This is a genomic window from Streptomyces sp. WAC 01529, from assembly GCF_003945545.1.
In the GTDB taxonomy this organism is placed as follows: domain Bacteria; phylum Actinomycetota; class Actinomycetes; order Streptomycetales; family Streptomycetaceae; genus Streptomyces; species Streptomyces anatolicus.
The window spans coordinates 4,079,930-4,135,929 of the sequence record NZ_CP029617.1; the positions used below are offsets into that span (position 1 = coordinate 4,079,930).

53 protein-coding genes, 1 pseudogene and 1 riboswitch (2 of these 55 running past the window's edge) are annotated in these 56,000 nt (G+C 69.5%); of the genes and pseudogenes, 27 read left to right on the forward strand and 27 right to left on the reverse strand.

Annotated elements, in window-relative coordinates; translation table 11 throughout:
* The 3 genes in view from cydD to DMA15_RS18390 are tightly spaced (at most 40 nt apart) and all read right to left on the reverse strand, a layout consistent with a single transcriptional unit that may run on beyond the window.
* On the reverse strand, positions 1–1,998 hold the 5' portion of the coding sequence (cydD, locus tag DMA15_RS18380; protein WP_125513895.1) for a thiol reductant ABC exporter subunit CydD. Its footprint begins 1,563 nt before the window's first position; only the first 1,998 of its 3,561 coding nucleotides appear in the window; it begins with the start codon at positions 1,996–1,998; its stop codon lies beyond the left edge, outside the window.
* Positions 1,999–2,038: 40 nt separating this feature from the next.
* Entirely contained in the window at positions 2,039–3,043 is a 1,005-nt protein-coding gene (gene cydB / locus DMA15_RS18385) for a cytochrome d ubiquinol oxidase subunit II (RefSeq protein ID WP_125513896.1), read from the reverse strand.
* Positions 3,044–3,062: 19 nt separating this feature from the next.
* Entirely contained in the window at positions 3,063–4,613 is a 1,551-nt protein-coding gene (locus DMA15_RS18390) for a cytochrome ubiquinol oxidase subunit I (RefSeq protein ID WP_125513897.1), read from the reverse strand.
* 221 nt (positions 4,614–4,834) lie between these two features.
* Between DMA15_RS18390 and DMA15_RS18395 the strand changes: the two genes are divergently transcribed.
* Positions 4,835–5,230: a cyclophilin-like fold protein gene (locus tag DMA15_RS18395; protein ID WP_125513898.1), complete on the forward strand. Its 396-nt coding sequence runs from the start codon at positions 4,835–4,837 to the stop codon at positions 5,228–5,230.
* Positions 5,231–5,275: 45 nt separating this feature from the next.
* On the opposite strand, the gene hisC is transcribed toward DMA15_RS18395, so the two are convergent.
* Positions 5,276–6,355 carry a histidinol-phosphate transaminase gene (gene hisC, locus DMA15_RS18400; RefSeq protein ID WP_125513899.1) on the reverse strand — a complete coding sequence of 360 codons (1,080 nt, stop codon included), beginning with the start codon at positions 6,353–6,355 and terminating at the stop codon, positions 5,276–5,278.
* 366 nt (positions 6,356–6,721) lie between these two features.
* Here hisC and DMA15_RS18405 point away from each other — a divergent pair, with 366 nt between their 5' ends.
* The 3 genes from DMA15_RS18405 (at position 6,722) to DMA15_RS18415 (ending at position 10,196) form a co-directional block, all read left to right on the forward strand.
* A complete protein-coding gene (locus DMA15_RS18405) occupies positions 6,722–7,843 on the forward strand; it encodes a LacI family DNA-binding transcriptional regulator (RefSeq protein ID WP_125513900.1) in 1,122 nt (373 codons plus the stop codon).
* Between the two features lie 229 nt (positions 7,844–8,072).
* The gene (locus DMA15_RS18410) at positions 8,073–9,140 is read left to right on the forward strand and encodes a metallophosphoesterase (protein WP_125513901.1); all 1,068 of its coding nucleotides are present in this window, start codon (positions 8,073–8,075) and stop codon (positions 9,138–9,140) included.
* 180 nt (positions 9,141–9,320) lie between these two features.
* Positions 9,321–10,196 (forward strand): hypothetical protein, encoded by an 876-nt coding sequence (locus DMA15_RS18415; protein ID WP_125513902.1) that lies wholly within the window; start codon positions 9,321–9,323, stop codon positions 10,194–10,196.
* A gap of 60 nt (positions 10,197–10,256) precedes the next feature.
* Here DMA15_RS18415 and thiC read toward each other — a convergent pair whose 3' ends face one another.
* The gene (gene thiC, locus DMA15_RS18420) at positions 10,257–12,047 is read right to left on the reverse strand and encodes a phosphomethylpyrimidine synthase ThiC (protein WP_125513903.1); all 1,791 of its coding nucleotides are present in this window, start codon (positions 12,045–12,047) and stop codon (positions 10,257–10,259) included.
* A riboswitch (TPP riboswitch) is annotated at positions 12,040–12,195 on the reverse strand. Its footprint overlaps the gene before it by 8 nt.
* Before the next feature lie 71 nt (positions 12,196–12,266).
* On the opposite strand from thiC, the gene DMA15_RS18425 reads away from it, so the two are divergent.
* On the forward strand, positions 12,267–13,652 hold the full coding sequence (locus tag DMA15_RS18425; protein WP_125513904.1) for a YibE/F family protein: 1,386 nt from the start codon (positions 12,267–12,269) through the stop codon (positions 13,650–13,652).
* 65 nt (positions 13,653–13,717) lie between these two features.
* Here DMA15_RS18425 and DMA15_RS18430 read toward each other — a convergent pair whose 3' ends face one another.
* From DMA15_RS18430 to DMA15_RS18445, 4 genes are all read right to left on the reverse strand, one after another.
* Positions 13,718–14,155 (reverse strand): SsgA family sporulation/cell division regulator, encoded by a 438-nt coding sequence (locus DMA15_RS18430; RefSeq protein WP_125513905.1) that lies wholly within the window; start codon positions 14,153–14,155, stop codon positions 13,718–13,720.
* 106 nt (positions 14,156–14,261) lie between these two features.
* A complete protein-coding gene (locus DMA15_RS18435; protein WP_206302940.1) occupies positions 14,262–14,975 on the reverse strand; it encodes an IclR family transcriptional regulator C-terminal domain-containing protein in 714 nt (237 codons plus the stop codon).
* Positions 14,976–15,303: 328 nt separating this feature from the next.
* Entirely contained in the window at positions 15,304–15,519 is a 216-nt protein-coding gene (locus DMA15_RS18440) for a DUF5326 family protein (RefSeq protein ID WP_125517863.1), read from the reverse strand.
* 151 nt (positions 15,520–15,670) lie between these two features.
* A complete protein-coding gene (locus tag DMA15_RS18445; protein ID WP_125513906.1) occupies positions 15,671–15,988 on the reverse strand; it encodes a cupin domain-containing protein in 318 nt (105 codons plus the stop codon).
* A gap of 96 nt (positions 15,989–16,084) precedes the next feature.
* Here DMA15_RS18445 and DMA15_RS18450 point away from each other — a divergent pair, with 96 nt between their 5' ends.
* The 3 genes from DMA15_RS18450 (at position 16,085) to DMA15_RS18460 (ending at position 18,189) form a co-directional block, all read left to right on the forward strand.
* Entirely contained in the window at positions 16,085–16,465 is a 381-nt protein-coding gene (locus tag DMA15_RS18450; protein WP_125513907.1) for a phage holin family protein, read from the forward strand.
* A 5-nt stretch (positions 16,466–16,470) separates the two neighbouring features.
* Positions 16,471–17,616: a cystathionine gamma-lyase gene (locus DMA15_RS18455; protein WP_125513908.1), complete on the forward strand. Its 1,146-nt coding sequence runs from the start codon at positions 16,471–16,473 to the stop codon at positions 17,614–17,616.
* Between the two features lie 90 nt (positions 17,617–17,706).
* The gene (locus DMA15_RS18460) at positions 17,707–18,189 is read left to right on the forward strand and encodes an NUDIX hydrolase (RefSeq protein ID WP_125513909.1); all 483 of its coding nucleotides are present in this window, start codon (positions 17,707–17,709) and stop codon (positions 18,187–18,189) included.
* 32 nt (positions 18,190–18,221) lie between these two features.
* On the opposite strand, the gene DMA15_RS18465 is transcribed toward DMA15_RS18460, so the two are convergent.
* Complete coding sequence (locus DMA15_RS18465) at positions 18,222–20,015, reverse strand: globin domain-containing protein (protein ID WP_125513910.1); 1,794 nt, start codon at positions 20,013–20,015, stop codon at positions 18,222–18,224.
* Between the two features lie 540 nt (positions 20,016–20,555).
* Between DMA15_RS18465 and DMA15_RS18470 the strand changes: the two genes are divergently transcribed.
* Together DMA15_RS18470 and DMA15_RS18475 are read left to right on the forward strand one after the other, a co-directional pair.
* A complete protein-coding gene (locus tag DMA15_RS18470) occupies positions 20,556–21,122 on the forward strand; it encodes a DUF2269 domain-containing protein (protein WP_125513911.1) in 567 nt (188 codons plus the stop codon).
* A 5-nt stretch (positions 21,123–21,127) separates the two neighbouring features.
* On the forward strand, positions 21,128–21,997 hold the full coding sequence (locus DMA15_RS18475; protein ID WP_125513912.1) for a GNAT family N-acetyltransferase: 870 nt from the start codon (positions 21,128–21,130) through the stop codon (positions 21,995–21,997).
* 81 nt (positions 21,998–22,078) lie between these two features.
* Here DMA15_RS18475 and DMA15_RS18480 read toward each other — a convergent pair whose 3' ends face one another.
* Both DMA15_RS18480 and DMA15_RS18485 read right to left on the reverse strand, forming a co-directional pair.
* Positions 22,079–22,498, reverse strand: coding sequence for a heme-binding protein (locus DMA15_RS18480; RefSeq protein WP_125513913.1), 420 nt, complete (start codon positions 22,496–22,498; stop codon positions 22,079–22,081).
* A gap of 48 nt (positions 22,499–22,546) precedes the next feature.
* Positions 22,547–23,761, reverse strand: coding sequence for an MFS transporter (locus DMA15_RS18485; RefSeq protein WP_125513914.1), 1,215 nt, complete (start codon positions 23,759–23,761; stop codon positions 22,547–22,549).
* A gap of 141 nt (positions 23,762–23,902) precedes the next feature.
* Between DMA15_RS18485 and DMA15_RS18490 the strand changes: the two genes are divergently transcribed.
* Both DMA15_RS18490 and DMA15_RS18495 read left to right on the forward strand, forming a co-directional pair.
* Positions 23,903–24,361 (forward strand): MarR family transcriptional regulator, encoded by a 459-nt coding sequence (locus DMA15_RS18490; protein WP_125513915.1) that lies wholly within the window; start codon positions 23,903–23,905, stop codon positions 24,359–24,361.
* A 38-nt stretch (positions 24,362–24,399) separates the two neighbouring features.
* On the forward strand, positions 24,400–24,852 hold the full coding sequence (locus DMA15_RS18495) for a GNAT family N-acetyltransferase (protein WP_125513916.1): 453 nt from the start codon (positions 24,400–24,402) through the stop codon (positions 24,850–24,852).
* A 154-nt stretch (positions 24,853–25,006) separates the two neighbouring features.
* Here the strand turns inward: DMA15_RS18495 and DMA15_RS18500 are convergent, their stop codons facing one another.
* Positions 25,007–26,380 carry a serine hydrolase domain-containing protein gene (locus tag DMA15_RS18500; protein ID WP_125513917.1) on the reverse strand — a complete coding sequence of 458 codons (1,374 nt, stop codon included), beginning with the start codon at positions 26,378–26,380 and terminating at the stop codon, positions 25,007–25,009.
* 52 nt (positions 26,381–26,432) lie between these two features.
* Positions 26,433–26,876: a MerR family transcriptional regulator gene (locus DMA15_RS18505; RefSeq protein ID WP_125513918.1), complete on the reverse strand. Its 444-nt coding sequence runs from the start codon at positions 26,874–26,876 to the stop codon at positions 26,433–26,435.
* A 77-nt stretch (positions 26,877–26,953) separates the two neighbouring features.
* On the opposite strand from DMA15_RS18505, the gene DMA15_RS18510 reads away from it, so the two are divergent.
* Positions 26,954–27,907 carry an SDR family NAD(P)-dependent oxidoreductase gene (locus DMA15_RS18510; protein ID WP_125513919.1) on the forward strand — a complete coding sequence of 318 codons (954 nt, stop codon included), beginning with the start codon at positions 26,954–26,956 and terminating at the stop codon, positions 27,905–27,907.
* Between the two features lie 62 nt (positions 27,908–27,969).
* On the opposite strand, the gene DMA15_RS18515 is transcribed toward DMA15_RS18510, so the two are convergent.
* Genes DMA15_RS18515 through DMA15_RS18525 form a run of 3 tightly spaced genes read right to left on the reverse strand, consistent with a single transcriptional unit; the run spans position 27,970 to position 30,395 of the window.
* The gene (locus DMA15_RS18515; protein ID WP_125513920.1) at positions 27,970–28,761 is read right to left on the reverse strand and encodes an ABC transporter permease; all 792 of its coding nucleotides are present in this window, start codon (positions 28,759–28,761) and stop codon (positions 27,970–27,972) included.
* The gene (locus DMA15_RS18520) at positions 28,758–29,714 is read right to left on the reverse strand and encodes an ATP-binding cassette domain-containing protein (RefSeq protein ID WP_125513921.1); all 957 of its coding nucleotides are present in this window, start codon (positions 29,712–29,714) and stop codon (positions 28,758–28,760) included. Before DMA15_RS18520 ends, DMA15_RS18515 begins: the two co-directional genes overlap by 4 nt.
* 12 nt (positions 29,715–29,726) lie before the next feature.
* Positions 29,727–30,395 carry a DUF4097 family beta strand repeat-containing protein gene (locus DMA15_RS18525; protein ID WP_125517864.1) on the reverse strand — a complete coding sequence of 223 codons (669 nt, stop codon included), beginning with the start codon at positions 30,393–30,395 and terminating at the stop codon, positions 29,727–29,729.
* A gap of 225 nt (positions 30,396–30,620) precedes the next feature.
* Here DMA15_RS18525 and DMA15_RS18530 point away from each other — a divergent pair, with 225 nt between their 5' ends.
* On the forward strand, positions 30,621–31,415 hold the full coding sequence (locus DMA15_RS18530) for a helix-turn-helix domain-containing protein (RefSeq protein ID WP_125513922.1): 795 nt from the start codon (positions 30,621–30,623) through the stop codon (positions 31,413–31,415).
* Here DMA15_RS18530 and DMA15_RS18535 read toward each other — a convergent pair.
* A complete protein-coding gene (locus DMA15_RS18535; RefSeq protein ID WP_125513923.1) occupies positions 31,378–31,860 on the reverse strand; it encodes a MarR family transcriptional regulator in 483 nt (160 codons plus the stop codon). The genes DMA15_RS18530 and DMA15_RS18535 overlap by 38 nt on opposite strands.
* An 85-nt stretch (positions 31,861–31,945) precedes the next feature.
* Between DMA15_RS18535 and DMA15_RS18540 the strand changes: the two genes are divergently transcribed.
* Positions 31,946–32,674: a dienelactone hydrolase family protein gene (locus DMA15_RS18540; protein WP_164551785.1), complete on the forward strand. Its 729-nt coding sequence runs from the start codon at positions 31,946–31,948 to the stop codon at positions 32,672–32,674.
* 41 nt (positions 32,675–32,715) lie between these two features.
* On the opposite strand, the gene DMA15_RS18545 is transcribed toward DMA15_RS18540, so the two are convergent.
* Positions 32,716–32,829, reverse strand: a complete 114-nt coding sequence (locus DMA15_RS18545) for an alpha/beta hydrolase (protein WP_125517865.1) — start codon at positions 32,827–32,829, stop codon at positions 32,716–32,718.
* A 56-nt stretch (positions 32,830–32,885) separates the two neighbouring features.
* On the opposite strand from DMA15_RS18545, the pseudogene DMA15_RS18550 reads away from it, so the two are divergent.
* A pseudogene (locus DMA15_RS18550) lies at positions 32,886–33,182 on the forward strand (DNA-binding response regulator); the annotation flags it as partial.
* A gap of 18 nt (positions 33,183–33,200) precedes the next feature.
* Here DMA15_RS18550 and dnaB read toward each other — a convergent pair.
* Positions 33,201–34,676: a replicative DNA helicase gene (dnaB, locus tag DMA15_RS18555; RefSeq protein ID WP_125513925.1), complete on the reverse strand. Its 1,476-nt coding sequence runs from the start codon at positions 34,674–34,676 to the stop codon at positions 33,201–33,203.
* 460 nt (positions 34,677–35,136) lie between these two features.
* On the opposite strand from dnaB, the gene DMA15_RS18560 reads away from it, so the two are divergent.
* Positions 35,137–36,474, forward strand: coding sequence for an MATE family efflux transporter (locus tag DMA15_RS18560; RefSeq protein ID WP_125513926.1), 1,338 nt, complete (start codon positions 35,137–35,139; stop codon positions 36,472–36,474).
* A 133-nt stretch (positions 36,475–36,607) separates the two neighbouring features.
* On the opposite strand, the gene rplI is transcribed toward DMA15_RS18560, so the two are convergent.
* The 4 genes from rplI to rpsF form a co-directional block, all read right to left on the reverse strand.
* Positions 36,608–37,054, reverse strand: coding sequence for a 50S ribosomal protein L9 (gene rplI, locus DMA15_RS18565; RefSeq protein WP_125513927.1), 447 nt, complete (start codon positions 37,052–37,054; stop codon positions 36,608–36,610).
* Positions 37,055–37,072: 18 nt separating this feature from the next.
* A complete protein-coding gene (gene rpsR, locus DMA15_RS18570; protein WP_003949403.1) occupies positions 37,073–37,309 on the reverse strand; it encodes a 30S ribosomal protein S18 in 237 nt (78 codons plus the stop codon).
* A gap of 90 nt (positions 37,310–37,399) precedes the next feature.
* On the reverse strand, positions 37,400–38,002 hold the full coding sequence (locus DMA15_RS18575) for a single-stranded DNA-binding protein (protein ID WP_125513928.1): 603 nt from the start codon (positions 38,000–38,002) through the stop codon (positions 37,400–37,402).
* A 78-nt stretch (positions 38,003–38,080) separates the two neighbouring features.
* Complete coding sequence (rpsF, locus tag DMA15_RS18580) at positions 38,081–38,371, reverse strand: 30S ribosomal protein S6 (protein ID WP_016644628.1); 291 nt, start codon at positions 38,369–38,371, stop codon at positions 38,081–38,083.
* A 265-nt stretch (positions 38,372–38,636) separates the two neighbouring features.
* On the opposite strand from rpsF, the gene DMA15_RS18585 reads away from it, so the two are divergent.
* From DMA15_RS18585 to DMA15_RS18595, 3 genes are all read left to right on the forward strand, one after another.
* Positions 38,637–38,951 (forward strand): hypothetical protein, encoded by a 315-nt coding sequence (locus DMA15_RS18585; RefSeq protein WP_125513929.1) that lies wholly within the window; start codon positions 38,637–38,639, stop codon positions 38,949–38,951.
* A 148-nt stretch (positions 38,952–39,099) separates the two neighbouring features.
* Complete coding sequence (locus DMA15_RS18590) at positions 39,100–40,221, forward strand: peptidoglycan bridge formation glycyltransferase FemA/FemB family protein (protein WP_125513930.1); 1,122 nt, start codon at positions 39,100–39,102, stop codon at positions 40,219–40,221.
* Positions 40,222–40,286: 65 nt separating this feature from the next.
* Entirely contained in the window at positions 40,287–41,318 is a 1,032-nt protein-coding gene (locus DMA15_RS18595; protein ID WP_055533048.1) for an alanine racemase, read from the forward strand.
* Between the two features lie 66 nt (positions 41,319–41,384).
* On the opposite strand, the gene DMA15_RS18600 is transcribed toward DMA15_RS18595, so the two are convergent.
* Together DMA15_RS18600 and DMA15_RS18605 are read right to left on the reverse strand one after the other, a co-directional pair.
* Positions 41,385–42,926, reverse strand: coding sequence for a glycosyltransferase 87 family protein (locus tag DMA15_RS18600; RefSeq protein ID WP_125513931.1), 1,542 nt, complete (start codon positions 42,924–42,926; stop codon positions 41,385–41,387).
* A 95-nt stretch (positions 42,927–43,021) separates the two neighbouring features.
* Positions 43,022–45,805, reverse strand: a complete 2,784-nt coding sequence (locus DMA15_RS18605) for a transglycosylase domain-containing protein (RefSeq protein ID WP_125513932.1) — start codon at positions 45,803–45,805, stop codon at positions 43,022–43,024.
* A 373-nt stretch (positions 45,806–46,178) separates the two neighbouring features.
* Between DMA15_RS18605 and DMA15_RS18610 the strand changes: the two genes are divergently transcribed.
* The 5 genes from DMA15_RS18610 (at position 46,179) to DMA15_RS18630 (ending at position 51,008) form a co-directional block, all read left to right on the forward strand.
* Positions 46,179–46,865 carry a PadR family transcriptional regulator gene (locus tag DMA15_RS18610; protein WP_125513933.1) on the forward strand — a complete coding sequence of 229 codons (687 nt, stop codon included), beginning with the start codon at positions 46,179–46,181 and terminating at the stop codon, positions 46,863–46,865.
* A gap of 58 nt (positions 46,866–46,923) precedes the next feature.
* Positions 46,924–48,006: an inositol-3-phosphate synthase gene (locus DMA15_RS18615; protein WP_125513934.1), complete on the forward strand. Its 1,083-nt coding sequence runs from the start codon at positions 46,924–46,926 to the stop codon at positions 48,004–48,006.
* Positions 48,007–48,085: 79 nt separating this feature from the next.
* Positions 48,086–49,348, forward strand: a complete 1,263-nt coding sequence (locus DMA15_RS18620) for an MFS transporter (protein WP_125513935.1) — start codon at positions 48,086–48,088, stop codon at positions 49,346–49,348.
* Between the two features lie 114 nt (positions 49,349–49,462).
* Positions 49,463–49,960, forward strand: a complete 498-nt coding sequence (locus DMA15_RS18625) for a hypothetical protein (protein WP_240659849.1) — start codon at positions 49,463–49,465, stop codon at positions 49,958–49,960.
* A 262-nt stretch (positions 49,961–50,222) separates the two neighbouring features.
* Positions 50,223–51,008 carry a hypothetical protein gene (locus DMA15_RS18630; RefSeq protein ID WP_125513936.1) on the forward strand — a complete coding sequence of 262 codons (786 nt, stop codon included), beginning with the start codon at positions 50,223–50,225 and terminating at the stop codon, positions 51,006–51,008.
* 119 nt (positions 51,009–51,127) lie between these two features.
* Here DMA15_RS18630 and DMA15_RS18635 read toward each other — a convergent pair whose 3' ends face one another.
* Positions 51,128–52,570 (reverse strand): CCA tRNA nucleotidyltransferase, encoded by a 1,443-nt coding sequence (locus DMA15_RS18635; protein ID WP_125513937.1) that lies wholly within the window; start codon positions 52,568–52,570, stop codon positions 51,128–51,130.
* Positions 52,571–52,736: 166 nt separating this feature from the next.
* On the opposite strand from DMA15_RS18635, the gene DMA15_RS18640 reads away from it, so the two are divergent.
* Both DMA15_RS18640 and murJ read left to right on the forward strand, forming a co-directional pair.
* The gene (locus tag DMA15_RS18640) at positions 52,737–55,085 is read left to right on the forward strand and encodes a DUF6049 family protein (protein ID WP_125513938.1); all 2,349 of its coding nucleotides are present in this window, start codon (positions 52,737–52,739) and stop codon (positions 55,083–55,085) included.
* A gap of 47 nt (positions 55,086–55,132) precedes the next feature.
* On the forward strand, positions 55,133–56,000 hold the start of the coding sequence (gene murJ / locus DMA15_RS18645; protein WP_125513939.1) for a murein biosynthesis integral membrane protein MurJ. 1,505 nt of this gene lie beyond the right edge of the window; the window shows 868 of its 2,373 coding nt (coding positions 1–868); the start codon lies at positions 55,133–55,135; its stop codon lies off the right edge, out of view.

Consider the following 56,000-nt stretch of genomic DNA (forward strand, 5'->3'; position numbering starts at 1 on the left):
CGCCGTCACGGCGATCATCAGATACATCACCGGGGGCTGCTCCGAGGCCCGGGATATGAGCCACCCGGACGTGGCCATGAGCCCTACGGCACTGCCCAGCGCGAGACTGCCGAGCAGCAGGGCGAGCGCCAGCTGCCCCCACCTGGCCCGCGCGGCTTCCCGCACCCGGGCCAGGGCCCCGCCCTGGAAGCGCGAAGCTGCCGAGCCGCGCGGCGGCAAGGGGTCACCGGGGGCGCCGGTGGCCGCGGAGGCGCCGGTGGTCCCAGCGACCCCGGTGATCCCAGCCGTCCCGGTTACCCCAGCCGTCCCGGAGGCCTCGGAGACCCCAGTAACCCCAAAGCCACCCTCCGCCCCGCATCCCCCAGACCGGCCCGCCTCAAGCCGCACCACCCGGTCCGCGACGGCCAGCAGCGCCGGCCTGTGCACGACCAGCAGTACGGTCCGCCCCACCGCCAGGCGCCGAACCGCCTCCACGACCCCCGCCTCGGTCCCCCCGTCGAGCGCCGCCGTCGGCTCGTCGAGCAGCACCACGGGCCGGTCGGCGAGGAACGCCCGCGCCAGCGCGAGCCGTTGCCGCTGCCCCGCGGAGAGCCCGGCCCCGTCCTCCCCGAGCGCGGTCCCGGCACCGGCGGGCAGCGCGTCCACGAACTCCAGCGCCCCCGCGTCCCGAAGGGCCTGCCGCAGCTGCGCGTCGGACGCCTCGGGCCGCGCGAGTCGTACGTTCTCGGCGATGGTCCCGGCGAAGAGGTGCGGCCGCTGCGGCACCCACGCGATCCGCTCGCGCCAAAGCTCGGGGGAGACCTCCGCGAGGTCGACGCCCCCCACGCACACCCGCCCCTCGGTGGGCCGCACGAACCCGAGCACCACGTTCAGGAGGGTCGACTTGCCCACCCCGCTCGGCCCGACGAGCGCCACGGTCTCCCCGGGCGCCACCTCGAAGGAGGCCCCGGAGACCGCATCCGACGTCCGCCCCGGATACCGGACCGTCACGCCCTCCACGCTGAGTACGCCCGAGGGCGCCGTCCCCGTCCCGGCGGCCGGCACCGGTGTCTCGAGGACCTCGAAGATCTCCTCGGCGGCGGCGAGCCCCTCCGCCGCCGCGTGGTACTGCGCCCCGACCTGGCGCAGCGGCAGATAGGCCTCCGGCGCCAGGATGAGGATGACGAGACCGTCGTACAGCTCCATCTCGCCGTGCACGAGCCGCATGCCGATGGTCACCGCGACCAGCGCGACCGAGATCGTGGCGAGGAGTTCCAGGGCGAAGGAGGAGAGGAAGGCGATGCGCAGCGTCCGCATCGTCGCCCGGCGGTACTCGCCGGTTATCTTCCGGATCGACTCGGCCTGCGCCTTGGCGCGGCCGAAGACCTTCAGGGTGGGCAGGCCAGCCACGACGTCGAGGAAGTGGCCCGAGAGCCGCGAGAGCAGCCGCCACTGACGGTCCATCCGGCTCTGTGTCGCCCAGCCGATCAGGATCATGAAGACCGGGATCAGGGGAAGCGTCACGACGATGATCGCCGCCGAGACCCAGTCCTCGGTGACGATGCGGGCGAGCACCGCCACCGGCACCACCACCGCGAGCCCCAGCTGCGGCAGATAGCGGGAGAAGTAGTCGTCGAGCGCGTCCACGCCACGCGTCGCGAGCGAGACCAGCGAGCCGGTCCGCTGCCCGCTCAACCACCCCGGCCCCAGCTCACCCGCCCGGTCGAGGAGCCGCCCCCGCAGCTCGGACTTGACCGCCGCGCTCGCCCGGTGCGCGGCGAGTTCGGTCAGCCAGGAGACGAGCCCCCGCCCCGCCGCGACCAGGGCGAGCAGCACCAGCGGCGTGCCCAGGTCGGCGACGGAGAGGTCCTGCTGGAAGGCGCCCACCACGATCTCGGCGATGAGCATCGCCTGCCCGATGACCAGGGCCGCCCCGACCAGCCCCAGTGCCACCACCGCGACGAGGAAGAAGCGGGTGGCGCGGGCGTACCGGAGCAGACGCGGATCGATTGGTTTCACGTGAAACACACCCTCCGGGCAACCACGGGAACGTCAGAAGCTAGTGCGCGGCGTCGGCGATGTGCTGCGTACCGATCCGCTTGCGGAACACCCAGTACGTCCACCCCTGGTAGAGCATCACCACAGGCGCCGCGATGACCGCGCACCAGGTCATGATCTTCAGGGTGTACGGGCTGGACGAGGCGTTGGTGACCGTCAGGCTCCACTCCTCGTTCAGCGACGACGGCATGACGTTCGGGAAGAGCGTCAGGAAGAGCATCGCGACGGCCGCCGCGATCGTGATCCCCGACAACGCGAACGACCAGCCCTCGCGCCCCGCCTTGATCGCCCCGATGGCGCCGAGCAGCGCGACCACCGCCACGATCATCGCGACGAGGCTCTTGCCGTCCCCGTTGTCCGCCTGGGTCCAGAGCAGGAAGCCGAGCGCGAGTACCGCGGTGACGAGCCCGAGGCCAAGGGCGAGCTTCCGCGCCCGCACCCGGATGTCGCCGACCGTCTTGAGCGAGGCGAAGACCGCGCCGTGGAAGGTGAACAGCGTCAGGGTGACCAGGCCGCCCAGGATCGCGTACGGGTTGAGCAGGTCTCCGAAGGAGCCCACGTACTCCTTGTGGGCGTCGATCTTGACGCCGCGCGTGATGTTCGCGAAGGCCACGCCCCACATCACCGCCGGGATCAGCGAGGTCCAGAAGATCGCGTGCTCCCAGTTGGTCTGCCAGCGCTCCTCGGGCCGCTTGGCGCGGTACTCGAAGGCGACACCGCGCACGATCAGGCAGAGCAGGATGATGAGCAGCGGCAGATAGAAGCCGGAGAAGAGCGTCGCGTACCACTCGGGGAAGGCGGCGAAGGTCGCGCCGCCCGCCGTGAGCAGCCACACCTCGTTGCCGTCCCAGACGGGGCCGATGGTGTTGATGAGGACCCGCTTCTCGACCCGGTCGCGGGCGAGCAGCTTGGTCAGCACGCCGATCCCGAAGTCGAAGCCCTCCAGGAAGAAGTAGCCGATCCACAGAACGGCGATCAGTACGAACCAGATGTCGTGGAGTTCCATGTCCTGAGCGCTCCTTCCTTCAGTACGAGAAGGCCATGGGCCGGTCGGCGTCGTCGTCGGCGTCGGAGTCCGAGCCCTTGCCGGAGCCGGGGCCCGGACCGCCGATCTTGGTGGGCGGGTTGAGGTCCGCCTCGGTCAGCTCGGGCGGCCCCTGCCTGACGTACTTGAGCAGCAGCTTCACCTCGATCACGGCGAGGATCGCGTAGATGAGCGTGAACCCGATCAGCGAGGTGAGCACCTCACCCTGCGAGACGCCGGGGGAGACCGCGTCCCTGGTGCGCAGCACTCCGTAGACCACCCAGGGCTGGCGTCCCGTCTCGGTGAAGATCCAGCCCCAGGCGGTGCCGATGAGGGGGAAGATCAGCGTCCACTGCGAGAGCCGCCACCACCACGAACCGAGCTTCGGCGAAAGCTCCTTGTTCTTGGTGAGCATGAGCTTCGGCACCTCGTCCGCGCCGGTGCGGTGCTCCGGGGCGAGCCAGAACTTCCTGCGCGTCAGCCACAGGCCCGCCGTGCACAGGGCCATCGAGACCCCGCCGAAGCCGATCATCCAGCGGTACGACCAGTAGGCGGTGGGGATGTTGGGCCGGTAGTCGCCGGGCCCGAACTTCTCCTGCGCCTCCTTGTTGAGGTCGTTGATGCCGGGGATCTCGGCGCTGAAGTTGTTCTTGGCGAGGAAGGAGAGGACTCCGGGGACCTCGATGGCGACCTTGTTGTGGCCCTCGGCGACATCGCCGTACGCGAAGATCGAGAAGGGCGCCGGCTTCTCCGACTCCCAGAGCGCCTCGGCGGCCGACATCTTCATCGGCTGCTGCTCGTACATGACCTTGCCGAGGGTGTCGGCGCTGACCACGGTGAGCAGGGTGCCGACGAAGGCGGTGACCAGGCCGAGCCGCATCGACATGCGCATGGTGCGGATGTGCCGCTTCTTGCGCAGGTGGACGATGGCGATGCCGGTCATGAAGGCGCCGCCGACCAGGATGGCCGCCGAGATGACGTGGAAGAAGTTGACCAGCGTCGTCTCCTGGAAGAGCACCTTCGCGAAGTCCGTCAGCTCCGCGCGCTTGGTGCCGTCCCGCTCCACGATCCTGTAGCCGACCGGGTGCTGCATAAAGGCGTTCGCGGCGATGATGAAGTACGCCGACAGGATGGTGCCGATCGAGACGATCCAGATCGTGGCGCAGTGCAGCTTCTTCGGCAGCTTGTCCCAGCCGAAGATCCACAGGCCGATGAAGGTCGACTCGAAGAAGAAGGCGATCAAGGCCTCGAAGGCGAGCGGCGCGCCGAAGACGTCACCGACGAAGCGCGAGTAGTCGGACCAGTTCATGCCGAACTGGAACTCCTGGACGATGCCGGTGACGACACCCATCGCGATGTTGATCAGGAACAGCTTTCCCCAGAACTTCGTCGCCCTGAGGTAGTGCTCCTTGCCCGTCCGCACCCACGCCGTCTCGAGGATCGCCGTCAGGGCGGCCAGCGAGATCGTCAGGGGGACGAACAGGAAGTGGTAGACGGTCGTGATGCCGAACTGCCATCGCGCCAGAGTCTCCGGCGCCAGAGCCAGGTCCACTGCGTCTCTCCTTACTCGCCGTAGCCATCGCGGCAATTACCCCTGTATGTCCCACCGATCTCCGGAGGAACCGGGACGCGCTTGTGAACGCGTTCACATTCACAAGCATTATGTCGTACTGGCTGTCGGCACCCAAACGGGGGTCCCCCCTTACCGGCGGGAACGCGAGGTTCCCGAGAGGGGCCTTCCCAAGAACTTCAACATATTGTTGAATCCGCCGCATGCAGACAGAGCAGCACCAGCTACGGATACGCGTCTCCTGGCCCGCCGGGCATCTCACGGCGACGCTCAAGGACACCCCAACCGCCCGGGCCCTGGAGAAGGTCCTGCCGCTCGCCGCCTCCGCCCACACCTGGGGCGAGGAGGTCTACTTCGACACAGGCGTGAGCGTGCCGCGCGAGGCCGGCGCCCGGGAGGTCGTCGAGCCGGGCACGGTCGCCTTCTGGCCCGACGGCGACGCCCTCGCCCTCCCCTACGGCCCCACGCCGATCTCGCGGGGCGACGAGTGCCGCCTCGCGAGCCCGTGCAACGTCCTCGGCCGGATCGACCAGGACCCGGACCTCCTGTCGACCGTGCGCGACGGCGACCCGGTCCGGGTCGAACTCCTCACCGACTGAGGGCTGAGAGCTGAGGGCGGCCCCCACCCTCGCGAAGCGCCTCCGCTAAAGCTCCTTGCGGAACGCCTCCGCCGCCGCCAGGAAGACGTCATTGGCCTCGGTCTCCCCGATCGTGGCCCGCATCCCCTCGCCCGCGAACGGCCGCACGACCACGCCGGCCCGCTCGCACGCCGCCGCGAAGTCGGTCGTACGGTCCCCGAGCCGCAGCCACACGAAGTTCGCCTGCGTCTCGGGCACCGTCCAGCCCTGGCCGCGCAGCGCCTCGACCACCCGCGTGCGCTCGGCGACCAGCGAGCCGACGCGGCCCATCAGTTCGTCCTCGGCCCGCAGCGAGGCCACCGCGGCGTCCTGCGCGAGCTGGCTCACGCCGAAGGGCACCGCCGTCTTGCGCAGCGCGGCGGCCACCGGCTCATGGGCCACCGCGAAGCCGACGCGCAGCCCCGCGAGCCCGTACGCCTTGGAGAACGTCCGAAGGACACAGACGTTCGGACGCTCGCGGTAGATCTCGATGCCGTCCGGGACCTCGGGATCGCGGATGAACTCGCGGTAAGCCTCGTCGAGCACGACCAGAACATCGCTCGGCACCCGGTCGAGGAAGCGCTCCAGCTCGGCCCTGCGGACCACGGTGCCGGTGGGGTTGTTGGGGTTGCAGACAAAGATGAGGCGGGTGCGGTCGGTAATGGCGTCGGCCATCGCGTCCAGGTCGTGGACCTCGCCCTCCGTCAGCGGCACCCGCACCGACGTCGCGCCGCTGACCTGCGTGATGATCGGGTACGCCTCGAAGGAGCGCCACGCGTAGATGACCTCGTCACCCGGGCCCGAGGTGGCCTGGAGCAGCTGCTGGGCGACGCCCACCGAGCCGGTGCCGGTGGCGATGTGCGAGACGGGCACGCCGAAGCGGTCCGCCAGTTCACTCATCAGGGCCGTGCACGCCATGTCGGGGTAGCGGTTGAAGGACCCGGCCGCGGCTAGCGCGCTCTCCATCACGCCGGGGAGCGGCGGGTAGGGGTTCTCGTTGGAGGACAGCTTGTAGGCCACCGGACCGTCGGCCGCGGCGGGCTTGCCCGGCTTGTAGGTGGGAATACCCTCCAGCTCGGCGCGCAGCCTCGGGCTCTTCTCGCTCACCGCAGTCCTCCTCGTACCAGTGCCAGAACAGTTCGAATACTGCTCACCTTATGAGGATTCGCCGCCGGTGCGAACGGCCTCGCGAGATCCGAGGGCACGCCGGGCCGGGGGAGCGCCCGTGCTCCCCCGTGCGCCGGTGGCTCGCTCCGTGGCGCGCGTCCCCCGTGAAGGTGAGTTGAGACCTCTTCGAGACCTACCGCATTCGACACGCCCGCGCAGGACGATCAGGGGCAGCCATTGCCCGCACCCTCAACTGCCTGACATTCCATGGTCATTGACCAGTCAACGCCATGCAGAAACGTGCCTGTCAACGAGTGAATATGCGTCCGCGCTACCCACCCCCATGAGCCCTACTATCGGCTCGCCATGACAGCAGCAGGGAAGCACCAGGTGAGCCGAGCGGAGACCGCCCGCCGGGGCAACCGGCAGAACAGAGCGGGGATCAGAGACGTCGCCGCCGCCGCCGGTGTCTCCATCACGACTGTCTCCGACGCCCTCAACGGCAAGGGGCGGCTGCCCGATGCCACCCGACGCCATGTCCGCGAGGTCGCGGAGCGGCTGGGCTATCGCCCGTCCGCAGCGGCCCGAACCCTCCGTACCGGCAAGTCGGGCCTGATCGGCCTGACCGTGACGACGTACGGGGATGAACCTTTCACCTTCACCGAGTTCGCCTATTTCGCGGAGATGGCCAGAGCCGCCACCTCCGCCGCCCTCGCCCGGGGCTACGCCCTGGTCATCCTCCCCGCCACCTCGCGCCGCAGCCCGGTCGACGTGTGGTCGAACGTCGCTCTGGACGGCACCGTCGTCATCGACCCCTCCGACCACGACCCGGTCGTGAGCGAGCTGGTCAGACAGGGTCTGCCGGTGGTCTCCGACGGCCGCCCGGCGGGCTCGCTGCCCGTCACCGCCTGGGTCGACAACGACCACGAGGCCGCGGTCCTGGGGATCCTCGACCACCTCGCGGCCGCCGGCGCCCGCCGGATCGGCCTGCTCACCGGCACCACCACGGACACCTACACCCATCTCTCCACGACCGCGTATCTGCGCTGGTGCGAGCGGGTGGGGCAGGACCCCGTCTACGAGTCCTATCCCGCGCACGACCCGTGCGCGGGCGCCGTCGCCGCCGACCGGCTGCTCGCCCGGCCCGACCGGCCCGACGCCGTCTACGGTCTCTTCGACCCCAACGGCACCGACCTGCTCGCCGCCGCCCGGCGGTACGGCCTGCGCGTCCCCGACGACCTGCTGCTCGTCTGCTGCAGCGAGTCCACGGTGTACGCCACCACGGAACCGCCCATCACCACGCTCTCCCTCAAGCCGCGCCGCATCGGCACGGCCGTCGTACAGCTCCTCATCGACGCCATCGAGGGCCTCGACTCGGGGCGCCCCGTCGAGCAGGTGATACCGACCGAACTGATCGTGCGCACCTCGTCCGAGCGACGTCCGCCGCGCACGACGGTCAGCCCGCCGCGCTCCTCGGGCTCCGGCTGACCCCGACGATCCCGGGCAGAGGTGTGCCAACAGGCCACGATCAACGGGGAAACCTCTGCCCAATTCGGGAGAAAACCTCGGTGAACCGGCGCCGGGGACCGATTCACCACCCCTGGTGCACCACACAGCGGGAGCCGCATTCCTATGATGGGCGGACGACACCGCGAGCCGCTGCGACCAGGCAGTCCGTTCTCGGTGCAGATGCGGCGCAATGGTGGTGGAGGGGTCGATGACTCAGGGGGCCGGTCAGGGACCCGATGTGCGGACGGCGACGCTGCGCGACTTCCGCGTACCCGCGTACGTCCATGAGACCGCCGGCCCCGCCGAGGTGAGCCCCGGGCCCCCGGTCCCGGCACCGGGCGAGGTGCCGGACGACGGCTACACCCCGACCCAGCGCGACCTCCCCGTCATCAACCGCGGGGACACCGTGCAGGTGCAGGTCATGCCGGAGCCCCCGCAGCCGCGGCCGAGCGACGAGCACGGCCCGCTGTTCGTCGTCGGCGACGTCCACGGCTATCTGGACGAGCTCGTCGCGGCCCTCCACGAGCAGGGCCTCATCGACGCCGAGGGCAACTGGGCCGCGGGTAACGCGCGCCTGTGGTTCCTCGGCGACTTCACCGACCGCGGGCCCGACGGGATCGGCGTCATCGACCTCGTGATGCGCCTGTCCGCCGAGGCCGCGGCCGCCGGTGGCTACTGCAAGGCCCTCATGGGCAACCACGAGCTGCTCCTGCTCGGCGCCAAGCGCTTCGGCGACACGCCCGTCAACTCCGGGGCGGGCACCGCCACCTTCCAGGCGGCCTGGTTGCTCAACGGCGGCCAGAAGACCGACATGGAGCGCCTCGAGGACCACCACCTCCAGTGGATGGCCCGCCTGGACGCCATGGAGGAGGCCGACGGCCACCTCCTCGTGCACTCCGACACGACCGCCTATCTGGATTACGGCGACTCGATCGAGGCAGTGAACGACACCATCCGCGAGACCCTCACGCGCAACGACGCCGACGAATGCTGGGATCTCTTCCGCAAGTTCACCAAGCGCTTCGCCTTCCGCGACGAGTCCGGCCCCTCGGCCGTACGCGAACTCCTGGACATGTACGGCGGCACACGCATCGTCCACGGCCACAGCCCCATCCCCTACCTCCTGGGTGACGTCGGCTCCGAGGACGAATCGGACGGTGGCGGCCCGGTCATCGAGGGCCCGCACGTCTACGCCGACGGTCTGGCCATCGCGATGGACGGCGGAGTGACCATGGCCGGAAAGCTGCTGGTCTGCCAACTCCCCCTGGGTATCTGAGCGTTAGCTGGGCAGGCGCCCCTTTACAGGATCACGTCGGCCAGGGGGGCCAATTCTGGAAACCCCCTGTCACCGCGTGCCGTCACGGCTCTACCATCGGCTTATCCGTAGCAGGCTCCCCTCCGTTTCTGCCCGACGGCTCGTAGCCATGCGAGCCTTAGCCCTACGGAGCATCGGGGGATGCACATGAACAGCGCTCCACACCTGCTCAATGAGGACCGCCCCGAGTACGAGCGGATCCTCGACGAGGCGCTGCGCACCGCACCGGACCGACCTGAACTCGCCGCAGTGGGCCAGCGGCTCAACACCGAACAACTGCGCACCATGGCCCTGAACGCGACAGCACTGATCACGGCCGCCGCAGCGGCCGAGTACGCGCACTACGTGAAGGTTCGCGAGGAGTTGCGCGAACCTCGACCGTCCTCCACCTCGATTCGCGAAGGCAGCGGACAGAGCGCCGCGGAGTCCGGCTCCGGTGGCGTCGGTCTCGCCACGACGATGGGCGAGGTCGCCGAGCCGGCGGCCGCGGCGGGCGCCGGAGCGGTCGCCGTCGTCGCGGTCCTCGCACCTGTCCTCGCGGGCACGGCCGCCGCGATCTTCCTGCTCGTCGGCTACATCCTGAAGATGCTCGACCCCGAGCCCGCCTTCGCGGACACCATGCTCACGGCGGGCTGGCTGTTCGGCGCGCTCACCGCCGCGGGCATCCTGGTCGGCGGGATCGGTCTGCTCCTGACCGCCCTGCGCAACGGCTCCACCTCGCTCCCCGCGGGACTCCACGGCGAGCGGCACGAGGAGGTCTCCCGCGCCAGGGAGGCCTGGGGACGCGCCCTCCTCGAGCGGGGCGTCGTGCCCTTCCTCCGGGAGGCGCTGACGGCTCCGGGCGCGGCGCCGGCCACCCGCACGCCGTCGCAGGCGCCCGGCCGCATGCCCCAACTCGGCTACAACCGCCCGGGCTTCAGCAGCCCGGACGGCGGCCAGGCGGGGTCACGGCCGAGCTACTCGAGCCCGGACTTCTCCAGCCCGGACTTCGGCGGGCCCGATCACAAGCCGGAGTAGGCCGGGGTGTCCGCAGAGCCGTCGCGGCGCTCTGCGGACACCCCGCCCACAGGTATCCGCTCAGTCGGCGAGCGGCAGATAGACCCGGTTGCCCGCCGCGGCGAACTCCCTGGACTTCTGCTCCATGCCCGCCTCGATCTCCTTCTCCTCCAGGTCACCGCCGTGCCGACGGCGGATGTCCTGGGAGATCTTCATCGAACAGAACTTCGGCCCGCACATCGAGCAGAAGTGCGCCGTCTTCGCGGGCTCGGCGGGCAGCGTCTCGTCGTGGAACTCCCGTGCGGTGACCGGGTCCAGGGCGAGATTGAACTGGTCCTCCCAGCGGAACTCGAAGCGTGCGTCCGAGAGCGCGTCGTCCCAGTCCTGCGCGCCCGGGTGGCCCTTGGCGAGGTCCGCCGCGTGCGCCGCGATCTTGTAGGTGATGACGCCCGTCTTCACGTCGTCGCGGTTGGGCAGGCCCAGGTGCTCCTTGGGCGTGACGTAGCAGAGCATGGCCGTGCCCCACCAGCCGATCATGGCGGCGCCGATGCCGGAGGTGATGTGGTCGTAGGCGGGCGCGATGTCCGTGGTCAGCGGGCCGAGGGTGTAGAACGGCGCCTCCTCGCAGATCTCCTGCTGAAGGTCGATGTTCTCCTTGATCTTGTGCATCGGGACGTGTCCCGGGCCCTCGATCATCGTCTGTACGTTGTGTCGCTTGGCGATCGTGTTGAGTTCCCCGAGCGTGCGCAACTCCGCGAACTGCGCCTCGTCGTTGGCGTCCGCGATCGAACCGGGCCGCAGGCCGTCACCGAGTGAGTACGTCACGTCGTACGCCGCGAGGATCTCGCACAGCTCCTCGAAGTGCTCGTAGAGGAAGCTCTCCTTGTGGTGCGCCAGGCACCACGCCGCCATGATCGAACCGCCGCGCGAGACGATGCCGGTCTTGCGGTTGGCGGTCAGCGGGACGTACGGCAGGCGCACACCCGCGTGCACCGTCATGTAGTCCACGCCCTGCTCGGCCTGCTCGATGACCGTGTCCTTGTAGATCTCCCAGGTCAGCGCCTCGGCCTGGCCGTCGACCTTCTCCAGGGCCTGGTAGAGGGGGACGGTCCCGATGGGGACGGGGGAGTTGCGCAGGACCCACTCGCGGGTGGTGTGGATGTTGCGTCCGGTGGACAGGTCCATGACCGTGTCGGCGCCCCACTTGGTCGCCCAGGTCATCTTGTCCACCTCTTCCTCGATGGAGGAGGTGACCGCGGAGTTGCCGATGTTGGCGTTCACCTTCACCAGGAACTTCTTGCCGATGATCATCGGCTCGATCTCCGGGTGGTTGACGTTGGCGGGGATCACGGCCCGGCCGGCGGCGACCTCCGCCCGCACGACCTCGGGGTCGATGTTCTCGCGGATCCCGATGAACTCCATCTCGGGCGTGATCTCACCGCGCCGGGCGTAGGCGAGCTGCGTGACCGCCTGGCCCTGACGGCCGCGGCGCGGCTGGCGGGGGCGGCCGGGGAAGACCGCGTCGAGGTTCTTGAGCCCACCGCGGGGCGAGGTGTGCTTGATGCCGTCGTCCTCGGGACGGGGCGGACGGCCCACGTACTCCTCGGTGTCGCCGCGGGCGATGATCCAGTTCTCCCGCAGCGGCAGCAGGCCGCGGCGGACGTCGGTCTCGGCCGTCGGGTCGGTGTACGGACCCGATGTGTCGTACAGGGTGACGGCCTTGCCATTGGTGAGGTGCACCTGGCGGACCGGCACGCGCAGATCGGGGCGCGAGCCCTCGATGTACGCCTTGTGCCAGCCGATGGACTTCCCGGCCTCGTTCAGGGACTCGCCCTGGGTGGAGGCAGGCGTGCGTGCGTCCGATGTGGTCATGAGACCTACTCCCTACGCCGGCATTACCCGGTAACAGGTTCGGCGGTCGACGCAGCGGATCCCGTACGGTCCGTGCACTCCTGGTGCACTTTCGTACGGAGGTCAGCGCCCTCTCAGCCCGGTGCTCCGAGCTCCCGCGATTGCAAAGGTGGCTCCACGCTAGCGTCATGTCGGGCGCGCTGAACAGAGGGCCCCCTCCGTTCTTGCGATGATCGGGCAGTGACCACCACAACCCCGCCGCCGCCTCCGCCCCCGCAGCCGCCCCTCTCCGGCCCCCCTCCGGAGGGGCACGGACACGGGCACTCGCACAGCCACGGTCCGGCCGCACCCGTCTCCCAGCACCTGCGCAAGGTCATCGCCGCGGTGCTGATCCCCTTCGCCACCGCGGTCGTCGTGGGTCTGGTGGTGCTCTGGCCCGGTGGCACGCCCTCGCACGAGCGGACCGGCGTCGGCTTCGACCGGCAGACGCAGTCGGCGAAGGTCACCAAGGTGCAGGAGCTGCCCTGCAAGGACCTCAGCCCCTCGCAGCCCCAGCCGAACGGCGACACCTCCACCCCCGAGGGCCAGTCCGCCCAGTCCTCGGCGACCGGCACCTGCAAGAAGGCGCTGATCGAGGTGACCAGCGGCGAGGACGAGGGCCGCACCTTCACCGAGATCATCCAGCCGGACTCCCCCCGGCAACTCCGCAAGGGCCAAGAGGTGGTGGTCGCCTACGAGCCCAAGGCACCCGAGGGGTTGCAGTACTCGGTCACCGATGTGAACCGCAAGATGCCGATGGCGCTGCTCGCCGGCATCTTCGCGCTCGCCGTCGTCGTGGTGGGCCGCCTGCGCGGCGTGATGGCCCTGGTCGCCCTCGCCGTCAGCTTCCTCATCCTCACCTTCTTCATCCTGCCCGCCATCCTTCAGGGCTCGAACCCGCTGGTCGTGGCGGTGATCGGCGCGAGCGCCATCATGCTGGTCGCGCTCTATCTCTGCCATGGCCTCACGGCCCGTACATCGGTCGCGGTGCTCGGCACGCTCATCTCCCTCCTCCTGATCGGCCTGCTCGGTTCGCTCTTCATCGGCTGGGCCGCGCTGACCGGCAACACGGACGACAACACCGGCCTCATCCACGGCCTGTACCCGTCCATCGACATGAGCGGCCTGCTGCTCGCGGGCGTCATCATCGGCTCGCTCGGCGTCCTCGACGACGTGACGGTCACCCAGACCTCGGCCGTGTGGGAACTCCACCAGGCCAACCCGAACATGGGCTGGCGCGGCCTGTACCGCGCGGGCATCCGCATCGGCCGCGACCACATCGCCTCGGTCGTCAACACCCTCGTCCTCGCCTACGCGGGCGCCGCGCTGCCCCTCCTCCTCCTCTTCTCGATCGCGCAGTCCAGCGTGGGCACGGTCGCCAACAGCGAGTTGGTCGCCGAGGAGATCGTGCGCACCCTGATCGGCTCGATCGGTCTGGTCGCCTCGGTACCGGTGACGACCGCGCTGGCCGCCCTGGTCGTCTCCGCCGACCGCTCCACCGGCCGCCCCGGCACCCCGGTCACGGCCTCCGGCACTCCCGCCCCCCGCTCCTCCCGCGGCGGCAAGGGGCGCCGCCGCAAGGCCTGAGGGCCTGAGCACCTGTCGATGCCGTCAAATGCACCAATCTGCCATCCGAACGAGTGAGCCCAGGGTCAGCCCGCGTTCTGCTCCTCCGCCAGGATCCGGTCGAGTGCCTCGTCCAGATGCGCGTCGAAGTCGGCGAGCGTCCGCTCCTGCCCGAGCGGCACCAACTTGTCCGTACGGTCCAGGAAGGCGAGCAGTGGCGGGATGCCCACACGGAACAGCGCCTGGTCCTCGCCGACCTGAAGCCTGATCAGGGCCTCGTCGAGCAGGTCGGGATCGGTGGGCTCGATGCGCACATCCCCGACCCCGCAGGGCCCGCCCACGCCGTCCATGAGCAGCTCTCTCCCAAAGGTCCAGGTCACCAGGGTGTCCCCCGGCAGGTGGAACGTCAGCCGCACGGCATAGGGATCTTCGGTCTCATAACGCAACTCCACCGGAATACGAAACGACAGCTCCTCGGAAACAAGGAAGCTCATCATGACCTCTGCCTGAACCGACTCGTCCATCGCGCCGCCCTACCCCGTCACTTAGCCATCAAAGGGCCAGGATCCAACTCCCTGACACTCATGGCATCTTGCTTAACGTGCACACCAGATCACAAGGAGTGAGTTTTCAGATGCTGATAGAGAAGGCGAGTGTCCCTAGTAGCTTTCCGATCTCGCGCTGCAATCTCTCCGCCGCGGGCAGCAGCCGCTCGGCCTGACCCGCGGGCACGGAAATGGCCAGGGTCGCCGCGGTGTCCCCCGCCAGGATCGGAACCGCGGCGCAGACCGTCCCGAGCGCGTACTCCTGATGCTCCACGACAGGCCGCATCCGCTCCATCGCGTCGAGGCGGCGCAGGAACGACCGGTCGTCACGGACGGAGTAACGCGTGATCGACTGAACCGGATAGCGGTCGAGGTGGTCCTGCCGTGCCTCGCCGCCGAGTTGGGAGAGCAGGCACTGGCCGATGGCGTGGGCGTGGCCCGTCTCGCGGAAGTCTGCCCACTCCTCGACCGCGGGATTGCCCGGGGTGTCGGAGACCGCCACGACCTCGATCTCACCCTCGCGGTACACCGCGAAGTACACCGGCACCCCGATGACGTCGCGGCAGTGCGCCAGAGCCTCACCGATCAGACCGCGACGATTCTGCTGGGCCCCGCTGCTGCTGAGCCGCTCGGCCGCCTCGCCGAGCACGAACACTCCCTTCTCGCGCCGCAGATAGCCTTCGTGGGTCAGCGTGCGCAGCAGGTGGTAGGCGGTGGGGAGCGCCAGCCCGGCCTCGCGGGCCAACTGCTTGGCGGGGGCCCCGTACTGGTGGGTGGCGGCGGCTTCCAGTAACCGCATCGCGCGCTGCACGGAGCCGATGAGGGTGGGCGTGGCGGTGGCGTCACCCGCCGAGGCGGAGGTGTCGACCGGTGAGGTGGAGGCGTCGACCGCGGCCAAGGTTCACTCCCGAAGCGCGTGGGGGGCCGCCCGTGCCCGGAGAAACACGGGAGGGCAGTGCGCCCGTCCGCGGGGAACGGCCCCGCGTCGGTTTTCGGACTCTAACCCTTGGCCACCGCTCTGCGGCCGTTTGCCGGGAAACTTCCCCCGGCCGAGGGAATCGTTTCGAAAAGTGGCCTCTCAGCAGTAACCCCGCGCGGGGATCACCCACACGGAACACCCACAGGCGTCACCAATCGGTGCGGGACGAGGAGGAGCCGGATATGAACTTCCGTACGACATAAATGAGTCCACCGATCAAAGCGACGAAAAGCAGCGCCTTGAAGAGCAGGCCGATGACGAAACCGACCACGGTCGCTATCACGCTTCCGAACACGACCAACGCGATGACGGGCACGGCCACCCACTTCACCCACCACGGCATTCCCGCAAAGATCTCCTTCACTGCCATCGTCCTTACCTCTCTGCGCACACATCTCATCGGCGGGTTCCTGAATGTCCGCAGGCTCCCGGCTTCTTGATTCGATGTTAGGTGGCCAAATGGCCCAGCGGGGGCCTCGCAGCCCTTGTCCTCCCCTGATCCGCCCCCTAGGGGTTCAGGCCTCCGGCGGGGAGAAGACGACCAGGACACGCAGGTCCTCGCTGATGTGGTGGAACTTGTGGGCCACACCGGCCGGCACATAGACGACACTGCCGCGCCCGACCGACGTGGTCTCCATGCCGACCGTGATGGAGGCGCGGCCGCTCACGACCATGTACACCTCGTCCTGCCCGTGCGGCTGCTGCGGATCGGTCTCCCCGGCGTCGAGCGCGTAGAGCCCGACCGACATGTTCCGCTCCCGCAGAAACTGCAGATACGCGCCGTCGTTCGCCGCGCGCTCCGCCTCCAGCTCGTCCAGTCGGAATGCCTTCATCGCCCTCGTACGCCCCTCGCTGATACTCGCCCCGCGGAATCCCGCCGGTGCGCGCGGCCCGACCGCTCTCGGGCCACGTCTGCCACGATCAGACACATGAAGAATTTCGTAGTCAAGACGATCGCCAACGCCGCGGCCCTCGCCGTCGCCGTCTGGCTGCTCGACAAGATCACGCTGACCGGCGGGAGCACCGGCAAGAAGGTCGGCACCCTCCTCGTCGTCGCCCTCCTCTTCGGCCTGGTGAACTTCCTGGTCAAGCCGGTGGTGAAGGTCCTCACCTTCCCGTTGTTCATCCTGACGCTCGGCCTGATCACCCTCGTGGTCAACGCCCTGATGCTGCTGCTCACCTCGTGGCTGGCCGACAAGTTCGACGTCAGCTTCCACGTGGAGGGCTTCTGGACCGCCGTCCTGGGCGGCCTGATCATCTCGATCGTCTCCTGGGCCATGAACGTGGTACTCCCCGACGACAAGGACTGAGCGGCATGACGGACTCTGCGGCCATAGGCGTCGGCGACGGCACGCGGGCGGTGCGGGCCGGGCTGCCCGAGCCGGTGAAGCACGAACCCACCCTCCCCGGCCCGGTGTTCGCCGCGCACTTCCACCTGCCGGGCGATCCCACGGGCGGCTACGCCTACGCACGCGACGAGAACCCCACCTGGACGCATCTGGAGCGCGCCATCGGTGAGCTGGAGGCGCCGGACGCCGGGGACGACGTGGAGACGCTCGTCTTCGCCTCCGGCATGGCCGCGATCTCGGCGGTGCTCTTCTCCCAGCTGCGCGCCGGGGACGCGGTCGTCCTGCCGGACGACGGCTACCAGGTGCTTCCCCTGGTCAGCGAGCAGCTCACGGCCTACGGCATCGAGGTGCGCACCGCCCCGACAGGCGGCGACGCCCAACTCGACGTGCTGGACGGCGCCAGGCTCCTGTGGATCGAGACCCCGTCCAACCCGGGTCTCGACGTGTGCGACGTGCGCCGCCTGGCTGAGGCGGCACGCGCGCGTGGCGCCCTGGTGGCGGTCGACAACACCCTGGCCACGCCGCTCGGCCAGCGCCCCCTGGAGCTCGGCGCCGACTTCGCGGTCGCCAGCGGCACGAAGATGCTCACCGGCCACGGCGATCTCCTCCTGGGGTACGTCGCCTGCCGGGACGCGGAGCAGGCGGCTTCCGTCCGGCGGTGGCGCAAGATCGTCGGGGCGATCCCGGGACCGATGGAGGCCTGGCTCGCGCACCGCTCCCTCGCCACGCTCCAACTCCGTGCCGACCGGCAGAACGCGAACGCCCTGGCCCTCGCCGAGGCCCTGCGCGACCGTCCCGAGGTGACGGGGCTTCGGTATCCCGGGCTGCCCGAGGACCCCTCGTACGCGATCGCCTCGCGGCAGATGCGGCGCTTCGGGTGCGTGGTCTCCTTCACGTTGCCGACGCGTGCGCGTGCCGAGCGTTTCCTTCAGGCGCTGCGCCTCGTCGACGACGCGACGAGTTTCGGGGGTGTGCGGTCGTCGGCCGAGCGGCGTCGGCGCTGGGGCGGCGACGATGTCCCGGAGGGCTTCATCCGCTTCTCCGCGGGCGCCGAGGACCCTGATGACCTGGTGGCGGACGTGCTCCGCGCGCTGGACGAAGCGGCGGGGTGATCTCTGCCGGCTGCCCGTCGACTGGGCTTGATGGCGGTCCTGGCTGGTGCGCGATGTTTCACGTGGAACAGTCCGGGCCACATTTCCCCCATGACCGTCCGACCCGTGGTCAAGCGCACCGCACGCGCCGTCCTGCTGGACGGCGACGACCTGATCCTGATCAAGCGGACCAAGCCCGGCGTCGATCCGTACTGGGTCACCCCTGGCGGTGGCGTGGAGCCGGAGGACGCCACCGTCATCGACGCACTCCACCGCGAGGTGCATGAGGAACTGGGCGCCAAGATCACCGAAGTGGTGCCCTGCTTCGTCGACACCGTGGAGCACATCGGCGAGGACGGCGGCGCGACCGGGGTGAAGGTGCAGCACTTCTTCGTCTGCCGTCTGGAGTCCATGGACACCGGCCTGCGGCACGGCCCCGAGGTCGAGGAGCCGTGCGGCGAGTACGAGATCGTGCACGTGCCCTTCACCCGGGTCGGCATCGCCTCGGTCCATCTCGTACCGCTGTCGCTGCGGCACTACCTCGACGGCAACATCGAGGGCGTACGCGCGATGCACGCCCCCGACCTGGGCTAGGGCCTGTCCCGCGGCATGATGCCGAACAGGCCCTAGTCCCCCGCCGCCGCGGCCACCAGTTCCTCGACGGAGTCGTGGCGGATACGGCCCTCGGGGATACCGGCGTCCCGCAGGACGTCCACACCGCTGCGGATCATGCCGGGCGGCCCGGAGAGGTACGCGTCGTACTCGTTCCAGGGGCCGTACTCGCGCACGGCGTCCGGCAGTTGGACCCGCTGGTCGACGATCGGGCGCACGGCCAGCCAGGGGTGGGTCTGCTGGAGCCGCAGCATCGTGTCGATGTCGTACAGGTCGTGATCGGTGCGGGCGCCGTAGAACACCTCGACCGGGCGCCGTCTGCCGTGCTCTGCGACATCCTCGACCAGGGCCTTGATGGGCGCGATGCCCGTGCCGCCGCCCAGACACAGCAGGCCGCTGTCGGTGGTGTGGTCGACGGTCATCGAGCCCGCGGGCGGGCCGAGCCGCAGGATGTCGCCGGGGCGGGCGCGGTGCACCAGGGCGTTGGAGACCCAGCCGGCCGGGACCGCCTTCACGTGGAAGGAGAGCAGGCCGTCGGAGCGCGGCGCCGACGCGAAGGAGTAGTGCCGCCAGATCCGCGGCCACCAAGGGGTCTCCAGGCTGGTGTACTGCCCGGCGAGGAAGGGGTAGGGCTGGTCCGGGCGGACCGTGACCACGGCTATGTCCGGGGTCCTGAGGTCATGCGAGACGACCTCCGCGAACCACCAGGCGGGAGCGCGCAGCTCGTCCTCCGCGGCGGCATCGATCATGACCTGGGAGATCGTCGTGTACGTGCGGACCCAGGCGGCCTCGGTCTCCTCGTCCCAGATCGCGCTCGCGTACCGGCTCAGTGAGGCGATCAGACACTCGCCGACGGCCGGATAGTGCTCGGGCCGGGTGCCGTACTTGCGGTGTCCGCGGCCGAGGTTCTTCAGGTACGAGACGAGCACGTCGGTGTGGTCGATGTGCTCGGCCGCCGTCAGCAGCGCCTTGAGGAGCCGGTCCCGCTGGGTGTCCATCGCCGCGGGGAACAGGGCGCGCAGGTCCGGGTGGCGGGTGAAGAGCAGTGCGTAGAAGTACGAGGTGACCTGGTCGGCGACAGGGCCGACCTCGGCCATCGTGCGCTGCACCAGCGCGGCGTCCGGGGAGAGGGGCTTCGACGGCTTGGCCGGCTGCGCCGACTGCACGAAGGCCTCGGCTCTCAGCGCGGGAGCTTCCGGCTGCGGCTGCGGCTGCGGCTGCGGCTCAGCGTCAGCGGTAACGGTCGCGGTGGCCGTGGCGGCTGGCGCGGGCTCCTGCTCGGAGGGGGCCGTCGCGAGGGCCTGGGCAGTTGCGACCGCAGGGGCGGGAGAGGCGGGAGACGCCGGAGACGCGGGAGACGCGGGAGACGCCGGAGGGACGGTAGAGGCGGCGTGGGGGGCTGCTGCGACGCCGGGGGTTTCTGCGGCGCGGGGGGCCGCTGTGGTGGGAGAGGCCGAAGCCGCATGGGCGGTCGCGGCGGCACGGGCCGCCGGTATTCGCTCGTCCACAGCCACATCCGCGGGCTGCGCCGCAGGTGTTTCCGCGGACGCAACGGCAGGCTCGGGAGCACGCTCAACGGCAGGCTCAGGCGCGGGCTCAGCGGCAGGCGCCGGAGCGGACGCGGGCGACTCCGCCCTGCCCAGGGGACGTATCGAGGCCGGCCGACGCGCGTCTACCCCCTCCGGCACGTCGGCGCCGGGCTGCTGCTGCCCTTCCTCCGGCCGCTTGGGCGGCCTGCGCGGGGTGAACCAGCCGCCCCCACCGCCGGAAGTGCCGTCATCCCCCGACGTGGTGGTCGGAGCGTCCATGCTGTGCCTCGCCTCGAACATCTCGATCGGTCTGTGCGCTTCCTGCCGGAAGCCGTCTGCTTTCCCCGCTCTGTCTTGTTGACTGATCCGGCCACATTGAACCTTGGATTACAGAACTACGGACAAGTAGGTTGAGAATGTGACATTGGCCGCAGTCATCTCACCGCAGCATCCCATTCACAGCCGCCGCGTCGGCGTATAACAAGAAGAACCGGCTCTTGATCTCCGCACCCCGTTAGGCTTCGTGACCCGCATGTGTGCCCCCCAGGGTGTGATGGACCACACCCGGCACGAACCGGAGTCGACCATACCGGCCGTCGCCCGACATACAAGTCCCCTTCCCATCCTTGGGAATTCAACGCGCCCACCTGCCAATTGCCTCAATTAGCGGGCGTGCCGCACCAATTCGTACGCCTTACGCGGATCCGCCCGACAGAGGACAGGCGCACGGCCGGGACCGCGGTGTACGCCGAGGCTAGTACCCACGGTTACTCCCGCCGTCAGACGCCCCGGCCCTCCTCCGTTGGCACCGTGTTTCACGTGAAACTAAACCGCCGCGCCCGTCGGGCCACCCTGGTCGTCCATGTAGTCGGCGCAGCCTGCTGGCTCGGGCTCACGCTCGGGCTCGTCGCTCTCGCCCTCACCGCGATCACGACCGACTCCGCCACCGCCACAGAGGCCGCCGTCCGCTCGATGAAGGTCTTCGCGGACTGGCTCGTGATCCCCCTCGCCCTGCTCACCCTGGCGAGCGGGCTCCTGCTGTCCCTGGGCACGCAGTGGGGACTCACCAGGCACCGCTGGGTCTATACGAAGTTCTGGCTGACCCTGGCCACCACGACCGCGTCGGCCTTCGCCCTGCGCCCCGGCATCGACGACACGGTCGCGACGGTGACCGCAGGCCACCCCATCACCGACACGGCCGACCTGATCGCCGGCCCTCTCGTCTCACTCGGCGCCTACCTGTTCATGACGGTCCTGTCGGTGCTCAAGCCCTGGGGGCTCACCCGGCGCGGCCAGCGGCAGCGCGCCCAGACGCAGCGCGATCAAAAGCGACGTGCTTCTGCCCACAAACGGGTGGACGCCGAGGACGTACGTCAGACAGCCTGAGCCGAGTGTCGACACCTTCCCTCTCCGCACTCCCCGTCCGCCGACTCACCCCCCGCGATCTGACGTCCTGCGCCGATCTGTCCGAGGACCGGGGCTGGCCCCGTGAAGAACACAAATGGGGTCTCCTGCTGACGGCCGGAACGGGCTACGGCATCGACGACCCCGACGGCCACGGCCTCATCGGTGTCTACGTAGTGACCCGGTACGGCCCGCAGGAGCGCCCCGGCCTCGCGGCGATCGGCATGGTCCTCGTCGCCGAGCGGTACGCCCGCCAGGGCATCGGCCGCCGTCTGATGCAGTACGCCATCGAGCAAGCGGCCACCATCCCGATGACCCTCCACGCGACACCCAGCGGCCGCCCCCTCTACGAACAGCTCGGCTTCAAGGCGGTCGGCCGCGCCGAGATGGTCCGCGGCCACCTCACCCCCGCGGGCCCGCTCCCCGGCATCGCCACCCGCCCGGCCACCGCCGAGGACCTGACCGCCATCCTCCGGCTCGACACCGCGGTCTTCGGCCACGACCGGACGCATGTGATCACCCGGCTCCCCGCCTTCACCGACCAGCTCCGCGTCGCGGAGGCCGACGGCGAGATCATCGGGTACGCGGGGGCCTGGCCGAATATGGAGACCCACGTCGTCGGCCCGCTCATCGCCCGCGACACGGAGACCGCGAAGGCACTCATCGCCTCGCTCGCCGCTCACACCGACCGTCCGCTGCGCACCGACATCGACGTACGGCACGAAGAGCTGCTGGCCTGGGTGAAGGCGAGCGGCCTCGAATCCGTCGCCTTCAACGCGGTGATGGTCTACGGCACGCCCGAGCTGCCCGGCGACTGGACCCGACGCTTCGCGCCGCTGACGGTGGCAGCCGGATGACGGTGAAAGCCGCGTGGCGGTGACAGCCGACTGTCACCGCCACGCGGCTCGTGTACGCCTCCGTCCACCTGGGGACGTGCGTTACGCGAGGGTCTCCACCGCGGCCGCCGCGAAGGCGTGGTCCTGCTCGGGCGCACCGCCGCCGACGCCGATCGCGCCGATCAGACGGCCGTCGCGGTGGACCGGCACCCCGCCCGCGATGAAGAGCAGCGGCCGGTCGAGGGCGGTGGGCAGGGTGTGGAAGAGGCCGCCGGGCTGGACGGCGTCGACCAGATCGGCGGTCGGGGCGTTCAGCTGAAGGGCGGTGTAGGCCTTGCGGGTGCTGGTCTCACCGGAGATCAGCACGGCCCGGTCGTCGCGCCGGAAGGCGAGGAGGTGGCCGCCCGCGTCGAGGACGGTGACGCTGACCGTGACGTCGGCGGCCTCGGCGGCGCGGCGGGCCGCGGTGACGAGGGCTTCGGCGTCCTCGATGGTCAGCGGGGCGACGGCGGTGGTGCTCATGAGGGGGGTTCTCCTTGCGGGGTGGTGCCGGGTGAGTCGGGGGAGAGGTCAGTGGTGGACGGGCGTGGCCTGCTCGACAGGTGCCGCGCCGGTCACGACGAGGCTCGGTGCGGCCGCGGCGGAGCGGCGCTCCAGTGCGGCCGCGAGGATCGCCAGGACGAGGGCGGAGGTCGCGAGGGCGGCGCCGACCCAGTTCGGGGCGGTGTAGCCGAGGCCCGATGCGATGACGATGCCGCCGAGCCAGGCCGCGAGGGCGTTGCCGAGGTTGAAGGCGCCGATGTTGACGGCCGAGGCGAGGGTGGGGGCGCCGGAGGCCTGGTCGAGGACGCGCTTCTGCAGCGGCGGTACGGTCGCGAAGCCCAGCGCGCCGATCAGCGCGATGGTCACGGCGGCCGCGATCTTGTTGTGCGCGGTGAGCGTGAAGAGGGCGAGCACGACGGCCAGGGCGCCCAGTGAGACGTAGAGCAGCGGCATGAGCGCGCGGTCCGCGAACTTCCCGCCGATGAGGTTGCCGGCGACCATGCCGAGGCCGAACAGGACGAGCAGCCAGGTCACGGAGGAGTCCGCGTATCCGGCGACGTCCGTCATCATCGGCGCCAGGTAGGTGACGGCGGCGAAGACCCCGCCGAAGCCGAGGACCGTCATCGCCATGGCCAGGAGCACCTGTACGTTGCGGAAGGCGGCCAGTTCGTGGCGGAGCCGCACGCCCTCGGGCTTGGGCAGGTCCGGGACGAGCCTGGCGATGCCCGCGAGGCCGACGACGCCGAGCGCCGCCACGATCGTGAAGGTCATCCGCCAGCCGAGGGTCTGCCCGACGAAGGTGCCGAGCGGCACACCGACCACGTTGGCCACGGTCAGGCCCGTGAACATCATGGCGATCGCGCCGGCCTTCTTCTCGGGGGCGACCAGCTCGGCGGCGACGACCGAGCCGATGCCGAAGAAGGCGCCGTGGGCGAGGGACGCGACGACCCGGCCCGCCAGCATCACGCCGAAGACGGGGGCGACGGCGGAGAGCAGATTGCCCGCGATAAAGAGGCCCATCAGCAGCATCAGCATCCGCTTGCGCGAGATCTTGGTGCCGAGGACGGTCATCAGCGGGGCGCCGAGCACGACGCCCAGGGCGTAGCCGGTCACGAGAAAGCCGGCCGTGGGGATGGAGACACCGAAGTCACCCGCGACCTCGGGGAGCAGCCCCATGATCACGAACTCGGTGGTTCCGATCCCGAAGGCCCCGATCGCGAGGGCCAGTAGCGCGAGAGGCATGGATCTACCTTCCAGACGATTGCAGGCACGCTTAACGTGCGTCCACAATAGTTGCAGACGCTGGTTAATTGCAAACGCCGGATATTGCATATGTGGACTATCCTGGGTCGTAGTCACTCCGGGACGGAGGAAACAAGAGCCATGACAGCGACGGATCCCGCACTCACCGCCCTTGCCCAGGGCTGGTGCGCGCTCTCCCTGCTCCACGGGCGCATCGAGACCCACATCGAGCGCGCCCTCCAGGCCAAGCACGGCCTGAGCGTGCGCGAGTACTCCCTGCTCGACGTCCTGAGCCGCCAGCACGACGGCGAGGGCGGCCATCTGCAGATGAGGCAGGTCGCGGATGCCGTGGTGCTCAGCCAGAGCGCCACCACCCGGCTGGTCACCCGCCTGGAGGACCGCGGGCTGCTCTCGCGCTATCTGTGCCCCACCGACCGTCGCGGCATCTACACGGACGTGAGCGAGGCCGGGGCCACGCTTCTCGACGAGGCGCGCCCCACCAACGACGCGGCTCTGCGCGAGGCGCTCGACGAAGCGGCGCGCGATCCCGAACTCGCTCCGCTGGTCAGGGCCGTCGAAACGCTGCGTGTTCCCGCCTAGGCTGGGAAACCCTGCCTCTCCCCGCCTACGCTGCGGCCATGGGAGATCTTGAGATACGCCCGGCCGTCGCCGACGACCTGCCCGCCATCGTGGGCATGCTCGCCGACGACCCGCTGGGCGCCGCACGCGAGTCGCCGGACGACCTCACCCCGTACGTCACCGCGTTCCAGCGGCTGGCCGATGACCCGAACCAGCACCTGGTCGTCGCCGTACGCGAAGGGCGCGTGGTCGGTACCCTCCAGCTCACGATCGTTCCGGGGCTCTCCCGCAAGGGCGCCACGCGGTCGATCATCGAGGGCGTCCGGGTGCATGCCGACGAGCGCGGCAGTGGGCTCGGGACGCGCTTCATCGAGTGGGCCGTCGAGAAATCCCGCAGCCAGGGCTGCCAGTTGGTGCAGCTGACCTCCGACGCCACCCGTACCGACGCCCACCGTTTCTATGAACGGCTTGGGTTCACCGCTTCGCATCTGGGCTTCAAGCTCCAGCTCTGAGGCCGCACTTGACGGGCCGGTCGGCCGGGGCGACGACGAGCGAGAGGCGCTGTTTCACGTGAAACAGCCGAGAGGGGTTGTTTCACGTGAAACAGCCCCTCTCGCCTCCTCTCGTGCTTGTTTCACGTGAAACAAGCACCCTCCTCACCGGCTGCTAGAAGGCGCGCCACCCCTGCGGATCCACTCCGCCGGGGACCGGCGCTCCCTCGTCGTACGGCCGACGTGTGAAGACGAACGATCCCAGGTCGAGATGGCTCACCGAGCCGTCCGGACGCCGTACCGCCCGCAGCAGTTCTCCCGCGTAGTAACCATCGAGCCCTGTCCACGTGCCGTCGCCGTTGGCCCGGAACCGTGCCGATCGGCCCGCACCGGTCAGCGGGCCGAGTGTGACGCCACCGTCGGCCTGGAGCCGGAGCTCGAGCACCTGAGTGCCCCAGTACCAGGGCCCGGTCAACTCCAGGACCTTCTCGTCGACTTCAGTGAGCGGACGCCATGGCTCGGGGATACGCGGCTCGGCCTCCGTCACGATCTTCACCAGGTCCGCGGCCACGCCCGCGATCAGCGGCCCTGAGGTGCAGTTGGCGAGGGCGACCGCGGCCACCCCTTCGCGCTCGCTCACCCACAGACCGGCCAGGAAGCCCGGGAGGGAGCCCGTGTGCCCGGCCAGGCTCAGCCCCTCCCAGCGCAGCAGATCCATTCCGAGGCCGTACGTCCTGTCCCAGCTCTCCGCCTGCGAGGGCGCCGACGGCGTCCGCATCTCCCGTACGGACTCCGCCCCGAGGACCCGCTCATCACCCTTCATCAGGAAGCAGGCAAAGCGCGCCAGGTCCGCCGCCGTGGACCACAGCTGGCCCGCCGGGGCCATCAGCCCCAGGTCCTCCGCGGGCTCCGGCATCATCACGTCCGCCCAGGGATGCACGGCCCACCCGCCCGCGTACGGGGCCCGGGGCTGGGCGCTCGTGCGGCTCAACCCGAGCGGTTCCAGCACCTCGCGGCGCAGCACCTCCTCCCACGGGGCGCCCCGCAGCGACTCCACCAGCGCACCGAGCAACGTATAGCCGGGGTTGGAGTAGTGGAAGCGGCGGCCGACGGGGTGCTTGAAAGGTTCGTCACCGAGGACGTCGGCGAGTTCCGGACGGCTCGCCCCCGGGGTGCGCTCCCACCACTCGCCCGGCGTCTCGGCCGCCAACCCGCCGGTGTGCGCCAGGAGTTCGCCGATCGTGGCCTCTCCGGCGCCGGTCCCCGGCAGATGCTTCTCCAGCGGGTCCCCCAGGTCCAGCAGGCCCTCGTCCCGCAGCCGCATCACCAGGACGGCGGTGAAGGTCTTGGTGAGCGAGCCAATGCGGTACTGCACGTGCTCGTCCGGCGCGTGCCCGTCCACCATGCTGCGGCCGGCGCTCCACACCATTTCGCCGTCCCGGGCCACCGAGGCCACCAGCGAGGGCGCCCGCCCCTCCGCCTGGGCGGTGGCGACGCGGTGCAGCAGGGCTCGGCGGGTGGCGGGGAGCAATTCTTCATGGGTCGTCATGGGACCAGTTCACCTGGGAGGGGTCCGCACGTCGAGCGAATTGGGGTGCGGGTCAGCGCGTGGGTTGCGGCGCCCAGAGTCCGGCAGCCGTCCCGTCGTTCAGGTGCTGCTCGTAGGTGACGACCTTGCCGTGGATGACCTCCAGGCAGGCGTTCAGCTCGTCGAGTTTCGCGCGTACGTCACGCTCGTGCTCCTGGAGCAGGGCGAGGCGCTCCCGTTCGTTTCCCGGGCCGGAGCGGATGAGCGCGGCGAACTCCCTGATCGTGGCGATCGGCATGCCCGAGAGCCGCAGGCGCCCGCAGAGGATGAGCCAGTCCACATCCGTGCGCGCGTAGACGCGCCGGCCGCCGCTGGTGCGCGGGATCTCGCGCAGGAAGAGGCCCTCGCGCTCGAAGAACCGCAGCGCGTGCACGCTCAGGCCGGTCGCTTCGGCGACCCTCCCGATGGAGAGGCCGTCCACATCCGCGTCGGGCGAGCCGCCCGCATCCTCGCTCATGGCACGACCGTACCCACAGGCCGTACCGCAACCGAGCGCTTGATCTAGCCCGCGCTCTAGGTCCTAGCGTCACCCGCATGATCACGGAACAGCAGAAGCTCGGCACCGCGTTCGGCGCCCACAGCACCGCCGACGACGTCCTCACGGGCATCGATCTGGCGGGCACCACCGCCCTGGTGACGGGCGGCTACTCGGGGCTCGGCCTGGCGACGACCCGCGCTCTCGTCCGCGCCGGAGCCCACGTCGTCGTCCCCGCCCGCCGCCCCGACATCGCCGAGAAGGCCCTGCGCGACCTTCCGCGGACGGAGGTGCACGCCCTCGACCTGGCGGATCTGGACAGCGTCCGCGTCTTTTCGGAACGCCTGCTGGAGACGGGCCGCGCCCTGGACATCCTCATCAACGGCGCGGGCGTCATGGCCTGCCCGGAGACACGCGTCGGGCCCGGCTGGGAGGCGCACTTCGCCATCAACCACCTCGGGCACTTCGCCCTCACCCAGCGCCTCCGCCCGGCCTTCGTACCCGGCGGCGCCCGAGTGGTGACCGTCGCCTCCTCCGGGCATTTCCTCTCCGGCATGCGATGGGAGGACATCCACTTCAGGACCGGCTATGACCGGTGGCTGGCATACGCCCAGTCCAAGACCGCCAATTCCCTCTTCGCCCTGCACCTCGACCGCCTGGGCGCCGATCGCGGTCCGCGGGCCTTCGCCGTGCATCCGGGCAGCATCCTCACGCCCCTGCAACGCCATATCCCCCGTGAGCAGTGGCATGCCCAGGGCTGGGTGGCGGAGGACGGCACACCGGCCGCCGGCTTCAAAACGCCGGAGCAGGGCGCGGCGACGGCCGTCTGGGCGGCGACCTCGCCCCTGCTGGACGGCCACGGGGGCGCGTACTGCCAGGACTGCGACCTCGCCGAACCGGCCGCCACCGACGACATGCTCGTCGGCGGGGTGAAGCCATGGGTCAGGGACCCTGAGGCGGCGGCCAGGCTCTGGGACCTCTCCTGCGAACTCACCGGGCTCAGTGCCTTCTGAACCGCTGTAGGCATCTGAACCTCTGTAGGCGTCCTGCACCCCTGCCTGCGCTGTCACGGCGGCTACTTCGGGTCGCGGTTGAACTTCGAGGTCGACCAGAAGTAGCCGAGCACCGCGAGGCCCAGGCACCAGGCGACCGCCAGCCACCCGTTGTGGCCGATCTCGCCGCCGAGCAGCAGGCCCCGCAGGGTCTCGATGGCCGGGGTGAACGGCTGGTACTCGGCGACCGGCTGGAACCAGCCGGGCATGGAGTCGACCGGGGTGAAGGCGCTGGAGAGCAGCGGCAGCAGGATCAGCGGCATCGCGTTGTTGCTGGCAGCCTCGGCGTTCGGGCTGATCAGGCCCATGCCGACGGCGATCCAGGTGAGTGCCGTCGCGAAGAGCACGAGCAGCCCGAACGCCGCCAGCCACTCCAGGGCGGTCGCGTCCGTCGACCGGAAGCCGATGGCCACACCGACGGCACCCACGAGGACCACGCTGACGACCGCCTGGAACACGCTGCCGACGACGTGCCCGATGAACACCGAGGGGCGGTGGATCGCCATCGTACGGAAGCGGGCGATGATGCCTTCGGTCATGTCGTTGGAGACGGACACCGCGGTGCCGACGACGGTGCTGCCGATGGTCATCAGGAGCAGACCGGGAACGACGTACGCGATGTACGCGGAGCGGTCCGGGGTGCCGCCGCCGAGGCCCGAGCTCATCGCGTCGCCGAAGATGTAGACGAAGAGCAGCAGCAGCATGATCGGCGTGAGCAGCAGGTTCAGGGTGAGGGACGGATAGCGCCGCGCGTGCAGGAGGTTGCGGCGCAGCATCGTGGACGAGTCGCGGAAGGCGAGGGCGAGGGCGCTCATCGGACGGCCTCCTTGGCCTGGTGGGGGACGTCGGTGCCGCCGGTCAGGGCGAAGAACACGTCGTCGAGGTCGGGGGTGTGCACGGTCAGCTCGTCCGCCTCGACTCCGGCCGCGTCCAGCCAGTCGAGGAGGGAGCGCAGCTCGCGCTGGCTGCCGTCGCCGGGAATCCGCAGGGACAGTGCCTCGTCGTCCCGGGTGACCTCGCGCAGGGCGACGGCGGCGGCCTGGTACGCGACCGGGTCGGCGAACCTGAGCCGCACGTGCCCGCCCGGGATGAGCCGCTTCAGCTCGTCGGCGCTCCCCTCGGCGGCGATCTTGCCGCCGTTGAGCACGGCGATGCGGTCGGCGAGTTCGTCGGCCTCTTCCAGGTACTGGGTGGTGAGGAAGACGGTGACGCCGTCGGAGACCAGGCCGCGGATGATGCCCCACATGTTGTGGCGGGAGCGAGGGTCGAGGCCGGTGGTCGGCTCGTCGAGGAAGATGATCCGTGGAGCGCCGACCAGCGTCATGGCGATGTCCAGGCGGCGCTTCATGCCGCCGGAGTAGGTGGAGGCGGGCCTCTTCGCGGCCTCCACCAGGTCGAAGCGCTCAAGGAGTTCGGCGGTGACCCGTCGGCCTTCCCGCTTGGGCAGGTGGTGCAGGTCCGCCATGAGGAGCATGTTCTCCTCGCCGGTGATCAAACCGTCGACGGCGGAGAACTGGCCGGTGACGCCGATCGCGGCCCGCACGGCCTGGGGGTCGGTGGCCAGGTCGTGCCCGGCGACCCGCAGCTCGCCGGCGTCGGCGGTGACGAGGGTGGAGAGGATCTTGACGGCGGTGGTCTTCCCGGCGCCGTTCGGCCCGAGGAGGGAGAAGACCGTTCCTTCGGGGACGGCCAGATCGATGCCGTCGAGCACGGTCTTGTCGCCGTAGGACTTGCGCAGCCCGTTCGCCGCGATGGCCGGCTTGGTCATGGTGGGCGCTCCTCAGAGGCTGCGGGCGACGATGTCGCCGTAGGCGGTGGTCGCGTGGATGTGCAGGGCGGCGGCGGCGCCGTCGGTGTTCCTGAGCGAGTTGTGGATGCGGCCGTACGTGGTGCCGGCGTCCAGGGAGGCGGAGACGCCGTGGGCCGCGCCGACCGACACCTCGCCGGCGCCGGTGTGCAGGGTGACCGTGCCGCGCGTGGCCTCGGCGACCCGGATGTCGCCCTTCTGGACGCTGATCTCCGCGGGCCCGCCCAGGCGGCCGACCGAGACGTCACCGGCGAGGAGGGCGAGGCGGGCGCTCGCGGTCTCGTCGAGCTTGACCGAGCCGTGCGAGCCCTCGAAGGTGACGTCGCCGAGCCGTCCGACGCCCCTCAGTTCAGCGCTGGCGGCCTTCGCCTCGACCTGGGAACCGGCGGGCAGCTGGACGGTCACCTCGATGGAGCCGGAGCTGCCGAGGATCTGGTTCTTCGCGGAGGCCTCGATCCGCAGGACGCCGTCGCTGTATGCGACCGAGGTCTGCTCCGCGGCCTTCACGTCGCGAGTGTGGGAGGCGTTCGCGGGCCGGACCTCGACCGTGGTGTCGGCTCGGTCGGCGGCGATGAACTGGATGCGTCCGGCGGGGATGTCGATGAGGGCGGTGATCGGGGCGGGGGTGTCGAACTTCTGCATCATGCTCTCCTTGTCGCGCTGTTTCTGACTTCAGAAACGCTACGTTGCGTTCAAGGATCCGGCAACACTCTCGTTGCGCAAGCAGCACATTTATGCAGGTCAGAGCAGAGATATCGTTGCAATGATTTGGAATTCAACGCAACAAGCCCCATCCGTTCGTTGCATTGGACTAGGAGCGAACGCTACGTTGGAGCCATCACGGCACGGAGAACGAAGGAGATCGCGATGCCCGGAGGCAGACTCACCGAGCAGGAACGCCAGCAGATCGCTCTGGGGCTGGCCGACGGCCTCGCCTACGCGGAGATCGCCCGACGCCTCGAGAGGCCGACCTCGACGATCACGCGCGAGGTGATGCGCAACGGCGGCCCCACCGCCTACCGCGCCGATCTGGCCCACCGCGCCACCGAGCACCGCGCCCACCGGCGCAGGCAGACCACGCCCCGGAGGCCGCAGACGCCCCCGCAGGCCGACGGCCGCGACGCCGAGACCGTACGCGCGTACGAGGAGATGTTCACGACCCTCCTCATGCAGCAGGGCCTGCCCAAGATGATGTCCCGGGTGCTGACCTGCCTCTACACCACCGACGAGGGCAGCCTCACCGCGTCCGAACTCGTCCAGCGCCTCCAGGTCAGCCCGGCGTCCGTCTCCAAAGCGACCACGTTCCTCGAAGGCCAGGGACTCATCCGCCGGGAGCGCGACGAGCGCCGCCGCGAGCGCTACATCGTCGACAACGACGTCTGGTACCAGTCGATGGCCGCCGCCGCCCGGTCCCACGCCCAGTTCGCCGAGACCGCGCGGCAGGGCGTCAGCGTCCTCGGACCCGACTCCCCGGCCGCGGCCCGTCTCGAGAACATCGCCCGCTTCATCGACTTCGTCGGCGAGAGCATCGCCCGCGCCGCGGAGCAGGCCCGCGAAGTCCTCTACGCGAAACCCGAAACGACGTCGGACGACACCGCCGCGCCGGAACCCGATCAGGGCGGAGTCAGGAAGCCCGGGTGTGATGGTCCAGCAGGCGAGTGAGCAGGCCCACGAACTCATCGCGTTCGGCCGGATCCAGCGGCGCGAGCAGTTCCTCGTGGAGGTCGTCCAGGACGTGGTCGAGGAGACGCAGGTGGCGGCGGCCGCGGTCGGAGATCGTGATGATGTTGCGGCGCCGGTCGTCGGGGTCCGGCGCCCGCTCGACGAGGTCGCGCTCGGCCAGTTCGTTGAGCACGCCGACCATGTCGCTGCGGTAGATGCCGGAGCGCCTGCTCAGCTCCGCCTGGCTGCCCGGCCCGTACTCCTCCAGTGAGGCGAGCACGGCGTAGTGCCACTTGCGGGCGTCGGCGCGGGCCAGCCCTTCGTTGACCAGCCGGTCCGACCGCATGGTCAGCCGCGACAACAGCCGACTCGCCCGCCGACGCAGTCTGTCGGGCGTCCTGAGCGCGCCGTCATCGGGCATGTCCGCGGCTTCGGCACTGGTCATGGCGCCCATCTTATCCGTTGCGTTAGTGGGACTAACGATGTACGTTCGCTCGCGCCGAACGCCCGAACATCGTGGAAGGAAGCCCTTGCCCACCAAGACCTTGCTTATCCCCACCCCTGACGGCCAGGCCGACGCCTTCGCCGCGTTTCCGGGCGACGGTGAGGCGCACCCGGGGGTGCTGATGTACGCGGACGGCTTCGGCATCCGCCCGGTGCTGCGGGAGATGGCCCGCGAGCTGGCCGGACACGGGTACTACGTGCTCGTCCCCAACTTCTTCTACCGGCACGGCCCGGCACCCTTGATCGAACTTCCCGAGCACATCGGAGAAGAGGCCCGGCCCGCCGTCATGGCCCAGGTGATGCCCTTGATCGAGGCGCACACCGCCGAACGCGTCCTGCGCGACGCCGACGCCTACCTCGGTTTCCTCACCGCCCAGCCCGAGGTCGGCCCCGGGCCGGTCGCGGTGACCGGCTACTGCATAGGCGCCCTCTTCGCGACGCGCACCGCCGCGGCCCACCCCGACCAGGTGGCCGCCCTCGCCGGATTCCACGGGCCCGTGGGCGCCGCCGGGCCCGAGGCCTTCGCCAATCTCACCGCCCAGGTCCACTTCGGCCACGCCGAGACCGATCTGACGCCCGGAACCCTGAGCGAGCTGAACCAGGCCCTGGACGCGGCGGGTGTCGACCACACGTCCGAGATCTACCCCGGCACCGCTCACGGTTTCACCATGTCCGACACCGACGCCTTCAGCCCTTCGGGCATGCGGCGCCACTGGGACCGCCTGCTTCCCCTCCTCGACCGCGCCCTGACCTAACCCGAGCCTCCGGCTCGCTGTAGATCCTGGGCAGCTGAAGGTCACGAGCGGCGGCCGTGCGCTGTGGGGCAGATCTGGTCCTTGGCCGGGAGCCTGCCCGTGGTCAGGTAGACCGTGGTGGCCCTGTCCGCGCAGGAGTTGCTGCCGTTGACGATGTGCCCCTCTCCTGCCGCCGTTGTCCACCGTGGTCGCGGGCTCGCTGCCGGGCTTCAGCGCGGGCGCCAGCGGCTTCGTGCTCAAGCGGCTGCCGCTCGGGCAGATCGCGGAGGCGGTGCGAGTGGCGGCGGCGGGCGAGGCGATCCCCTTCCCCGCGGCGCTGCGCCGCATGGTCGCGGCGCGCCCGCTGGGCTCCGCCGAGGCGCTGCCGAAGGCGGCGCTGACGGGGCGGGAGGAAGAGGTGCTGCGCTCGATGGCCACGGGCCTGACCAAGCTCGGCGCGCAGAACCGCACCCACGCGGTGGTGATCGCGTACGAGTCCGGCCTGGTGGTGCCGGGCTTCACGGGCTGACGCGCGGGTCGGGTCGGCTCAGGTCTGTGCCATGTCCACGAAGCGCGAGTAGTGGCCCTGGAAGGCGACCGTGATCGTCGCCGTCGGGCCGTTACGGTGCTTGCCCACGATGATGTCCGCCTCGCCCGCGCGGGGCGACTCCTTCTCGTACGCGTCCTCGCGGTGCAGCAGGATCACCATGTCCGCGTCCTGCTCGATCGAGCCGGATTCACGCAGGTCGGAGACCATCGGCTTCTTGTCCGTGCGCTGCTCGGGGCCACGGTTCAACTGCGAGAGCGCGATCACCGGCAGCTCCAGCTCCTTGGCCAGGAGCTTCAGGTTTCGCGACATGTCCGAGACTTCCTGCTGACGGCTCTCGGCCCGCTTGGAACCGCCCGACTGCATCAGCTGCAGATAGTCGATGACGACGAGCTTCAGGTCGTTGCGCTGCTTGAGACGGCGGCACTTGGCGCGGATCTCCATCATCGACAGGTTCGGGGAGTCGTCGATGTAGAGCGGCGCGGCCGAGACGTCCGGCATGCGGCGGGCGAGCCGCGTCCAGTCCTCGTCCGTCATCGTGCCGGACCGCATGTGGTGCAGGGCCACCCGCGCCTCGGCGGAGAGCAGACGCATCGCGATCTCGTTGCGCCCCATTTCGAGCGAGAAGATCACGCTCGGCAGGTTGTGCTTGATCGAACAGGTCCGCGCGAAGTCCAGCGCCAGCGTCGACTTACCCATCGCGGGACGGGCCGCGATGATGATCATCTGGCCCGGGTGCAGGCCGTTGGTGAGCTGGTCGAGGTCGGTGAAGCCGGTCGGCACACCGGTCATCTCCCCCGACCGCGAGCCGATCGCCTCGATCTCGTCGAGGGCGCCCTCCATGATGTCGCCGAGCGGCAGATAGTCCTCGGTGGTGCGCTGCTCGGTGACCGCGTAGATCTCGGCCTGGGCGCTGTTGACGATCTCGTCGACGTCGCCGTCGGCCGCGTATCCCATCTGGGTGATGCGGGTGCCGGCCTCCACGAGGCGGCGCAGCACCGCGCGCTCGTGGACGATCTCCGCGTAGTACTCGGCGTTCGCCGCGGTCGGGACCGTCTGGACCAGCGTGTGCAGATACGATGCGCCGCCGACCTTGGTGATCTCACCCCGCTTGGTGAGTTCGGCCGCGACGGTGATCGGGTCGGCCGGCTCGCCCTTCGCGTACAGGTCGAGGATCGAGGCGTAGATCGTCTCGTGCGCGGGCCGGTAGAAGTCGTGGCCCTTGAGCACCTCGACGACATCGGCGATGGCGTCCTTGGAGAGCAGCATGCCGCCGAGCACGGACTGCTCGGCGTCGAGGTCCTGCGGAGGGACGCGCTCGAAGGACGAGCCCCCGCCGTCCCAGCCGCCCTCGCGTCCGCGCTCGTGCTGCTCGTCACGGCCCCGGCCTCCGTCGCGGCGCTGACGGGAGACGGGCAGACGGTCACTGGGACCGCTGTCGGCCCAGGGGTCGTCCAAAGGCTCGGAAATACTCACCGGGCCACCTCCTCCCGTCCGCCACGCGGACCTAGCCGTGCCCCTCTTTCCTACGGCACGACACTGACAAATAAGGGGGCCCAACTCCGGTTCTGACGCGTCGGTTTTGCTGGGTTTCCGAGGTCGTACGACGAGGCGGGCGCCGGACCACGGTAGGCCTGTGGGCACCGTCAGCCAATCTGGTTATCCACAGGCGGTGTGGATGACGGGCCCGATGCTGTGGAGAACCCCGCCAAACCTGTGCACGGGCCGGTGGACAGCCCTGTGAACAAGCCCTCAGACACCTCGCCCCATCGCCTCTGACCTGCATCTTTCCCATCCACCGGCTGTGCAGAAGAAAAACTTTCCCCAGCGGACCAAGATCACGACAAACGGCGCGCCACAGAGCGCCCGAGGGCGCCCGAAGTAAGGGTCACTAGAACATTGCATCTCTTACCTGTGGAAGATTAGATTGGTGCCCATGACACAGGCTTCCGCCGCGCCCAAGGCCGACCGGCGCAGACACGACCGAGAGATCATCGCGCTCGCCGTCCCGGCCTTCGGCGCACTGGTCGCCGAGCCCCTCTTCGTGATGGCCGACAGCGCCATCGTCGGCCACCTCGGCACCGCGCAACTGGCCGGTCTCGGTGTCGCCTCGGGTCTCCTCCTGACCGCGGTGAGCGTCTTCGTCTTCCTCGCCTACGCGACCACCGCCGCGGTCGCCCGCAGGGTGGGCGCCGACGATCTCCCCGCCGCCATCCGCCAGGGCATGGACGGCATCTGGCTCGCCCTGATCCTGGGGGCCGCCGTCATCGCCGTCGTCCTGCCCGCCGCGCCCGCGCTCGTGGGCCTCTTCGGCCCCTCGGACGCCGCCGCCGGGTACGCGGTCACGTATCTGCGGATCGCCTCGCTCGGCATCCCCGCCATGCTCGTCGTGCTCGCCGCCACCGGCGTACTGCGCGGCCTCCAGGACACCCGGACGCCGCTCTATGTCGCACTCGGCGGCTTCATCGCCAACGGCGTCCTCAATGTCGTTCTCGTCTACGGCGCCGGCTTCGGCATCGCGGGCTCCGCCTGGGGCACCGTCATCGCCCAGTGCGGCATGGCGGCGGTCTACCTCTTCGTCGTCGTACGCGGCGCCAGGCGGCACGGCGCCTCCCTGCGCCCCGACGCCGCCGGTATCCGGGCCTGCGCCCAGGCGGGAGCCCCGCTTCTGATCCGTACGCTCTCGCTGCGGGCCATCCTGATGATCGCGACCGCCGTGGCCGCACGCCTCGGCGACGCCGAGGTGGCCGCCCACCAGATCGTGCTCTCCCTGTGGAATTTGCTGTCCTTCGCACTGGACGCCATCGCCATCGCCGGGCAGGCGATCATCGCCCGCTACCTGGGCGCCGACGACGCGGAAGGCGCCCGTGCCGTCTGCCGCCGCATGGTGCAGTGGGGCATCGCGTCGGGAGTGGCGCTCGGCCTGCTGGTCGTCCTCGCGCGGCCCCTGTTCATCCCGCTCTTCACCGGCGACCCCGCCGTCCGGAACGCGGCCCTGCCCGCCCTCGTCGTCGTGGCGCTCGCCCAGCCGATCTGCGGCATCGTCTTCGTCCTCGACGGCGTCCTGATGGGCGCGGGCGACGGGCCGTACCTCGCCTGGGCGATGCTGATCACGCTGGCGGTGTTTGCCCCGGTCGCCCTGTTGGTACCGGCCCTGGGCGGCGGGCTGACCGCCGTGTGGGGTGCCATGACGTTGATGATGCTGGTGCGGATGCTGACCCTGTGGCTGCGCTCCCGCTCCGGCCGCTGGATCGTCACCGGAGCCACCCGCTGAACGTCGCCCCAGCGACCTCCCATTTAGGGTCGTCCAGGGTCACCGCTGTTTCACGTGAAACAACGGCGGCCACGGCAAAGGGGCCGCACCCATCGGGTGCGGCCCCTTCACTCAGTCCAGCCAAGCGGAACGCTTAGGCGGAGACGACCTCGACGTTGACCTTCGCGGCAACCTCGGGGTGCAGACGCACGGACGTCGTGTGAGCGCCCAGGGTCTTGATCGGCGAGCCCAGCTCGACGCGGCGCTTGTCGATCTTCGGGCCACCGGCAGCCTCGATCGCCGAAGCGACGTCAGCCGGGGTGACGGAACCGAAGAGACGACCGGCGTCGCCGGAGCGGACGGCCAGGCGGACCTTGACGCCCTCGAGCTGGGCCTTGATCTCGTTGGCCTGCTCGATCGTCGCGATCTCGTGGATCTTGCGAGCACGACGGATCTGCTCGACGTCCTTCTCGCCGCCCTTGGTCCAGCGGATCGCGAAGTTCCGCGGGATCAGGTAGTTGCGGGCGTAGCCGTCCTTGACGTCTACGACCTCGCCGGCGGCACCGAGGCCGGAGACCTCGTGGGTGAGGATGATCTTCATTAGTCGGTCACCCTTCCCTTATCGCGCGGTGGACGTGTAGGGCAGCAGCGCCATCTCACGGCTGTTCTTCACGGCCGTGGCGACGTCACGCTGGTGCTGCGTGCAGTTGCCGGTCACGCGGCGGGCACGGATCTTGCCGCGGTCGGAAATGAACTTCCGCAGCATGTTCGTGTCCTTGTAGTCCACGTACGTGACCTTGTCCTTGCAGAAAGCGCAGACCTTCTTCTTAGGCTTGCGCACAGGCGGCTTCGCCATGGTGTTTCTCCTGTGTGATCAAGAAGTGGGGGTACGACCCACCCTCGGCCCGTAGACCTCAGAGCCCGGAGGCTCTGAGCCCTGGGAGGCCTAGAAGGGGGGCTCGTCCGAGTAGCCGCCACCGGAGCCGCCGGAGCTTCCGCCCCAGCCGCCACCGCCACCGCCCTGCGGCTGACCGCCGCCGGCCGGAGCACCGGTCGCCCAGGGGTCGTCGGCGGGAGCGCCGCCGCCACCCTGCGGCTGACCGCCGCCGGAGCTTCCGCCCCAGCCGCCGCCACCCTGCTGGCCGCCGCCACCGCCGCCGCCGTAACCGCCCTGGCCGCCCCGACCGGTGGTCTTGGTGACCTTGGCCGTGGCGTTCTTCAGGCTGGCGCCGACTTCCTCGACGTCCAGCTCGTAGACCGTGCGCTTGACGCCCTCACGGTCCTCGTAGGACCGCTGCTTCAGCCGGCCCTGCACGATGACGCGCATGCCTCGCTGGAGCGACTCCGCGACGTTCTCCGCCGCCTGACGCCAGACCGAGCAGGTCAGGAACAGGCCTTCGCCGTCCTTCCACTCATTGGTCTGCTTGTCAAAGATGCGGGGGGTGGACGCGACACGGAACTTCGCGACCGCCGCACCGGAGGGGGTGAAGCGCAGCTCGGGGTCGTCGACAAGATTGCCGACGACCGTGATGACGGTCTCGCCTGCCATGGGGGAACCTCTCGGCGGGTTTGCTGCTGGCTGCTTGGTGCTGCTACTCGATTCCCGGGTGCCGCTGAGCTAGAAAGCTCAGTGCATCTCGGGACGGAGGACCTTGGTCCGGAGGACCGACTCGTTCAGGTTCATCTGTCGGTCGAGCTCCTTGACGACCGCAGGCTCGGCCTGCAGGTCGATGACCGAGTAGATGCCCTCGGGCTTCTTCTTGATCTCGTAGGACAGACGACGACGGCCCCAGGTGTCGACCTTCTCGACCTTTCCGTTGCCCTCACGGACGACGGAGAGGAAGTTCTCGATCAGCGGGGAGACAGCGCGCTCCTCGAGATCGGGGTCGAGGATGACCATCACTTCGTAGTGACGCATGTGGAACCCACCTCCTTTGGACTCAGCGGCCACGGTCGTTCCGTGGCAGGAGGGTCGTGATGCGTACGCAACGGTATCGGCAGCCACTGACAATCGGCTCCCGCTGGGCGGGGCGCTTGCCGTGGCCTGGGCAGACACCGGTGCAGACGGTACAGACTACCTGCACCGAGGCTTCCGGTTGAAATCCGGCGGCGGACGGGCAGAATCTGTACACATCGGGTGTGTACGGCGCTACCATGCGCCGCCTTCCGCAGGAGGTGCCTCCATGGCACAGGCAATGCGACCGAACAGCGCTACTTCCCTCCTCGCCACCGACGGCAAGTCCCATCCGCTCCAGGACACCCTGGTCGGCGTGACGCTGGTGCTCGGGGCGATCGCCTTCGTCACGGCGATGTTCCACAACCTGCATCTGCTCAGCTCGTGGACGGGCCTGGTCGGGATCGCCACCGGCGCGTACGGCCAGTTCATCTCGGCGACGACGCGCGAGCGCTTCGGCCTGATCCTCGGGCTCGGCGCCTCGGCGATCGGGTTCTTCCTGGGCATGGCGCACGGCGGACTCTTCGGCGGAATCGTCGGCTGACCGCCTCCCGGCACCCCGGCCCCGGGAGGGGGCCGGGGGCGTAGGTGACGTACGGCCAGACGGGGCGCTCGCAGGGCGCAGTAGGCTTCGGCGCGTGAGCCGGAGCCCCTGAACCCATGGGGACACACCAGCCCGAGGAGCGCCCCGAATGAGTCTGACCCTGAGGACCATCAGTCGCGAGCAGCATCTGGCGTATATCCAGACACTGCCGTCGGCGAGTCATTGCCAGGTCCCGGCATGGGCTGACGTGAAAAGCGAATGGCGCTCGGAGAACCTGGGCTGGTTCGACGACAGGACCGGTCAGCTGGTCGGCGCGGGCCTGGTGCTCTACCGGCAGCTGCCCAAGCTGAAGCGGTATCTCGCGTACCTCCCCGAGGGCCCGGTCATCAACTGGTACGCCCCGAACCTGGACGAGTGGCTCCAGCCGATGCTGGCCCACCTCAAGCAGCAGGGCGCCTTCTCGGTGAAGATGGGCCCGCCCGTCGTGATCCGCCGCTGGGACGCTCCGGCGATCAAGGCCGGCATCCAGAACCCGGACGTGAAGCGGCTGCGGGACGTGGAGGCCACGTACATCGAGCCGCGCGCCTTCGAGGTCTCCGACCGGCTGCGCCGGATGGGCTGGCAGCAGGGCGAGGACGGCGGCGCCGGCTTCGGCGACGTGCAGCCCCGCTTCGTCTTCCAGGTGCCGCTGGCCAACCGCTCCCTGGACGAGGTCCAGAAGGGCTTCAACCAGCTGTGGCGACGCAACATCAAGAAGGCCGAGAAGGCGGGCGTCGAGGTCGTCCAGGGCGGTTACCAGGACCTCGCCGAGTGGCAGCGCCTCTACGAGATCACGGCGATCCGCGACAAGTTCCGCCCGCGCCCGCTCGGCTACTTCCAGCAGATGTGGCAGGCCCTCAACTCCGAGGACCCCAACCGCATGCGGCTGTACTTCGCGCGGCACAACGGCGTGAACCTGTCGGCCGCCACGATGCTCGTCGTCGGCGGGCACGTCTGGTACTCCTACGGCGCCTCGGACAACATCGGGCGTGAGGTCCGGCCCTCGAACGCGATGCAGTGGCGCATGCTCCGCGACGCGTACGCCATGGGTGCCACGGTCTACGACCTGCGCGGCATCTCCGACTCACTGGACGAGACGGACCACCTGTTCGGTCTGATCCAGTTCAAGGTGGGTACAGGCGGCGAGGCCGCCGAGTACATCGGGGAGTGGGACTTCCCGCTCAACAAGCTGCTGCACAAGGCTCTCGACATCTACATGTCGCGCCGCTGATCCCGCACAATTCGTTTCATCACTCTGATACACCGCAGACACGAGAAAGGTTCCGGGATCCAGCCATGGCGCTCACGCTCTATGTCGACACCGCGCGCTGGCGGGCACATCACAAGCACGTGCTGGAGCAGTTCCCGGGCATCGTCCCGGTCTGCAAGGGCAACGGCTACGGCTTCGGTCACGAGCGCCTGGCCGAGGAAGCCACGCGCTTCGGCTCCGACATCCTCGCCGTGGGCACCACCTACGAGGCGGCCCGGATCAAGGACTGGTTCGGCGGCGATCTGCTGGTCCTGACGCCGTTCCGGCGGGGCGAGGAGCCGGTGCCGCTGCCGGACCGCGTCGTCCGCTCCGTGTCGTCCCTGGACGGCGTGCACGGCCTCGTGGGGGCCCGCGTGGTCATCGAGGTCATGTCCTCGATGAAGCGCCACGGCATCAGCGAGCAGGAGCTTCCGCAGCTGCACGCCGCCATCGAGGACGTACGGCTCGAAGGCTTCGCGCTCCACCTGCCGCTTGACCGCACCGACGGCTCGGACGCCGTCGAGGAGGTCATCGGCTGGATGGACCGCCTGCGCGCGGCCCGCCTCCCGCTGCACACGATGTTCGTCAGCCACCTCAAGGCCCACGAACTCGCCCGGCTCCAGCAGCAGTTCCCGCAGACCCGCTTCCGGGCGCGCATCGGAACGAACCTCTGGCTCGGCGACCACGAGGCCACCGAGTACCGCGGTGCCGTCCTGGACGTCACCGCCGTCGCCAAGGGCGACCGCTTCGGCTACCGCCAGCAGAAGGTCGCGTCCGACGGCTGGCTGGTCGTGGTCGCGGGCGGCACCTCACACGGCGTCGGCCTGGAGGCCCCGAAGGCGCTGCACGGCATGATGCCGCGTGCCAAGGGCGTCGCCCGCGCGGGCCTCGCGACCGTCAACCGCAACCTCTCGCCGTTCGTGTGGGCGGGCAAGCAGCGCTGGTTCGCGGAGCCGCCGCACATGCAGGTCTCCATCCTCTTCGTGCCCTCCGACGCACCGGAGCCGAAGGTCGGCGAGGAACTGGTCGCCCACCTGCGGCACACCACCACGCAGTTCGACCGGATGGTGGACCGCTAGCCACAGCCCGAGCGGCTCCCCTCAGGCCCTTCGGCCGTGAGCGGAGCCGCCGGGGGCCCTGTTCGCTCAGGGCGAAACCCTCTCGGCGGCCGCCCCCCACTTCACGACCGGCCCCTCGGCGGAGTGCGCCACGGCCCGTCCTGAATGCGCCCCGGCCCCCAGGACGAAGACGTCCTGCGCCCCGTCCAGGACACCGCCCGAAGGATCGTCGTCCCCGCCCCGTCGCACGACATCCCGCTCCGGCATCAGGATGTCGCGTACGACCACGGCGCACAGATACAGCGTCCCCAACAGGTGCACGACGATGGCCACTTGATAGCCCTCGGTGGGCAGTCCCTTATGGGCGTCGCCGCTCGTCGTGTACGCCAGGTACATCCAGATCCCGAGGAAGTACGCGACCTCGCACATCTGCCAGATCAGGAAGTCCCGCCAGCGCGGCCTCGCGAGCGCGGCGAGGGGAATCAGCCACAGGACGTACTGCGGCGAGTAGACCTTGTTGGTGAGGATGAAGGCGGCGACCACCAGGAAGGCCAGCTGCGCGAAGCGCGGGCGGCGCGGCGCGATGAGCCCGAGCGCTCCTATGCCCAGGCAGAGGAGGAAGAGCAGCGCCATCGCGAGGGTGTTGACGGTGTCGGTGCTCAGGGGGGAGTCCATGCGCTGGTTGAGGATCAGCCAGAAGGACCCGAAGTCGACGCCGCGTTCCTTGCTGAAGGAGTAGAACTTCGACCAGCCGTCACGGGCGAACAGGATCACCGGAAGGTTGACGGCGAGCCAGGTGGCCGCCGTGCCGAGCAGGCCGATCCCGAACTCCCGCCCCCGGCCCGCCCGCCAGCACAGGATCAGCAGCGGGCCCAGCAGGAGCACGGGATAGAGCTTGGCGGCCGTCGCGAGGCCCAGGAGGACGCCGAAGGCGAGGACACGCGCACGGGACCACATCAGCATCGCGGCGGCCGTCAGGGCGACGGCGAGCAGGTCCCAGTTGATGGTGGCCGTCAGCGCGAAGGCCGGGGCGAGGGCGACGAGCAGCGCGTCCCAGGGACGGCGCCGGTGTGTGCGGGTGACACAGACGGCGACGACCGCCGTGCAGGCCATCAGTATCCCCGCGTTGACCATCCAGTAGATCTTCTCCTGGTGCTGGATGGATCCGCTGCCCGGTGTCACCCAGGAGGCCATCTCCATGAACATCCCGGTAAGGACCGGGTATTCGAGGTACTCCATGTCGCCGGGCAGCTTGTCGAAGTACGGCACGAGGCCGTCGGCGAAGCCGCGTCCGTCGTAGAGGTGCGGGATGTCGGAGTAGCACGCGTGCGTGTACTGCGAACTCGCGCCGACGAACCAGGCGCCGTTGTAGCACGGCATCTTCTGGACCATTCCGAGCGCGAACATTCCGAGGGCGACGAGCGCGATGACGCGTACGGGGGACCACCAGGTGGCAGTGGCCATCGCTCTGCGGCCGAGCGGGCCGCCGAACAGTTCGCTGCCGGCCCGGGCGACCTCGTCCTCCTTCGTCGGCCGCACCGCGGGCGGTTCCTGCGGGGTCACGGGCTCGTGCACGCGCGTGCTCGGCGTCTCTGCGCCGGGGGCGGCGCTGCGGTCTGCACTGGGCATGCCCGCCATCCTGCCGTACGCGACTGAGAACACGGAGAGGGCCGCCACACCGGTCGGTGTGGCGGCCCTCGTTTCACGTGAAACATCCGGTCGGCTCAGCCCGTCGGGCCGCCGAAGATCCCTCCGCCGTTCTGGTTCCCGTTGCTGTTGCCGGGCGGGTCAGCCGTGGGAGGCGGTGATTCCCCGCCCGGACCACCGTCGGCGCCCCCGTCCTCGGAACCGCCGTTGGCGCCACCGTCGGCGTTGTTGCACTCCCAGTCCCACTGGGAGCAGGACTCCTCGGGCTCGGGTGACTGCGTCGTGGGAGGCTTCGTCGTCTCCGTCTCCGTGGGTGTCGGCGACGACGGCTCGTCCTCCGGCTCCTCGGTCACCGTCGGGCTCGGCGCCGGAGGCGGCGTCTCACCGACGACCCTGCCGATCGGGTCCGGCACGGGGAAGGCCATCACGCGCTCGCCCCGGAGCGCCTTCGACATGTAGTCCTGCCAGATCTTCGCCGGGAACGAGGCGCCGTGGATCTTCTCCTCGCCGCCCGTGCCGAACATCTCCAGGAACTCGCGCTTCTTGTTGGCCTCGTTGTCGTCGAGCCGGTACATGCTGATGGCCGTCGACAGCTGCGGGGTGTAGCCGACGAACCAGGCGGACTTGTTGCCGTCGGTCGTACCCGTCTTGCCCGCGACCGGACGGCTGCCCAGCTGGGCCGAGGTGCCGGTGCCCTTATCGACGACGGTCCGCAGCACGTCGGTGACGTTGTCGGCGACCGCCGACGAGAACGCCCGCTTGGTCTTCTTCGGATGCGTGTAGACCGAGTCGCCCTCGTGCACGACCTCGGTGACCGAGTACGGATCGTTCTGCTTGCCGCTGGCGGCGAACGTGGAGTACGCCCCGGCCATCCGGATCGCGCTCGGCGAGGAGGTGCCGAGCGAGAAGGACGGGTAGTTGGAACTGGCCATGGAGTTGTCGTCCTTGAGACCGGCGAGCATCGCCGCCTCCTTCACCTTGCTCAGGCCGACGTCCATGCCGAGCTGCACATAGGCCGAGTTGACCGACTCCCTCATCGCCTCACGAAGGTCGATCTGGTAGGTCGGCGGGTTGTAGGACTGGTCCCCGTCGTTCTTCTGGTTCCACTGCTTGCCGTCGCGGTCGGTCCAGACCGTCCCGTTGTAATTCTTGATCTTGAGTTCGTTCTTGCCGCTGTACAGGCTCTTCGGGTTGACGACCGTGCGCTGGGCCTCGCTCTGGATCTCCGGCCCGCCGGGATCGCGCACGCCGTACTTGAAGGCGGCGGCCAGCACGAACGGCTTGTACGTCGAACCCACCTGGGCGCCGGTCTGGTCGGCGTTGTTGGTGAAGTGCTTCGTCGCGTCGACACCGCCGTAGATCGCCCTGATCGCGCCGTCCTTGGGATCCACCGACGCCCCGCCGAACTGGACGTGCGTGTCCTTCTCGGGGCGCAGCTTCGGGTTGATCTTGTCCTTGCGGACCTTGTTCACGGCCTTCTCGAGCTCGTCGACCTTCTTCCTCTGGAAGGTCGTGTGGATCTCGTAGCCGCCCTGCTGAAGCTGCTCGGCGGTGATGTCCGTGTTGCGGATGACGTACGCCTTCGCCAGGTCCACGAGGTAACCGGTCTGACCGGCCAGCTGGGTGTTGGATCGCGGGTTCTCCAGCTTCGGGAAGTCCCGGTACTTGTTCCGGTCCTCGGCGGTGAGGCGGCCGTCCTTGACCTCCTCGTCGAGGATCCACTTCCACCGCTTCTGGGCACGCGCGGTGTTGTCCTTGGCGTTGGCCGCGGGGTCGATCTCGGGGTAACCGGCCGGGTCGTAGTACGTGGCGCCCTTGAGCACCGTCGCGAGGAGCGCGCACTCGCTCGGGTCCAGCTCCCTGGCTTCCTTGTCGAAGTACGCGCGCGCGGCCGCCTGGATGCCGTAGGCGCCGCGACCGTAGTAAGCGGTGTTGAGGTAGCCGGCCATGACCTTTTCCTTGGGTTCGGTCCGGCCGACCTTTATGGAGATGAAGAGCTCTTTGAACTTCCGGCTGAACGTCTGGGACTGGTCGCCCAGGCGCGCGTTCTTCACGTACTGCTGGGTGATCGTGGAGCCACCCTGGGTCTGCCCGCCCTTGGCCATGTTGACCACGGCACGCGCGATGCCCATCGGGTCGACGCCCTTGTCGTCCTCGAACGTCTTGTTCTCCGCCGACATGACGGCGAAGCGCATCTCCTTGGGGATGTCGTCGTAGTCGATGATCTGGCGGTTGCGCTCACCGCCGGTGGCGACCATCTGCTTGCCGTCGGCCCAGTAGTAGACGTTGTTCTGGGCAACGGCCGCCTTGTTGACGTCCGGCACCTCCACGAGCGCGTACGCGATGCCGGCGACCGCCATCAGACTGCCCACGAAGCCGAGGAAGAGGCCGCTGACCAGGCGCCACGACGGAATCCAGCGCCGCGCCCCACGCCTGCCCGCGCGCGGGTAGTCGATGAACCGCTTCTTTCCGGACGGCTCGGGGCCACGGCCCCTGCCGCGCCCGGCACCGCCCGAGCCCCCGGAACCGCCCCCGCCACGACGCCCACCACCACCGGCGCGCCCGCCGCCGGCGGCCTCGGCACCTCTGCGGCGACCGGCGCCCGCGCCGACCGAACCGCTGCGCTGCGCGGCGCGACGGGCCTCGGCCCGGCCGCCGTAGGGCCGGCCCTCCTCGTCCGGGGCACCGGATCCCTGCGCCCCATAGGAGGTCCCATGGGAGGGCCCATAAGAGGAAGAGGACGGTTCAGTGGCATCTCGCGGCGCCGCACGGCGGCCCGACGGCGCCCCTGGGGCGCCACGCCTGGCCGCGGCGCGTCCGCCGCCCTGCGGCTGCGGCGGTTTGCGACGGTGCTCGCTCATCGAACGATTACTCCTCGGGCAGGCGCAGCTGTCCGCGCCTGGAAACGGCGGCTGGGTTCCGGTCCCCCCGACGTACGGATGCGCCCGTCCCGGCGCTCACCCGCACTACACCGGGGACGACGACGCGCCCCGGCGTCACTTGGTTCCCGGTGGCATGCATGGCGCACAGACTACGCACCGTCAAAACCCTCGTAGAGCCGAAGTTCACCCCAAATCAGGCAACTCACTTCCTACGAATCGGTGATGTGACGCCGTTCACCGTGCCCCCTCTTGTATCAACCGGATCGCCGTTCTATCGTCTCGATGTATCGAGTCGATACATCAGCTCGGCATAAAGGCCGCACTGAGGGACCGTGGCAGACGGGAGGCGAAGATGAGCAGGCGCTCCGGCATCCTGGAATTCGCCGTCCTCGGCCTCCTCCGCGAGTCCCCGATGCACGGCTATGAGCTGCGGAAACGTCTCAATACATCGCTGGGAGTGTTCCGGGCCTTCAGTTACGGGACCCTCTACCCCTGCCTCAAGACGCTGGTCGCCAACGGCTGGTTGATCGAGGAGGAGGGCAGCACCTCCGAGGACGCCCTCGCGGCTCCGCTCACCGGACGCCGAGCCAAGATCGTCTATCGGTTGACGGCGGAAGGTAAGGAGCACTTCGAGGACCTGCTCTCGCAGACCGGCCCCGACGCGTATGAGGACGAGCACTTCGCCGCCCGCTTCGCCTTCTTCGGGCAGACCTCGCGGGACGTACGCATGCGGGTGCTCGAGGGCCGCCGCAGCCGCCTCGAAGAGCGCCTGGAGAAGATGCGCGCCTCCCTGGCCCGTACCCGGGAGCGCCTGGACGACTACACGCTTGAGCTGCAGCGGCACGGCATGGAGTCCGTGGAGCGCGAAGTGCGCTGGCTGAACGAGCTCATCGAGAGCGAGCGAGCGGGGCGGGACCAGCAACGGCCCTCCCCCCGAAGCTCCGCTCAGCAGGACAGCACATCCGGGGAGTCGGCGGGCCTGCCCCGGCGGCGGGAGAACGACCCGCCGCCGGATCCGTCCGATGACCCCACCAAGTGAGATCCAGCGTTCCGCGGGTCTCATCCGGAATACCGAGAACACACAGGGAGCAACCGGAATGGGTTCGGTTCGCGTAGCCATCGTCGGCGTGGGCAACTGCGCCGCCTCGCTGGTCCAGGGCGTCGAGTACTACAAGGACGCCGACCCGGACGCCAAGGTCCCGGGCCTGATGCACGTCCAGTTCGGCGACTACCACGTCCGTGACATCGAGTTCGTCGCCGCCTTCGACGTCGACGCGAAGAAGGTCGGCCTCGACCTCGCGGACGCGATCGGCGCCAGCGAGAACAACACCATCAAGATCTGCGACGTGCCGAACACCGGCGTGCAGGTCCAGCGTGGCCACACCCTCGACGGCCTTGGCCTGTACTACCGCCAGACCATCGAGGAGTCCGCCGAGGCCCCGGTCGACATCGTCCAGGTCCTCAAGGACCGCGAGGTCGACGTCCTCATCTGCTACCTGCCCGTCGGGTCCGAGGACGCCGCGAAGTTCTACGCGCAGTGCGCCATCGACGCCAAGGTCGCGTTCGTCAACGCCCTGCCGGTCTTCATCGCCGGTACCAAGGAGTGGGCGGACAAGTTCACCGAGGCCGGCGTCCCGATCGTCGGCGACGACATCAAGTCGCAGGTCGGCGCCACGATCACGCACCGCGTCATGGCGAAGCTGTTCGAGGACCGCGGAGTCCGTCTCGAGCGCACGATGCAGCTCAACGTCGGCGGCAACATGGACTTCAAGAACATGCTCGAGCGCGACCGCCTCGAGTCCAAGAAGATCTCGAAGACGCAGGCCGTCACCTCGCAGATCCCCGACCGCGAGATGGGCGAGAAGAACGTCCACATCGGCCCGTCGGACTACGTCGCGTGGCTCGACGACCGCAAGTGGGCGTACGTCCGCCTCGAGGGCCGCGCCTTCGGTGACGTCCCGCTGAACCTGGAGTACAAGCTCGAGGTCTGGGACTCCCCGAACTCCGCGGGTGTCATCATCGACGCCCTGCGCGCCGCGAAGATCGCCAAGGACCGCGGCATCGGCGGCCCGATCCTCTCCGCGTCCTCGTACTTCATGAAGTCCCCGCCGGTTCAGTACTTCGACGACGAGGCCTACGAGAACGTCGAGAAGTTCATCAAGGGCGAGGTCGAGCGCTAAGCAGCTCTCTCCTTGTCACTCGTCGAGGGTCCCCGGGCACTGAGCCCGGGGACCCTCCTCGTATGTGAGGGTGTGCCCCATGGCTGTCGTCGGTGACCTGCGCGTCCTCCTGCGGCTGCGGGACTTCCGGCGCCTGCTCGCCGTACGGCTGCTCTCCCAGGGCGCGGACGGCGTCTACCAGGTCGCGCTGGCCACGTACGTCGTCTTCTCACCGGAGAAGCAGGCCTCGCCCGGCGCGATCGCCTCCGCGATGGCGGTGCTGCTCCTTCCGTACTCGCTGATCGGCCCCTTCGCGGGCGTCCTCCTGGACCGCTGGCAACGCCGGCAGGTCTTCCTCCACGGCAATCTCCTGCGGGCGGTACTGGCGTCCCTGACCGCCGTGCTGATGCTGAGCGGTGTCCCCGACTGGCTCTTCTACGTCTCCGCCCTCTGCGTCACGGCCGTCAACCGCTTCGTCCTCGCCGGTCTCTCCGCCGCGCTGCCCCGCGTGGTGGACGCCGACCGCCTGGTCATCGCCAACTCCCTCTCACCCACCGCGGGCACGCTCGCCGCGACCGTGGGCGGCGGTCTCGCCTTCGTCGTGCGCCTGTCAGGGGCGGACTCGGACGCGGCGGTGGTCCTCCTCGGATCCGCCCTGTACCTCTGCGCGGCGCTCGCCTCGCTCCGCATGGCCCGCGAACTGCTCGGCCCGGACCCCGACTTGATCGGGTCCCGGCCCCGGCTCGGAGAGGCACTGACCGGCACGGCACGGGGCCTGGTAGCGGGAGTACGGCACCTGGCCCGGCGCCCCGCGGCGGCCCGCGCGCTGGCCGCGATGACGGTGCTCCGGTTCTGCTACGGCGCGCTGACGGTCATGGTCCTGATGCTGTGCCGGTACGCCTGGACGTCGTCGGAGTCCGACGGGCTCGCGCTGCTCGGGCTCGCCGTGGGGATCTCCGGAGCGGGGTTCTTCGCCGCTGCCGTGGTGACACCGTCAGCGGTGGGGCGGTTCGGGGCGGGCGGGTGGATCGCCGTCTGCGCGGCCGCGGCGGCGGTCCTCGAACCGGCCCTTGCCCTCTCCTTCGCACCGGCCCCGCTGCTGGTCGCCGCCTTCGTGCTCGGCCTGACCACCCAGGGCGCGAAGATCGCCACGGACACGGTGGTGCAGTCCGCGGTGGACGACGGCTTCCGTGGCCGGATCTTCTCCCTGTACGACGTGCTTTTCAACGTCGCCTTTGTCGCCGCGGCGGCGGTGGCCGCGCTGATACTGCCTTCTGACGGCCGGTCGGTCCCGCTGGTCGTCACCGTGGCGCTGCTCTACGCGGCAATTGCGGCGGCTATGGCCCGGTTTGGCGTGCAGTAAGTGTCACATCAGTGCCACAGAGCCTCTCTGGGCTTCAGAGATCTCACTGCGTCCCGATAACTTACGGGCGTCTTATCCGCGCCATCGCGCTCTCGTTCGAGGGGACCCTCAAAAGTGACCACTCCGCCGCCCCAGGGCCAAGCTCCGTACCCGCCCCAGGGCCAGAACCCCTATGGCCAGCCCCAGGGCGGCGCCCCGTATCCCCCTCAGCCGGGTCAGCAGGGCGTCCCGCAGCAGCCTTACCCGGCGTACAACCAGGGCGGGCCGGTTCCTCCGCCTCAGCCTCGGCGCCGCCCCATCAAGACGTACCTGCGGATCGCAGCCGGCGTCATCGTCGCCGTCATGGCCCTCGTTGGCTGGCTGGCCAGCCGGGACGACGCCGAGACCGCGGCAGTGGGCGACTGCCTGAAGCCTGCTTCGTCCTCCTCCGACCGCATGGAGGTCGTGGACTGCTCCTCCTCCGAGGCCGAGGTCAAGGTCATCAAGAAGATCGACGGGCACTACACCCAGTTCACTGCGGAGGCGGAGTGCCGCAAGGTGGAGGGCGCCACAGGCTTCTACGCGGAGACTGGGAAGGGCAAGGAGTTCCTCTTCTGCACGAAGTCTGCGTGACCCACTGCAGACTTGAAAAGCCGCTCGTCTGCCGGGCTGTCGGCCGCGCTGCCGCATAGGAGCAATGGCGATTGCCCGGTGGCGGCCCAGCTCGCCCTCACCGGACCACTCTCGATATCTTCGCTTTCAGCTTCCTCCTCTGAAGTACCCCAACCCCCTTACTCCTTGCGAGTGTCGACTATCATGATCTTGTTCGTGTCCGGCGATGACCACCCGGACACAAAGACCAGGAGTCCTGCACTCCAAAGATTCGGGGAACATCATGAAGACTCGTACGACGCATGCGGTCGCGGCAGTTTTCAGTACTGCCGCTATTCTCGTGAGTACTGCATCGCAGGCTTCCGCCACCGACGCCACTCAGGTCAAGGCTGAGCTCAACGACCCCGCCGCCACGCCTGCCGCATACATCAGTTATCTGCGGAACTCTCATGAAGAGGGTGCCGCCGAGGCCCTACAGGGCTTCAAAAGCCTGACGTCGACTGAGCAGCAAAAGTTCATCGGCTACCTCCACGACCCGGAAGTACTCAAGTCGTTCCTCGACAAGACCAAGGGCCAAGAATCCGGGATTTCCGCCTATTCCCGGAGCGCGAGCAGCACATCCTCGCTGCACAACGGCGACGTCATCATTGAGCAGGAGCGCACCGTCAGTGGCATATCTGCCGCGGCAAGGAGGCCGCTCCCCAGGGGTAATCACGAGGCGAAGTACACCACCCACCTGAAGCTCCTGGGCGTGAAGGTCATCAAGCTCAGCCTGTGGGTGAACTTTCACAGCAATGGGAGAGATATCACCAAGGCGAACTACGCAGATGCTGGAAAGAGGAACCTCACCGGCGCCATCAGCATTTCCAAGGGGACCCCAAAGAAGTCGCTGAGCAAGTGGGGTTGGTGTCAGGGCGGCCACTGCTCCCGGGGCCACAATGTCGACGCCTCGGTCGTCTGGGAAGGCAGCATCGCGTTCAAGGGCAGCACCTTCCAGATCGATAAGAAGCAGTGGATGAGGGCCAACGTCTACGGCACGGTCATCAACCACTCCCTCAAGAACGTGTAGCTCGAGAGGTAGCACCGCCGCCTACCTGGGTGCCGCGCGGCAAGCTCCCTCCAGCGTCCACGCAGCCCGTGGAGAGGGGGTGATGTTTCACGTGAAACATCACCCCCTCTCCATGAACGTCAGCTCTGCGCCGCCCACCACTCCTTGAGCGCCGCCACCGCCGCGTCCCGCTCCATGGGCCCGTTCTCCAGCCGCAGCTCCAGCAGGAACTTATAGGCCTTGCCGATGACGGGCCCGGGGCCGACGTCCAGGACTTCCATGATGTCGTTGCCGTCCAGGTCGGGGCGGATCGAGTCCAGCTCCTCCTGTTCCTGGAGGCGGGCGATGCGCTCCTCCAGGCCGTCGTAGGCGCGCGACAGGGCGTTCGCCTTGCGCTTGTTGCGCGTCGTGCAGTCCGAGCGGGTCAGCTTGTGCAGGCGCTCCAGGAGGGGGCCCGCGTCCCGTACATAGCGACGTACGGCCGAGTCCGTCCACTCTCCCGTGCCGTAGCCGTGGAAGCGCAGGTGGAGCTCCACGAGGCGCGAGACGTCCTTCACCAGCTCGTTGGAGTACTTGAGCGCCGTCATGCGCTTCTTGACCATCTTGGCGCCGACCACCTCGTGGTGGTGGAAGGAGACCCGGCCGTCGCTCTCGAAGCGCCGCGTCTTCGGCTTGCCGATGTCGTGCAGCAGCGCGGCGAGCCGCAGCGTCAGGTCGGGACCGTCCGTCTCCAGCGCCATCGCCTGCTCGAGGACGATCAGCGAGTGGTCGTAGACGTCCTTGTGCCGGTGGTGCTCGTCCCGCTCCAGGCGGAGCGCCGGCAGCTCGGGCAGGACCCGGGCGGCGAGTCCCGTGTCGACGAGGAGGGCGAGGCCCTTGCGCGGGTGGGCGGAGAGGATCAGCTTGTTCAGCTCGTCGCGCACGCGCTCCGCGGAGACGATGTCGATGCGCTCGGACATCGCCTTCATAGCGGCGACCACCTCGGGCGCCACCTCGAAGTCCAGCTGCGCGGCGAACCGCGCGGCCCGCATCATCCGCAGCGGGTCGTCCGAGAAGGACTCCTCGGGAGTGCCGGGGGTGCGCAGGACACGCTCGGAGAGATCCTCCAGGCCGCCGTGCGGGTCGACGAACTCCTTCTGGGGGAGCTCCACGGCCATCGCGTTCACGGTGAAGTCACGGCGGACGAGGTCTTCCTCGATGGAGTCGCCGTAGGACACCTCGGGCTTGCGCGAGGTCCTGTCGTACGCCTCCGACCGGTACGTCGTGACCTCGATCTGGTAGCCCTCTTTCTGGCAGCCGACCGTCCCAAAGGCGATCCCGACCTCCCACACCGCGTCGGCCCACGGCCGGACGATCTTCAGTACGTCCTCGGGGCGGGCGTCGGTGGTGAAGTCCAGGTCGTTGCCGAGCCGGCCCAGGAGGGCGTCCCTGACCGAGCCACCGACCAGGGCGAGAGAGAACCCGGCCTCCTGGAAACGGCGGGCGAGATCGTCCGCGACAGGGGACACACGCAGCAGTTCGCTGACCGCGCGGCGCTGCACCTGGCTCAGGGCGCTGGGATTGTCTTCGTTGGCGTTCGGCACAACAGAAAAGGGTACGTGCCCCGGACGCCCCGGGCCGACCCGATTCCCGCCCCGGCGAGGTCGTCCGATCACGTGGAGCAGTCCGCGGCACTTCGCCACAGCGCACCTCGTTACCATGCGTGGACGCACAACCGACGACCACTGACGACGAGGGACGGGCGAACGCGTGGCCGAGGCGGCAGATTTCCCGGGGACAAGCCCCTCACCTGCCCGCCGGTGGCTGCGGCGCACCGCAGCACTGCTGGTGGGTACCCCTTTGCTGGCCGGCCTCCTACAGGCTCCGGCGGCCCCCGCCGCGCACGCCACCGCGCCGAGCGCGACGGCCGACGCCACCGGTTCCAGAACGGTCGACGTCTCGCTGGACGCGCTCACCCCCACCGCCCCCGGTGAGGGCGACACCCTCACCGTCTCCGGCACCGTCACCAACAACGGCAAGCAGACGGTGACCGGGGCCCAGGTCGGGCTGCGGCTGGGGCCGACCGTCAGCGGCCGCAGCGAGATCGACCGCACCTCGAAGCGCACGGGCTTCCAGCCGGGGGCCGACGGCACCGAGGTCGGCGGCAAGTACGTCGACAAGTTCGCCAAGCTCGCGCCCGGCGTCCGGCAGGACTTCAGCATTTCCGTGCCGGTCAAGGCCCTGCACCTCGGGGCGGACGGCGTCTACCAGCTGGGCGTCGCCCTGACCGGTCAGAGCGCCGCGCAGCCCTATCCGCAGGTGCTCGGCATCGAGCGCACCTTCCTGCCGTGGCACCCCGAGACCGCGGGCACGAAGACCAAGACGACCTATCTGTGGCCGCTCATCTCCGACACGCACCTCACGGCGAAGACGGAGTCCGACGAACAGCAGACGGCGGTCTTCAAGAACGACGACCTGGCCGACGAGCTGGCCCCGGGCGGACGGCTGCAACAGCTGCTGGCCCTCGGCAGCGACCTCGACGTCACCTGGGTCATCGATCCGGACCTGCTCGCCTCCGTCGAGGCGATGACGAAGGGCTACCGGATCCAGAACCCCGACGGGAAGACCTCCAGGGCGGGCAAGCACCAGGCGGTGGCCACCAAGTGGCTCAACGACCTGGAAGCCGCGGTCAAGGGCAAGAAGATCGTCGCGCTGCCCTTCGCCGACCCCGACCTCGCGTCCCTCGCGCACAACGGCAGGGCGGTCACCGGCTCCCTCAGCCACCTCAGGGACGCCACCGAAGCGGGGATCCGCGCGGTGGACACGATCCTGCACGTCAAGCCGAACACGGACTTCGCATGGCCCGCCGAGGGGGCGATCGACCCGTCCATCGTCGACGTCTCCACCTCCGCGGGCGCCCACACGGTGATCGCCCGCAGCGACAGCATGCGCGAGAGCAGCGGTCTGACGTACTCACCGACCGCCGCCCGGCCCATCGGCGGCGGCACGACCGCCGTGGTGGCCGACGCACGCCTCTCCACGGCCTTCCAGGGCGACATGACGGAGGCCGAGAACTCCACCCTCGCCGTCCAGGAGTTCGTCGCCCAGAGCCTGATGATCAGCCTTCAGGAGCCCGGCAAGCAGCGCAGCATCGTGGTCGCCCCGCAGCGCATGCCCTCCGCCAGCCAGGCCCAGAGCATGGCGAAGGCCCTCACCGCCCTCCAGGAGGGGCAGTGGTCGCGGTCCGAGGAGCTGACCGACGCGGCGAAGGAGAAGCCGGACCCGCGGGCCACCACCCGGGTCCCGTCGACCGGGGCCTACCCGGCGGCGCTGCGCAAGCAGGAGCTGCCCCAGTCGGCCTTCGAGTCGATCCGCGAGACCCAGAGCATGCTCGAGCGCTTCCAGGTGATCCTCACCGAGAAGGACCGCGTGGTCACGCCCTTCGGGAGGGCCATAGACCGTGAGATGTCCACCTCCTGGCGCGGCCGCGCGCCGGAGGCGGCCGGGTACCGGGACGGTGTCCACAGCTATCTGCGCGAGCTCACCGAGCAGGTGGCCCTGATCCAGAGATCCGACGCGAAGCTCTCCGGGCGCAGCGCGACCATCCCGGTGTCGGTGCAGAACAACCTGGTGCAGGGCGTCGACCACCTGATCCTGCGCCTGTACTCGCAGAACCCCACCCGTCTGAAGATCGGCGACGGGCAGTACGAGGAGCAGCCCGTGAAGATCGCGGGCGGCCACTCCCAGTCGGTGAAGTTCACCACCACGGCCAACGCCAACGGCCCGGTCCCGGTCTACGCCCGGCTCTACACGGAGGACAACGAGCCCTACGGCGAGGTCGTCCGCTTCGAGGTCAACGCCACCGAGGTGACCCCCACCGTGATGCTCGTCATCGCCGGCGGTCTCCTGCTGCTCGTACTCGCCGGGTTCCGGATGTACACGCAGCGCAAGCGGGCGGCGCGCAAGGAGGCCGCCCAGGAGGCCCCGGACGAGGGGCCTGACGGCGAGTCCGGCACCGCGCCCGGAGAGGGCGGCCCCGAGCAGCCGAGTGACCCTGCGCCGGACACCGCTCCGGAAAGCACCGACCCATCGGACACGGGTGAGAGAGTGGACCGTTGAGCGATGTCGTGGCCGGTGGGCCCGGGGACGATGAGGTGGGGTAAACCATGAACGCGCCGTACGACGGTGACCGTGGCGAGGGCTCGGGCGGCTCTGCCTCGCCCGAGGACCTTCCGCCGGGGTCCGCCGACCACGGGCAGCAGGTTCCGCCGCAGCCCGAGCCCGATGTGTACCTCCAGGACGCCTACGACCAGGATCCCTACCGGGCGCGGGACCTCTCCGCCCAGGACCCGGTGACCGAGGCGCTCTACGACCGCGCGGCACACCCCCCGCCGCCGCCCGGCACCTATCAGCCGCTCTACGGCCAGCCGCCCAGCCCCGAGCACGCCCCGGACCCGCGCGTGTGGGCCCAGACCCCGGCCCCCGAGCCGGAAGGTCCGACCCGCCACCTCCCCTACGGTGACGACGCCCGCACGACGCAGTTCGTGGGCGTCGACGACCTGGTCACCCAGGCCGGCGAGGAGTACCACGAGCCGGACGCCTTCGCGCACCTCTTCCGCGACCAGCAGGCCGGCGGCTACCGCGACCAGCAGGCCGCCTACCAGCAGGGTGGCTACCAGCAGGCCGCGTACCCGCAAGGCGGCTACCAGCAGGACGGCTATCCGCAGGACAACAACGGCTATCCGCAGGGCGACGGCCACCCCCCGGGCAGCGGCTACCCCCAGGACGGCGGGTACCAGCAGCCCGTCAGCGGCGGCTACACCCCCGCCGACCAGCCGATCGTCCCCGCGCCCACACCCGCTCCCGCGCCCCCGCCCGCCGCTCCGACGCCCGCACCCAAGTCGGGCGGCCGCGCGTCGAGCCTGCTGAAGTCCAGCGCCGTGATGGCGGCAGGCACCCTCGTCTCACGCCTCACCGGCTTCATCCGCTCCGCGCTGATCGTCTCGGCGCTCGGCGTCGGCCTGCTCGGCGACA

Bases quoted from the DNA above. Each gene is read 5' to 3' on its own strand.
- DMA15_RS18480 (WP_125513913.1), bottom strand. From the start codon at position 22,498: ATGAGCACCACCGCCGTCGCCCCGCTGACCATCGAGGACGCCGAAGCC.
- DMA15_RS18460 (WP_125513909.1), top strand. From the start codon at position 17,707: ATGACCGTCCGACCCGTGGTCAAGCGCACCGCACGCGCCGTCCTGCTG.
- DMA15_RS18630 (WP_125513936.1), top strand. From the start codon at position 50,223: ATGAAGACTCGTACGACGCATGCGGTCGCGGCAGTTTTCAGTACTGCC.
- DMA15_RS18410 (WP_125513901.1), top strand. From the start codon at position 8,073: ATGACTCAGGGGGCCGGTCAGGGACCCGATGTGCGGACGGCGACGCTG.
- DMA15_RS18610 (WP_125513933.1), top strand. From the start codon at position 46,179: ATGAGCAGGCGCTCCGGCATCCTGGAATTCGCCGTCCTCGGCCTCCTC.
- DMA15_RS18465 (WP_125513910.1), bottom strand. From the start codon at position 20,015: ATGGACGCTCCGACCACCACGTCGGGGGATGACGGCACTTCCGGCGGT.
- DMA15_RS18560 (WP_125513926.1), top strand. From the start codon at position 35,137: ATGACACAGGCTTCCGCCGCGCCCAAGGCCGACCGGCGCAGACACGAC.
- DMA15_RS18495 (WP_125513916.1), top strand. From the start codon at position 24,400: ATGGGAGATCTTGAGATACGCCCGGCCGTCGCCGACGACCTGCCCGCC.
- DMA15_RS18490 (WP_125513915.1), top strand. From the start codon at position 23,903: ATGACAGCGACGGATCCCGCACTCACCGCCCTTGCCCAGGGCTGGTGC.
- DMA15_RS18510 (WP_125513919.1), top strand. From the start codon at position 26,954: ATGATCACGGAACAGCAGAAGCTCGGCACCGCGTTCGGCGCCCACAGC.
- thiC (WP_125513903.1), bottom strand. From the start codon at position 12,047: ATGACCACATCGGACGCACGCACGCCTGCCTCCACCCAGGGCGAGTCC.
- DMA15_RS18395 (WP_125513898.1), top strand. From the start codon at position 4,835: ATGCAGACAGAGCAGCACCAGCTACGGATACGCGTCTCCTGGCCCGCC.
- DMA15_RS18575 (WP_125513928.1), bottom strand. From the start codon at position 38,002: ATGGCAGGCGAGACCGTCATCACGGTCGTCGGCAATCTTGTCGACGAC.
- DMA15_RS18595 (WP_055533048.1), top strand. From the start codon at position 40,287: ATGGCGCTCACGCTCTATGTCGACACCGCGCGCTGGCGGGCACATCAC.
- DMA15_RS18530 (WP_125513922.1), top strand. From the start codon at position 30,621: ATGCCCGGAGGCAGACTCACCGAGCAGGAACGCCAGCAGATCGCTCTG.
- DMA15_RS18445 (WP_125513906.1), bottom strand. From the start codon at position 15,988: ATGAAGGCATTCCGACTGGACGAGCTGGAGGCGGAGCGCGCGGCGAAC.
- DMA15_RS18485 (WP_125513914.1), bottom strand. From the start codon at position 23,761: ATGCCTCTCGCGCTACTGGCCCTCGCGATCGGGGCCTTCGGGATCGGA.
- DMA15_RS18620 (WP_125513935.1), top strand. From the start codon at position 48,086: ATGGCTGTCGTCGGTGACCTGCGCGTCCTCCTGCGGCTGCGGGACTTC.
- DMA15_RS18535 (WP_125513923.1), bottom strand. From the start codon at position 31,860: ATGACCAGTGCCGAAGCCGCGGACATGCCCGATGACGGCGCGCTCAGG.
- DMA15_RS18590 (WP_125513930.1), top strand. From the start codon at position 39,100: ATGAGTCTGACCCTGAGGACCATCAGTCGCGAGCAGCATCTGGCGTAT.
- DMA15_RS18405 (WP_125513900.1), top strand. From the start codon at position 6,722: ATGACAGCAGCAGGGAAGCACCAGGTGAGCCGAGCGGAGACCGCCCGC.
- DMA15_RS18605 (WP_125513932.1), bottom strand. From the start codon at position 45,805: ATGAGCGAGCACCGTCGCAAACCGCCGCAGCCGCAGGGCGGCGGACGC.
- DMA15_RS18520 (WP_125513921.1), bottom strand. From the start codon at position 29,714: ATGACCAAGCCGGCCATCGCGGCGAACGGGCTGCGCAAGTCCTACGGC.
- cydB (WP_125513896.1), bottom strand. From the start codon at position 3,043: ATGGAACTCCACGACATCTGGTTCGTACTGATCGCCGTTCTGTGGATC.
- DMA15_RS18455 (WP_125513908.1), top strand. From the start codon at position 16,471: ATGACGGACTCTGCGGCCATAGGCGTCGGCGACGGCACGCGGGCGGTG.
- DMA15_RS18515 (WP_125513920.1), bottom strand. From the start codon at position 28,761: ATGAGCGCCCTCGCCCTCGCCTTCCGCGACTCGTCCACGATGCTGCGC.
- DMA15_RS18450 (WP_125513907.1), top strand. From the start codon at position 16,085: ATGAAGAATTTCGTAGTCAAGACGATCGCCAACGCCGCGGCCCTCGCC.
- DMA15_RS18615 (WP_125513934.1), top strand. From the start codon at position 46,924: ATGGGTTCGGTTCGCGTAGCCATCGTCGGCGTGGGCAACTGCGCCGCC.
- DMA15_RS18600 (WP_125513931.1), bottom strand. From the start codon at position 42,926: ATGCCCAGTGCAGACCGCAGCGCCGCCCCCGGCGCAGAGACGCCGAGC.
- DMA15_RS18415 (WP_125513902.1), top strand. From the start codon at position 9,321: ATGCACATGAACAGCGCTCCACACCTGCTCAATGAGGACCGCCCCGAG.
- DMA15_RS18585 (WP_125513929.1), top strand. From the start codon at position 38,637: ATGGCACAGGCAATGCGACCGAACAGCGCTACTTCCCTCCTCGCCACC.
- rplI (WP_125513927.1), bottom strand. From the start codon at position 37,054: ATGAAGATCATCCTCACCCACGAGGTCTCCGGCCTCGGTGCCGCCGGC.
- rpsR (WP_003949403.1), bottom strand. From the start codon at position 37,309: ATGGCGAAGCCGCCTGTGCGCAAGCCTAAGAAGAAGGTCTGCGCTTTC.
- rpsF (WP_016644628.1), bottom strand. From the start codon at position 38,371: ATGCGTCACTACGAAGTGATGGTCATCCTCGACCCCGATCTCGAGGAG.
- DMA15_RS18500 (WP_125513917.1), bottom strand. From the start codon at position 26,380: ATGACGACCCATGAAGAATTGCTCCCCGCCACCCGCCGAGCCCTGCTG.
- DMA15_RS18525 (WP_125517864.1), bottom strand. From the start codon at position 30,395: ATGCAGAAGTTCGACACCCCCGCCCCGATCACCGCCCTCATCGACATC.
- DMA15_RS18505 (WP_125513918.1), bottom strand. From the start codon at position 26,876: ATGAGCGAGGATGCGGGCGGCTCGCCCGACGCGGATGTGGACGGCCTC.
- DMA15_RS18435 (WP_206302940.1), bottom strand. From the start codon at position 14,975: ATGCGGTTACTGGAAGCCGCCGCCACCCACCAGTACGGGGCCCCCGCC.
- DMA15_RS18430 (WP_125513905.1), bottom strand. From the start codon at position 14,155: ATGGACGAGTCGGTTCAGGCAGAGGTCATGATGAGCTTCCTTGTTTCC.